Here is a 56337-nt window from a genome sequence, read left to right as displayed (position 1 = left end):
CCAACGGCCGCACGGTCCGACGTCGCCACCACTTGCACGGCGTCTTGCGGCAATCCCGCCGCTTCCAGCCCTTCACCGATCAGCTTCGACAATGCCGTATTGCATTCGAGCGCCTCCGAGCCGCCGCGCAGAATCGTCGCGTTGCCGGACTTCAGGCACAGCGCGGCCGCGTCGATCGTCACGTTCGGACGCGATTCGTAGATGATGCCGATCACGCCCAGCGGCACACGCATCTGGCCGACCTGAATGCCGCTCGGCCGGTACTTCAGATTGCTGATCTCGCCGATCGGATCGGCCAGCGCGGCGACTTGCCGCAACCCTTCCACCATCGTCTTCAGCGCCTTGTCCGACAGCGTCAGACGATCGATGAACGCGGCGTCGTGGCCTTTGTCGCGAGCCCGCGCGAGGTCGCGCGCGTTGGCTTCTTTCAGCAGCACGGCATCGCGCTCGATAGCCTGTGCGACGGCCGCAAGCGCGGCGTTTTTCGCCGCCGTCGACGCACGCGCCATTGCACGCGAAGCGTGACGGGCGCGGCGGCCGAGGTCGGTCATGTACTGGTCGATATCCATGGTGATTCTCGTGGTGCCGCGCACGTCGAGGTGCTACGGACAAGCAGAATTAGCGAAAGATCAAACGATTGTAAGTCGGGTGGCGAAGCTTTGCTTGGCCCAGCGTCCGAAGGTCCCTAGGACTTCAAGCTCCGCACCGCGGCGTTGCTCGAGAATACGGCCGCGGGAGCGGCGAGCCCACCGCCAATGGATTCGCGGCATGGACGCAGTGCGGTTGGAGAGCACAGTAAGCGTCGCTGGCGTGAAGACCTGCCGGAGACACAGGTGGTGAGGCTCACCCCCTGGCGTCCCGCGCATTGCGCCGCGCGAAGCCGACAGCTCAAACCATGCCCTCAGCCTAGCCTTCGAACCGGCGCACCTGCTGCAGGGCGAGGTCGTGGCGGCGGCACGGGCGCGGCTTTTGCCGGCGACGCCACCGTCATCGCCAGCTCGAACAAGCCGTCCCACGGATCGGGCGGCGGATCGTTGCGATGATTGCCCGGCGTGCCGCCGGACAATCCCTTCACCTGCCGATCCAGCCGCGCCGCCAACGCGAGCGCCTTTTCAAGCGCACCCTCGGTGACACGCGACAGCGCCGGGCCGATCAGCCGTTCGCGCGGACCCCATACGCGGTTCTCGCGCACCAGCATGGCAAGCGGTTTGCCCGCCGCGACGCCGCGTTTGATCCGCAACAGCGTGCGCACTTCTTCGACCACCGCCCACAGCACCAGCACGGCAGCCTCGCCTTCACCGCGCAAGCCGTCGAGCATGCGAGCCAGGCGGCCGACATCGCCCGCCAGCATCGCCTCGTTCAGCTTGAAAACGTCATAACGGGCGACGTTCAGCACGGCGTCCTGAATCTGTTCGAAGCTCAACGAACCGGCCGGATACAGCAGCCCGAGCTTCTGGATTTCCTGATGCGCTGCCAGCAGGTTGCCTTCCACGCGCTCCGCGATGAACGCCAGCGCACGGCGACCTTCTTCACCGGCAACAACCCGCTGGCCCTGAGCCGCGAGCCGCTGACCAACCCAATTCGGCAACTGCGCGCGCTCGACCGGATCGATTTTCAACGCGACGCCAGCCTCAGACAGCGCGGTAAACCACGCGGACTTTTGCGTGGCGGCGTCCAATCGCGGCAGCGTGACCATCGTCAACACGTCGTCATTCACGGCGGCAGCGAGCGCCTTCAGCGCATCCGCGCCTTCCTTGCCGGGCTTGCCCGACGGAATGCGCAGCTCGACCAGTTGACGGTCGCCGAACAGCGACATCGACTGGCTCGCACCCAGCAGCGAACTCCAGTCGAAACCACGCTCGACGGTGAACACCGAGCGATCGGTAAAACCGGCTGCACGCGCCGTCGCCCGAATCCGGTCGCACGCTTCCTGCGCGAGCAGGTGCTCGTCGCCGTACACGACGTACAGTCCGGCGAGTCCCTTCGCGAGATGCGTTTCGAGCGCGTCAAGTCGCAGTTGCATGGCTACCGATCGGCGAGGTTGAACGAATGCATGAGCGGGTGCACGAGCAAATGCATGTACACCTGCAGCAAACTAAATAACGACACAGCACACCGCTCACAGCGGCGGCGGCGGCAACGGCGCGCGCGGCGCAACGCCCGGCACCTGCTCGCCCGGCGCCGGATGCAGCGAGCGCACCATCGAAAGACGGCGCGACAACTGGTCGATCGCGTCGTTTTCCATGTCCGCGAACAGAAGGTCGGCTTCCGCAGCCTTGGCCTGCGAGAACTGGTCGCTATAGGTCATTGCGCGGTTCAGCGCGATCACGCTCGGCGGAATCAGGACCGTGCCGTCCTTGCCGATCAGCGTGTAGTTCATCGAGAGATTCATCGCATACTCTTCGACGACACCAAGCGTGTTCAGTGTCAGCGTATTGATGCCGCGTCCTTCGGTGATCTGCAGCGTTGCGTCGGCATTCGCGACCGAAGTAACCACCACCGTGTCGCTGCCGCCCTGCACGATACGCGTGAGCCGCGCGCCGGCTGCAGCCGAACCGCCGGAGATAAAGAGTCGTTTGAATGCGTAGTCCTGCTGGCCGCGCAACTGGAAGCCGCAAGCGGACAACATCAGTACGCTGCACATCAACGTCAATAACGATCTGCGAGTCACATTGGCTCCTGGTTCGCAGTAAATTCCGCGGCGCGGACAAGCGCCGCCGTGAGCGGCGGCGTCTTGCCAGCTGTCAAGTTTCGGTGGGCTGTCAAACGACCACGTTCACGAGACGGCCCGGCACCACGACGATCTTCTTCGGTGCCTTGCCTTCGCTGAACTTCTCGACCGCCTCATGCGCAGCGGCAAGCTGTTCAATTGCTTCACGTGTCGCATCTTTCGCCACCGTGAGCGCGCCACGCACCTTGCCGTTCACCTGCAGCACGAGTTCGATTTCGGCCTGTTCGAGCGCCTGTTCGTCGACCTTCGGCCATGCCGCGTCGAGCAGCGAACCGAATTCGTCGGCGTAACCGAGTTCCTGCCACAACTGGAACGTCTGATGCGGCACGACCGGGTACAGCACGCGCAGCATCACGCTGTACGTCTCGCGCAGCACCGCCGGTTGCGCGCCCTTCGCGCTGTCGAGCGCGTTGAGCATTTTCATTGCCGCCGACACCACCGTGTTGTACTGCAAACGCTGGTAGTCGAAGTCGGCCTGCTTCAGCACGCTGTAGATCTCGCGGCGCAGCACCTTGTCGACTTCGCCGAGTTGCGCCGCGTCGAACTTGCCACCCGCGCGCAGCGCAGCTTCATTCGCGTGACCGAAGCTCCACACGCGGCGCAGGAAGCGGCTCGCGCCTTCCACGCCCGAACCGGACCATTCGAGCTGCTGCTCGGGCGGCGCGGCGAACATCACGAACAGACGCGCGGTGTCCGCGCCGTGCTGATCGATCAGCAGTTGCGGATCGACGCCGTTGTTCTTCGACTTCGACATTTTCTCGACGCCGCCGAGCACCACCGGCTGGCCGTCCGAGTTCAACACGGCGCCGACCGGGCGGCCTTTGTCGTCGAACGAGACAGTGACGTCGGCCGGGTTGTACCAGGTCTTCTTACCTGCTTCGTTTTCGCGGTAGTAAGTTTCGTTGAGCACCATGCCCTGCGTCAGCAGGTTCCGGGCAGGCTCGCCGAACTCGATCAAGCCCATGTCGCGCATCACCTTCGCCCAGAAGCGCGAGTACAAAAGGTGCAGAATCGCGTGCTCGATGCCGCCGATGTACTGGTCCATCGGCGCCCAGTAATCGGTGCGCTTGTCGACCATGGTCTTCGCGTCCGGCGCCGCATAGCGGTAGAAGTACCAGGACGAATCGACGAAGGTGTCCATCGTGTCGGTCTCGCGCTTGGCCGCGCCGCCGCAGGTCGGGCAGGTGCAGTTCACAAACGCCTCAGACTTCGCGAGCGGATTGCCCGTGCCGTCCGGCACGAGGTCTTCCGGCAGCACCACCGGCAAGTCTTTTTCCGGCACCGGCACGTCGCCGCAAGTCGGGCAGTGGATGATCGGAATCGGCGTGCCCCAGTAACGCTGGCGCGACACGCCCCAATCACGCAGACGCCACGTGATCTGCTTGTCGCCGAGGCCGAGTTCTTTCAGATCGGCGGCGATCTGATCGACCGCATCCGTGTAGTTGAGACCGTCGTACTTGCCGCTGTTGATCAGCGTGCCGGTCTTCTCGCCGTACCATTCCTGCCAGGCTTCGGTCGAGTATTCCTTGCCTTCAATGGCAACCACCTGCTTGATCGGCAAACCGTATTTCTTCACGAACGCGAAATCGCGCTCGTCGTGCGCGGGCACGCCCATCACCGCGCCTTCGCCGTAGCTCATCAGCACGTAATTGCCGATCCACACTTCGACCTGTTCCTGCGTCAGCGGATGCGTGACAGTGAAGCCGGTGGCCATACCCTTCTTTTCCATCGTCGCGACGTCGGCTTCAGCCACGCCGCCGCGCTTGCATTCTTCGATGAAGGCCTGCAGTTCTGGCTTGTCTTTGGCGAGACGCGTGGCGAGCGGATGCTCGGCGGCGACCGCGCAGAAAGTCACGCCCATGATCGTGTCGGCGCGCGTGGTGAACACGCGCAACAGCTTCTGTTCGCCGTCGATTTCATACGGGAAACCGAAGTTCACGCCGAAGCTCTTGCCGATCCAGTTCTGCTGCATGATCTTGACGCGCTCGGGCCAGCCGAGGCCTTCGAGGTCGTCCAGCAGTTCATCCGCGTACTGCGTGATGCGCATGTAGTACATCGGGATTTCGCGCTTTTCGATCAGCGCGCCCGAACGCCAGCCGCGGCCGTCAATCACCTGCTCGTTGGCGAGCACGGTCTGATCGACCGGGTCCCAGTTGACGGTGCCGGTTTTCTTGTACGCGATGCCCTTTTCGAGCATCTTCAGGAACAGCCACTGGTTCCACTTGTAGTAATCCGGGCTGCAGGTGGCGACTTCGCGCGACCAATCGATCGCGAGGCCCATCGACTGCATCTGCTTCTTCATGTAAGCGATGTTGTCGTAGGTCCACTTCGCGGGCGGCACGTTGTTGGCCATTGCCGCGTTTTCCGCCGGCATGCCGAACGCGTCCCAACCCATCGGCATCAGCACGTTGTAGCCGTTCATCCGCAGATAGCGGTACATCACGTCGTTGATCGTGTAGTTGCGCACGTGGCCCATGTGCAGCTTGCCCGACGGGTACGGCAGCATCGAGACGCAGTAGAACTTGGGCTTATCAGTGGTTTCAGACGTCTTGTACGCGTCGATGGCGCGCCATTGCCCTTGCGCGGCGGCTTCGACGTCGGAGGGAACGTATTTTTCGTGCATGGTGTGATGGAATCGCTGGGTTCGGTGCTTTCGCACCGGGCCTGGTGCTCTGCTGGATGAAATGGCGTCGTTTCCCCTTCTGCGGGGGAAAGGGCTGATTATACCGTTCGCGGACGGGTGCGCCGCGTGGCGTGGCGCGCGGGTTCGGCCGGGTGCGCCTGAGCGGGCGCGGTGCCGCTAGCGCCGCTACTGCGCCGCGCCCGGCGGCGGCGGGTCCGTCACGAAACCGATCCGCTCGAGCCCGGCCTGCTGCGCCGCGCCCATCACCTGCGCGATCACCTCGTAGCGCGTCGAGCGCTCGGCGCTCAGATGAATTTCCGGCTGATCGGCCTGCGCCGCTTTGCCCGCTGCCGTGAATTGCGCGCGCATCTGCTGCAAAGTAATGACGGTGCCGTTCCAGTACAGCTTGCCGGCGGCATCGATTGAAAGAGAAATGGTTTGCGGCGTTTGCCGCGCGGGCGCGGCCGCGACTTTAGGCAAATCGAGCCGGATCGCGTGTGTGAATAAAGGCGCGGTAATGATAAAAATCACCAGCAGCACGAGCATCACGTCGATTAGCGGCGTCATGTTGATCTCGGCCATCGGCGCGGCCGCCTGCTTTTTCTCGAGTCCGCCGAATGCCATGTCGCCTCCTTCTGTCTTCCAGTCTCGGCGGTGCGCCTAGTGCGTCCCGGCGTGGGCTTGCTGAGGCTGCGGCTGGGGCCGGGGCTGATCCGCGGGCGCACACACATAGGCGTGAAGATCGTGCGCGAAGCCGTCGAGTTCCTCCGACAACTGCCGCACCATCCGCCCGAGCACGTTATAGGCGAGCACTGCCGGGATCGCGACCACGAGGCCGAAAGCCGTCATGATCAGCGCCTCGCCGACCGGACCCGCGACATTTTCGATCTGCGCCTGACCACTCGCCGCGATGCTGCCGAGCGCGTGATAGATGCCCCAAACCGTGCCGAGCAGGCCGACGAACGGCGCCGTGCTGCCTACCGAGGCCAGCAGCACCTGGCCGAACTCGAGCCGCCGCTGCGACGCGTTGAGCGCCTGCCGCAGCGCTCTCAGCACCCGCTCGCCACGTTCGACGCGGGCAAGCAGTACGCCAGGAATGTCCACTTCGGCGGCGTGCAACGCGGCCTCGGCGAGCGGCGTGAAGACGCGCTCGCGGTCCACGCGCTTCATTGCGGCGACGCCGTCCGATAACGTCGACGCCTGCCAGAACTGCGCAATCGCCGGCGCGGCCTGACGTTTGGCGCGCGTGAGAATCCAGCTTTTGACGATCAGAAAGCACCAGCTCGCAATCGACATAGCCAGCAACACATACGCGACGCCATGCGTGATCGCGTCGCTGGTTTCCAGGTAGTGGATGATGCCGCTGCTGCCTGCCATCTGACCTCGCTATCGGAAAGTGATTACAGGGGCGTACGGGGCCCTGCACAGGCCCCGTGGATGCTCAACGCAGGCCGAGCACGTCCTGCATGTCGAAGAAGCCGTTCTTGTGGCCTTCGAGGAAACGTACAGCACGAAGCGCGCCTTGCGCATACGACAAACGGCTCGCCGATTTGTGCGTGATTTCGATGCGCTCGCCGATGCCGGCAAACAGCACCGTATGGTCGCCGACAATATCACCGCCGCGAATCGCCGAAAAACCGATCGTGGACGGGTCGCGTTCGCCAGTCACGCCTTCGCGGCTGTAGACCGCGCAGTCGTCGAGATTGCGGCCGAGCGCGTTGGCGATCACTTCGCCCATGGTCAGCGCGGTGCCGGACGGCGCGTCGACCTTGTGGCGGTGGTGTGCCTCGATGATTTCGATGTCGTAGCCGGTCGCGAAATGCTTCGCGGCGTATTCGAGCAGCTTCAGCGTGACGTTGACGCCCACGCTCATGTTCGACGAGAACATGATGGCGATTTTGTCCGCCGCGGCGCGCAGTTGCGCTTTCTGTTCGTTGTCGAAACCGGTCGTGCCAATCACCATTTTGACGTTGTGGCGCTGCGCGGCTTCCAGATGCATCAGCGTGCCCTCGGGGCGCGTGAAGTCGATCAGGTAGTCGGATTCGGCGAACACACGCTCGACGTCGTCCGTCAGCAGCACGCCCGTCTGTTTGCCGAGAAACGCGCCGGCGTCCTGGCCGAGTTGCAGGGAGCCCGCACGGTCGAGCGCGCCGGACAGCGTGGCGTCTGAATCATTGAGGACGGTTTCGATGAGCATCCGGCCCATACGGCCCGATGCGCCAGCAATGGCAATTTTCATGGCTACGAGGCTTCGAAAGGGGTAAAACGCGGCAAAACCCGCTAAACGCGGCAGCGTACAGCACACCCGGGCGCCGCACATACAGGACCAGCAGAACGGCTGACGGGCGCTGCGCACGGTACATTCCGACGCAGCGCCCGTCTTAACCGTCCCAAGAGAAGGACAGCGTGCTTAACCGCCCGTTCCCGACGATGCAGAAGAAGCGGGAGAAGCTGTAAGCGGCGCGTTCAACGTCGGGCCGCCGTTATTGCTTTGCGGACCCGTCGGTCCCACCGGATTGTCCTGGGTACCCGGAACCTGCGGCGGCGGCGGCCGGTGGAACTGGAACTGCGGCTGGCCGGCGGCCGTTGGGCCTTGCGACGGAATACCGCCACCATTGGCGGTCGGCGCAGTAGAGCGCACCGACGACTGCGTTTTGCCCGACGGCGACTGCACCGCATTGGTCAGGCGATTGGCGGCTTGCGCGGCTTCGGCGTTGGCATCCGTGGACGGCACGACCACTGCCGCGCCAGCATCGACAGACGGCGAGCGCGTAGTGTCCAAGGCAGCCGGCGCGTCAGCCACCGGCGCGCTGGCGCCAGTTGCAGCGCTGGCCACGCTCGGCACGGCGGCTTTCTTCTTGCCGAGCTTGTCGCCGTCGATTTCAGCCAGCAACTCAAGGTTGGACGGCAGATCGTCGCCACCCGACCAGCTGGCGACGCGGTCGCCCGCGAACAGGATCACGAAATCGCGCTGCTGCACAACGTTAGTCGAGCCGCGCTTGAAATAGAACACGTAGTCCCAGCGGTCCGCGTGGAACATGTCGGTCAGCAAGGGCGTACCGAGCAACTGCTTCACCTGGGCGCGCGACATGCCGACCTGCATCTGGGCAGCCGCTTCTTTCGAGACGAAATTGCCTTGCACCACCGTAATACGGTACGGAGTAATGCTTTGGGCAACGCGCTGCGTCAAGCTGTCGTAGGTGGAACATCCGGCAAGAACCGCGACAGTCGCAACAGCGATCAAGGTACCCCGCATGCGGCTCCCCCGGTAGATCAATTGAGATTTTGAAATCATTTCACTCACCGTGCGGGCCCGCTGACGAGCCGCGCGAGTTTCATTCCATCGAAGATGACCAGAACGGCAAAAACACATTACTATGAGAGCCCAGCATTGTACTCTAGGGATCCCTTGTCATGACCAATCCAACCGATCTCAAGAATATCGGGCTCAAGGCGACCCTTCCGCGCCTCAAAATCCTTGAGATTTTCCAGCATAGCCCAGTGCGTCATCTGACTGCAGAAGACGTCTACCGCAACCTGCTGCACGAAGAGCTCGATATCGGTCTCGCAACCGTGTATCGGGTGCTGACGCAGTTCGAGCAGGCTGGCCTGCTGTCGCGCAGCAATTTCGAATCCGGCAAAGCGGTGTTCGAGCTGAACGAAGGGTCGCATCACGACCACCTCGTTTGCCTCGACTGCGGCCTCGTCGAAGAGTTTTTCGACTCCGAGATCGAAAGCCGGCAGCAATCCATCGCCAAGGAACGCGGCTTCAAGCTGCAGGAACACGCGCTGGCGCTGTACGGCGCGTGTACCAAGGAGAATTGCCCGCATCGCAAGCATTGAGGTTGAATGAGTGCGATGCCGGCCGCGTCGGGGGTGCGCGGTTCGGCGGGCAACGAAAAAACCCGGTCGATGGAAATCGACCGGGTTTTTTTACGTGTGCAGCGCGCTGTGGCTGCGCGGGGGGAGCTAGCAGCTCTTAGCCTGTGCAGCATTGCCGGCGCGTTGCGATTCCGGCCTGTGCCAGTAACCCAGCGATCACCGAATCCGCCCTCGCCAGGCCACCTGGCGCTCCCCGAATCCAGCCTATTCCGCCATCTCGACGCTCGCTTCGAACAGCAGCCGCCATGGTTCGGCCAACGACAGTTCGTCACAGTTGGGCTGCTCGCCGCCACGATCCACCACCACAAAATCGCTCACCTGATCGAGCGCAAGCAGCGGATGGTGCCAGACGCCTTTTGCGTAATTCACGCCCTGCCAACCGTCGCTCCAGAATGCCCGCATCAGCGCCGGATCAAGCTCTCCTGCCGGCGCGACGACCACCAGATAGCGGCGCGCCGTTAAGGGAATGAAAGCCTGACTGCCCAGCGGATGCCGCTCCATCATCGTGATTTCGATCGGCAGCGCGCGCGGTTGCGCCCGAAACAGGTTGATCAGCGGCCGGCCGCCGTGCTCCGTCACGTCGACGTTCGCGAGGTCGTGATAGCGCTCAGTCGTGCCGCCATTGATCGGAAAATGGCGCGCGCCGTCCAGTTCGATGACATCGCCGAACGGCGCGAAGGCCGCGCGCGTCAGACGTTCAACATGCAAGGTTTTCATCGACGCACTCCGTTATGCAATCTCGCCCCACAAGCGCAGACGCGATACGCCGCCGTCCGGAAAGATATTGAAACGAATATGCGTCACCGGGCCGAGCGAGGCGATGTCATCCGCGAACGTGTGCACGTGGTCCATCTGCAGCTTCTGTTCACCGAGCAGCACCGGCCAGAACATCGCCTGCGTGACGAGCGAATCGTCGGTGCCGCCCGTCACCGAGGCCGCCTGCAGCGAACAACGATCGGGGTAATTGCCCTTGAAGTGCGCCGTATCCACTTCGATCTTGCGAATCACGCCCGGCCGTGCGAGCGCGACGATCGCCCAGTCGTTGCCCGGCTCGCGACGGCGTCGCGTTTCCCAACCGTCGCCCATGTTGACGCCACGGCCCGGCATCAGCATCTGCGAGGCCGGCCCGAAATGCTGGTTGTTCGCGGCGACAAGGTACGCGCCGTTTTCGATCGCCGCGAGATCCAGCAGCGTGCCGCGCTCGACGCGCTCCCAGTCGCGCTTCGGCTGGCCGTACACGCGCAAACGCGCGAGACCGCCGTCCGGATAGAGATTCACGCGCAGATGGGTGAACGCGCGGGCGTCGTTCACTTCGACGTAGTGGTGATGGTTGCCCTGCAGCGTGGTGGCCGCCACGAGCGTTTGCCAGTCGGCGTTATCCGGCGGAACGTCGCCGTCCACGAAGCAAGCATCGATCGACGCGGCCGGTGGGAAGTTGCCGGTGAAGTGACTCGTGTCCAGATCGACGCCGTGCACGACGCCGGGCCGCGCGAGCCGGATGACGCAGTAGTCGTGGCCGGTGGTTCGCTTACGGCGCGTTTCCCAGCCGTCCATCCATTTGCCGTGGTCGTCGTACTTGCCGGGGATGAACACTGCGGGCTGCGGCTCGAGCATGCGTTCTTTCGGGGCGAAGAACTCGTCGCTCGCCTGGAGCGCCTGCGCACCCAGGCGCGGGTCGGCGAGGTTCATGTAGCGACGGGTGAAAGCGGGAGCGTTGGGGTCGAGGATCGGATTAGCCATAGTCTCAGTCAGGCAACGAAAAGTAAGGAAGAGCCGGCGGAGTCAGCGCATCCGCCGGGGTAGAACGCGCGCTGCGTTGGCGCGCTGATGAGTCGCGATGGATCTAGCCAAAGGGTGGCGTAATCCCGTTCGGTCAGACGGCCGGCACGTGTTCGCCGGCGGTCGGTTCGGCGCCTGAGTCTTCGCCCGCAGGCACATAGCGCAGCGCAGCGTCACGGTTCAGCACGCGATGCGCGCGCGCCCGGTCGATATCGTTTTCCCACACGGCGACCACCACCGTCGCGACGCAGTTGCCGATCAGGTTGGTCAGCGCGCGGGCAATACCGACGAACCAGTCGACCGGCAGAATCAGCACGAGGCCGAGCACGGGGATCGCCGGAATCGCGGACAGCGTCGCGGCCAGAATCACGATTGCCGAACCCGGAATGCCGTGCGCGCCTTTCGACGTCACCAGCGATACCAGCACCACGACGATCAGGTCATGGATGGACAGCGGCGTATTGGTGGCCTGCGCGATGAAAATCACCGCCAGCGTCAGATAGATGGAGAAGCCGTCCAGATTGAAGGAGTAACCGGTCGGAATGACTAGCCCGACGGTCGAATCCTTGACGCCCATCCATTCGAGCTTGCGCATGATCTGCGGCAGCACGGCATCTGAAGAGGCTGTACCCAGCACGATCGAAAGCTCCTCGCGCAGATAGCGGATCAGCTTGAAGATGCTGAAACCCGCCAGACGCATCACCACGCCCAGCACGACCACAACGAACACGATACAGCTCGCGTAGAACACCAGCACCAGCATGCCGAGTTGCTTGAGCGACTCGACGCCGTAGGTGCCGGTCGTGAACGCAATCGCGCCGAGCACGCCGAGCGGCGCGAGCTTGATGATGAAACCCATCACGCGGAAGAACACCTGCGAAAGCTCGTCTATCAGGCTGCTGACGCGCTGCGCCTTATTGCCCAGCAGCGACAGCGCCGAGCCGAACAGCACCGAAAACACGAGGATTTGCAGGATATCGCCGGTGGCGAATGCATTGATCGCCGTGTCGGGAATGATCTTCAGCAGGAAGCCGGCCGTGTCCTTCAGGCTTTTCGCGTTCTCGGTGTAAGTCGAGAGCGACGCGGGGTCGAGCGAATGCAGATTGATGTTCATGCCGACGCCAGGCCGCGTTGCATAGGCCAGCACCGCGCCGATCACGAGCGCAATCGTCGTCATGACCTCGAAGTAGATCACCGCTTTCAGGCCAACGCGGCCGACTTTGCGCAGATCGCCGGCATGCGCCATGCCGCTCACCACCACGCAGAAGACGATCGGGCCGATCACCATCTTGATCAGCTTGAGAAAGCCGTCGCCAAGCGGGCGCAGCGTTTGGGCGAAATGCGGGAATACGGCGCCGATCACAATGCCCGCCACCAGCGCTATGACGACCCGGCCAAACAGCGAATTGAAGAACTTCAACACGGCTTCCTCCTGATTAGGATTCACATCTGTTCAGACTGGTCCGACCAGTACTGTTATGGCGAATAGTAGGAAGCCGATATACTGGCGTCAAGGATTCATTAAATAGCGTTTACCCGCTGTCTTTTGCGCATTTTTCGGCCTGATTGCATGTCTCAAACAGCTATCCGTACGAGCGTTCAGAACGCGTATTAGAATGCTGGTCAGACCGCGCACCCAAGTGAGCCACGATGAAAAACGTTCCGCATACCGTCACCGATGCCGCCATCGCGACCATCCGCGAACGGATCGAAGCGGGCGTCTATCCGGTGGGCAGTTTGCTGCCGGCGCAGCGTCAGCTCTCCGAGGAGCTGGCGATCAGCCGCGCCTCACTGCGCGAGGCACTCTCGACGCTAGAGGCGCTCGGTCTGCTGATGATCCGCCCCGGTAAGGGCGTGTATGTGGAAAGCTCGCAGGCTGCGGCCGCGCAACCGTGGCGCTTCGCGGAGCAGTCGTCGCTGCCGGATACCTACCAGATGCGTTTCGCGCTGGAAGGCTTTATCGCGCGCATGGCGGCGCTGGCCGTCAGCGATTCGGACCTGGCCTGGTTCGAAGACAACATCGCGGCCATGCAGACGGCGCTCGCCTGCGACGAACTCGACGAAGCCGCCCGCCTCGACTACGACTTCCACATGCGCATCGTGAGCATTGCCGGCAACGCGGCGATCGAATCGATTCTGAGCAGTGCCGCGGAGATCATGAAGGAAAGTCAGCGGATGCCGTTTTATCGGCGTGAACTGGTGCTGTCCACGTACACCGAGCATCGGGAGATTCTTGATGCGCTCAAGGCGCGGGATTCAGCGGCGGCCGGCAAGGCGATCGAAACGCACATCTCGAACGCCGCGCAGCGCGCCGGCGTTTATTTCCCGACTCCACAGGCGTAAAAAAGCCGCTCCGAAGAGCGGCTTTTTTATCGTTACCGAGCCAACCGGCCCAAGGCCGGCAGCAGAGGCACACGGAGCCGGAACAAGCTTACTTCGCGTTGGCCAGCGCCACAGCCGTGTCCAGCATGCGGTTCGAGAAGCCCCACTCGTTGTCGTACCAGCTCGACACCTTCACCAGACGGCCCGACACCTTGGTCAGCGTTGCGTCGAACGTCGACGAAGCCGGGTTGTGGTTGAAGTCGATCGAGACCAGCGGTGCCTCGTTGTAGCCGAGGATGCCCTTCAGCGAGCCTTCCGACGCTTCCTTCATGATCGCGTTGACTTCCTCAACCGTCGTGTCGCGTGCGGCGATGAACGACAGATCGACGACCGACACGTTGATCGTCGGGACGCGAATCGCGTAACCGTCCAGCTTGCCGTTCAGTTCCGGCAGCACGAGACCCACTGCCGACGCAGCACCGGTCTTGGTCGGGATCTGGCTGTGCGTGGCCGAGCGCGCGCGGCGCAGGTCTTCGTGATACACGTCCGTCAGAACCTGGTCGTTCGTGTACGCGTGGATCGTGGTCATCAGACCGTTCACCAGGCCGATCTTGTCGTTCAGCGGCTTGACGAGCGGTGCCAGGCAGTTGGTCGTGCACGATGCGTTCGAGATCACCGTGTCCGATGCCTTCAGCACGTTGTGGTTCACGCCGTAGACGATCGTTGCGTCGACGTCTTTACCGCCCGGCGCCGAGATGATGACCTTCTTTGCGCCGCCCTTGATGTGCGCGCTGGCTTTTTCCTTGGTCGTGAAAAAGCCCGTGCATTCCATCACGACGTCGACGTTCAGCTCGCCCCACGGCAGTTCTGCCGGATTGCGGTTAGCCAGCACGCGGATCTTGTCGCCGTTGACGACCAGGTAGTCGCCGTCCACCGATACTTCGCCCGGGAACTTGCCGTGCGCGGTGTCGTATTGCGTCAGGTGAGCGTTGGTCTTGGCGTCGCCAAGATCGTTGATGGCGACGATTTCGATATCGTGCTTCTTGCCGTTTTCATAGAAGGCGCGCAGCGTGTTGCGGCCGATCCGGCCGTAGCCGTTGATTGCGACGCGAATCGTCATGGTCTATCTCCTGATGGCTGAAAAAAAATCTTCCATGTTCGTCTGCCCTTGCGGCGCAACCGCGTGTGGGGTACACGCGGCGGCGCTTATCGAAGGTCAGCCGAGTGCGGCTTTAGCCGTCTCTACCACGTGCTCGACGGTGAAGCCGAAATGCTTGAACAGCACGCCAGCCGGGGCCGATTCGCCGAACGTGTCGATGCCGACCACGCCGCCTTCCAGACCCACGTACTTGCGCCAGAAATCCGTCACGCCCGCTTCGATCGCGACACGGCGCACGCCCTTCGGCAGCACGCGTTCACGGTACTCGGCGTCCTGCTTGTCGAACACGGTGGTCGACGGCATCGACACGACGCGTGCCGCAATGCCTTCGCGAGCCAACGGCTCGACCGCGTTCAACGCCAGTTCGATTTCCGAACCGGTGGCGATCAGAATGACCTTGCGCGCGACGATCTCGTCGTTCCAGTCGCGCAGCACGTAACCGCCCTTCTCGATGTTGGCGATCTGCGCGTCAGTACGCTCCGAGAACGGCAGGTTCTGACGGCTGAAGATCAGGCACGACGGGCCATGATGCTCGACCGCGTGAGTCCAGGCCACCGCCGTTTCGACCGTATCGGCCGGGCGCCACACTTGCAGATTCGGGATCAGACGCAGGCTCGCGACGTGTTCGATCGACTGGTGGGTCGGACCGTCTTCGCCGAGACCGATCGAGTCGTGCGTGAACACGAAGATCGACGGTGACTTCATCAGCGCGGCCACACGCAGTGCGTTGCGGCTGTAGTCCGAGAACGTCAGGAACGTGCCGCCGAAGGCCTTGAAGCCGCCATGCAGCGCGATGCCGTTGATCGCAGCGCTCATGCCGAATTCGCGCACGCCGTAGTTCACGTAGTTGCCGGCAGCCTTGCCTTCGGCGTTCACACGCACCGGCTTGGCGGCCTTCCAGTTGGTCAGGTTCGAACCGGTCAGATCGGCGGAACCGCCGAGCAATTCCGGCAATGCAGCCGACAAACCTTCGATAGCCTGTTGCGATGCCTTACGCGTCGCGATGGTTTCCTTGCGTTCGTTCGCGCCGGCGATGATCGCTTTCGCCTTTTCCTTCCAGTCGGCGGGCAATTGCTTCGCGTCGCGGCGCGTGAATTCAGCGGCTTCCTGCGGGTATTTGGCTGCGTATGCTGCGAACGCCTTGTCCCACTCGGATTCGTTACGTGCACCGGCTTCGGTTGCGTCCCACGCTGCGTAGACTTCCTGCGGGATCACGAACGGCTCCCACTTCCAGCCGATCGCTTCGCGCGTGGCCGCGATTTCCTTGTCGCCGAGCGGCGAGCCGTGCGAATCGTGGCTGCCGGACTTGGTCGGCGCGCCTTCGCCGATCACCGTCTTGCAGCAGATCAGCGTCGGCTTGTCCGACAGTTTGGCTTGCTTGATCGCGGCATCGACCGCGTCGACGTCATGGCCGACCACGTTCGGGATCACATTCCAGCCGTACGCTTCGAAACGCTTCGGGGTGTCGTCGTGGAACCAGTGCACCACTTCGCCGTCGATCGAGATGCCGTTGTCGTCGTAGAACGCGATCAGCTTGTTCAGCTTCAGCACGCCCGCGAGCGAGCAGGCTTCGTGCGAGATGCCTTCCATCAGGCAGCCGTCGCCAACGAACACGTACGTGTGGTGGTCGACGATCTTCGCGTCAGACTTGTTGAATTCGGTGGCAAGCAGCGATTCGGCGAGCGCCATGCCGACCGCGTTGGCCAGACCCTGGCCGAGCGGGCCGGTGGTCGTTTCGACGCCCGGCGTGATGCCGTATTCCGGGTGACCCGGCGTCTTCGAATGCATTTGACGGAAGTTTTTCAGCTCTTCCATCGGCAGGTCGTAGCCGGTCAGATGCAGCAGCGAGTACAGCAGCATCGAGCCGTGGCCGTTCGACAGCACGAAGCGGTCGCGATCGGCCCATTGCGGGTTCTTCGGGTTGTGACGCAGATGGCGCGACCACAAAGCCACGCCGATTTCGGCCATGCCCATCGGCATGCCGGGGTGGCCGGAGTTGGCTTTTTGAACGGCGTCCATGGACAACGCGCGGATTGCGTTAGCCATCAGGGAGGTGGGTGCGGGAGACGGGGTCGTCATGTCGAGTCCGGAGACAGAGTCAGAAGGCGGTGCGCGCTTGAGGCCCGGATGCTCGAATGCCAGTCCACTTCGGCGCACGGTGCGGCGCCAGGAGACGCGAAACGGGCAGAGCAAACGGACAAGGCTGAAAGCGTGACATTCTAACAGAACGTTGACCGGCACCCCGCGCGCAAAGCCGCCTGGCGGCCTGGTTTCAGGCTGGTTCCACACGCGGACCGGGCCCCGCGCCACGCCTGCGCCTTTACAATTGAGCGACACCAACCCACCGCGCTCCCAATGGAGCCCGCTATCCGTGAGCGCTCCCCTGTTGTTCCATCCCACCGCCGACGCCGTCTACGGATTTCCGAACGCGCGGCAGCTCGCGCGCGTCGATTCGCCCTACCAGCGGATCGAGGTGTGGGACACGCCGCAGCTCGGCCGGCTGTTTACGCTCGACGGCCGCCCGATGACCTCCACCGGCGACGAATTCATCTACCACGAATGTATGGTGCATCCGGCCGCGCTGGCGCATCCATCGCCGAAAGCAGCGCTGGTGCTGGGTGGCGGAGATGGTGGCGCCGCCCGGCAATTGCTGAAGCACCCGGGCATCGAGCGGATCGTGGTAGCGGAACTCGATGCCGACGTCGTGCGCCTGACCCGCGAGTACCTGCCCGAGGTGCACGGCGGCGCCTTAGATGATCCGCGGGTCGAACTGGTGATTGGCGATGCCGCGGATTTCGTCGCGAGGGCCGGCCATGCGCAATTTGACCTGGTCGTTTTCGACCTCACACCGCCGGACTCGCCCGCTTCAGGCCTCTACACTCCGGACTTCTACATGCAGCTCCAGCGCGTCATGAGCCCGACCGCCGCACTCTCGCTGCACCTCGGCTCTCCCTATTTTCACGCGGAGCGCGTCGCCGGCCTGCTCAACGATCTGCGCGACACCTTCGCCATCGTGCGGACAATGAGCACCTTCATCCCGCTCTACGGCTCGCTCTGGATGATGGCGAGCGCCAGCGACACACTCGACCCCGCCACAATCACCGTCGAAACACTCGCCGAGCGCGTTGCCGCACGTCAAATCGACGCTTTGAAACACTACGACCCAGCCCTCTATGCCGGACTGCTCTCGGCATCCCGGTCCGTGCGCGATAAACTAAGTCAATTCTTAAAGCCATCAAGCTAACGCGTGGGCAGAATGCACGGTTCGGTCGGCGCGCACCATCGGTGTATCGATGCGCGACCGCTGGCCTTGCCTCGCAGCATGCATCCCGCAACCCCAAAAGATCCGGAGAACCCCATGACCGCCTCCCGCCCAGCCGGTGTGCCCTGGTTGACCCCCTATCTGACGGTGCGCGACGCACGTGCCGCCACAGCGTTCTTCGAAGCCGCATTCGGCTTTGAGGTACGTGACAGCGTCCAGGACGACGGCGTCGTCATGCATGTCGAGATGACCTATCAAGGCCAGCTGATCGTGATGTTCGCGCCGGAAGGCGCGTTCGGCTCGGCGGCGAAAACACCGAAAAGCGCGGGCGCGATTGCGCCGCAATCGTTCTATGTCTATGTCGACGATGTCGACGCGGTTTACACGCGGGCGCTGGCCGCCGGCGCAAAATCGCTGAGCGAGCCACAGGATCAATTCTGGGGCGACAGGTTTGCCCAGGTCGAAGATCTGGACGGCTACCGTTGGGCGCTCGCTCGCCACCTTTCCTGAACTAATGAGTATTTTTCTGATGCCTCGCTTCTTCGTCGGTACGCCCCTCAAGCCCGACGACATCATGCAGTTGCCCGATGACGTCACGCGCCACATCCTCGTGCTGCGTTTGCAGCCAGGCGATTCAATCGTGCTTTTCAATGGCGAAGGCGGCGAATACAGCGCCGAACTCGTCGAGGTCGAACGCCGCTCGGCCAAGGTCAGAATTCACGAATTACGCAATATCGAAGTGGAAGCGCCGTATCACCTCACGCTCGCGCAGGGCATCGCCGGCGGCGACAAGATGGACTGGCTCATCGAGAAGGCGGTCGAGCTCGGGGCATCGTGTTTCGTACCGCTGACCACCACGCGCAGCGTCGTGCGTCTTTCCGGCGAGCGCGCGCAGCGGCGGCATGTGCATTGGCAAGGCATCGTGCGCGCGTCGTGCGAACAGTGCGGGCGTAATCGCCTGCCGGAGGTGATGCCGGTGCGTGAAATCGCCACGTGGCTCGGCGCGCTGCCTCGCACGCCTGAAGAAGGCGAAATGCGCATTCTGCTGTCGCCGCGCGCCAGCATCAGTTTTTCGGCGCTGCCGGTTAATCCGCCATTTGGGCGTGTGACCGTGCTGGTCGGGCCGGAAGGCGGTTTTTCGGCAGCGGAAGAAGCCGCTGCGACCGATCATGGATTTACTGCCGTCGGCCTTGGCCCGCGCGTGTTGCGTACGGAAACCGCGGGCATCGCTGTTCTTTCGGCATTGGCAGCCCGCTGGGGTGCCTGGTAAGCCAATAGCAAAAACAAAAGCAAAGGCCCGCCAATTGGCGGGCCTTTTTCTTTCTTTTGCAACGGTAGGTGGTGCTCAGGCACCCCATCAGGCACCCCATTCAAGCGGGATGCTCGGGCCTACCTTACGCAAACGAATAAAACACGCGGAACGCAACCTTGCGTTCAGCCCAGAACTCGGACGCTTCGCGGAACACGTCCAGTAGCGTCTCGCGCCCTTCCTTGTCGAATTTTTGGGCGACCGGCAGTTGCTCCAGCACGATCACGAACCCGGGCTGCGTGCCAGCCTTGTGGACCAGATCGGTCAGGCAATCGTACAGCGCGTCGTAATTCTTGCCGAAATGCTTCGGAAACAGGAACGACGTAGCAATGGTCTCCAGCACTTCCTGTTTGGACTGAGCGTTCGCGCAGTACGCGTACAGAAAGTGCTGGCCGAGCTGGTTGGCCTCGTCAGCGAGATCCTGCACGCGAAAGGCGCGGATCGACTGTACGATGTTCGGTCGTACGGTCTTGAAAAGACTCATGGGCTCCTCGTTCGATGAAAGCACAGTGCTGGCTTCGCTCTGGTTATCCCGACCCTGGTCGCCGGCGCGCATTCGCATGACGCGCTGGAACAAATTGCCGTCGCCGGCCGCGAAAAGATCCGTCGCGACTCCGGAGTCGTGCGCGTAGACGTTGTCGCTCATGCCGTTCATCCCGATGTCATTCAACAATACGATTAAAACTGGTGTAATGGTCGTCCGAGTAATAGCAGTTGTCGGTCCGCTGTAGCGGACCTCCGCAGACGATGCGACGCGCCCCGCGGTTTCTGGAACGAGGCGTGGGAACGGTGTATTCGTGGTAAAAGCCGCGCCGATGCGGCGGTAGCAACCGTTCGCGATTGCCGAATACGATGCCGTCCTTCTCATACGGGTAAGGCCCGCCCGCGGCAATCAAGTTCAATGTATTGACCGCTTCGCGCGGCAACTGTGCCGCCGCGATAGTGCCCTGCACCTGAGCTTGTGTATCGGCAGATGCCGTGTAGTCGCGCGCAAACGCGCCAGGCACGGAGCCGGATAAAGCGCAGAGCGTCAAAGCACCGATCAGCACGCCTTTAATGCGCAGCCACTTGCGTGCCATGAATCAAGGTTCCCCGCTGTTAGATCACGAGTTTGACGACCATGAAAGTCGTAAGGGTATCGCTAAAACCCCACAGAATCAACGTTCGCCGGACAGGCAAAAGCTTCCAAACGCGCGGGAAAGAGCCACGGAACGGGCTTTGACGACTTTTGACAGAATATTTAGCTTGTGCAGGATAAAATTAACCTGACGAAGCAAATTGAGGCGGGCCCAAGCCCACGGGGCGCCCATTGCGCAGCCCATTCCGTCTAATGAAAGCCTTGCGGTTTCCGCGGTTTCTCGAAGGCGGAATGGTGTCATTCGGCCTTTTTAGGGTGGCTATCCCCTGTTCACCCGCAGGCGTGCCCATTGCGGGCACGCCTTTTTTTTGCATGGCGCTTTAGTCACGGCGCCACGCTTCAGCCCCGGATCAAGGATCAGCGGGTCGCGATCACGTCGGCAACCAGCAGCGCCGTCATGTTGACGATGCGGCGAACCGTGGCCGAAGCCGTCAGCACGTGCACCGGCTTTGCTGCGCCGAGCAGCATCGGACCAATCGCGATGTTGTTGCCCGCGGCAGTCTTCAGCAGGTTGTACGAGATGTTGGCTGCGTCGATGTTCGGCAGCACCAGCAGGTTCGCATCGCCTTCGAGCGTCGAGTCAGGCAGCACTTCACGGCGCAGATTCGCGTCGAGTGCGAGGTCGCCGTGCATTTCGCCGTCCACTTGCAGGTCGGGTGCGCGCTCGCGCAGGATCGCCAGCGTGTCGCGCATTTTCTGTGCGGTCGGCGCATTGCTCGAACCGAAGTTCGAGTGCGACACCAGCGCGATCTTCGGTTCGATACCGAAGCGGCGCACTTCCTCGGCGGCCATGATCGTGATCTCAGCCAGTTGCTCCGGCGTCGGATCGACGTTCACGTGCGTGTCGACCAGGAAGATCTGGCGGTTCGGCAACACCAGCGCATTCATTGCCGCATAGACTTTCGCGCCCTGCTTCTTGCCGATCACCTGATCGATGAAGTGCAGGTGGCGATGCGTGGTGGACACCGTGCCGCAGATCATGCCGTCCGCTTCACCCTTCTCCACCATCATCGCGCCGATCAGCGTGGTGCGGCGGCGCATTTCGAGCTTCGCCATCTGCTCGGTGATGCCCTTGCGGGACATCATCTTGTGATATTCCTGCCAGAAATCGCGGTAACGCTCGTCGTGGTCGGTGTTCACGACCGAGTAGTCCTGACCCGCGATGAGACGCAGGCCGTAACGCGCGATGCGCTGCTCGATCACCGCCGGACGGCCGATCAGGATCGGCTTCGCGAGCTTTTCGTCGACGATGATCTGCATGGCGCGCAGCACGCGCTCTTCTTCGCCTTCCGCGAACACAATGCGCTTCTTCTCCGGCTCGACGCCACGCGCCAGCTGGAAAATCGGCTTCATGGTCGTGCCGCTGTGATACACGAACTGCTGCAGATGCTGTTCGTACGCTTCCATGTCTTCGATCGGACGCTCGGCGACGCCCGAATCCATCGCGGCCTTCGCCACCGCCGGCGCGACCTTGACGATCAGGCGCGGGTCGAACGGCTTCGGAATGAGGTATTCCGGACCAAACGAAAGATCCTGGATGCCGTACGCAGTCGCGACGATATCGCTCTGCTCCTGGCGCGCCAGTTCGGCGATCGCATTGACCGCGGCGATCTCCATTTCGCGCGTCACCGTCGTCGCGCCCGCATCCAGCGCGCCACGGAACAGGAACGGGAACACCAGCACGTTGTTCACCTGGTTCGGGTAGTCCGTGCGGCCCGTGCAGAGCACCGCGTCCGGACGCACTTCGAGCGCCAGTTCCGGCAGGATCTCCGGGGTCGGGTTGGCCAGCGCCAGAATCAGCGGCTTGTCAGCCATCTGCTTGACCATGTCCTGCTTCAGCACGCCGCCGGCCGAGAGGCCAAGGAAAATATCCGCGCCGCCGATCGCCTCAGCGAGCGTGCGAGCGTCGGTTTCGCGTGCAAAGCGTTCCTTGTCCGGGTCCATCAGTTCGACGCGGCCCTTGTAGACCACGCCGGCCAGGTCGGTGACGGTAATGTTTTCGAGCGGCAGGCCGATGTCGACCAGCAGATCCAGACAGGCCAGGGCCGCCGCACCCGCGCCGGACGACACCAGCTTGACCTTCTTGATGTCTTTGCCGACGACCTTCAAGCCATTGGTAATGGCCGCCGCGACGACGATCGCCGTACCGTGCTGGTCATCGTGGAAAACCGGAATCTTCATGCGCTTGCGGCATTCGCGCTCGACGATGAAGCAGTCCGGCGCCTTGATGTCTTCAAGGTTGATACCGCCGAAAGTCGGCTCCAACGCGGCGATCACCTCAACCAGCTTGTGCGGATCGGACTCGTTCAGCTCGATATCGAATACGTCGATGCCGGCGAACTTCTTGAAAAGGACGGCCTTGCCTTCCATGACTGGCTTCGAGGCGAGCGGGCCGATATTGCCGAGACCCAGCACCGCGGTGCCGTTCGTGACGACGCCGACCAGGTTGCTGCGCGCGGTGAAACGGGCGGCGTTCAGCGGGTTTTCGACGATTTCCTCACACGCGAACGCGACGCCCGGCGAGTAGGCCAACGCGAGGTCGCGCTGGTTGATCATCTGCTTGGTGGGGGCGATCGCGATCTTCCCGGGGGTCGGGAACTCGTGATAATCGAGAGCGGCTTCGCGGAGTTTGCTATTGACGGGAGTCGACATAAGGCGGGCTTCGAAGGGCGGATTAGAATAGATGTTCGACGGCATTGTAGCCCCAATTGCCGGCTCAATTCCTTCAATACGGGTACAACTGCCGCGACCGAAATATAGCGAAAGGCAGACATGGCGCACTTTGGGCCAACCACTCGTCGGAACGGAGTTGAGCGCGAATAGAGTGTTTACCCGCATGCATCTCCGCACAATGCGCGCTGTTAGCGGTTTTTCGTTGCACTTATCCGTTTACCCACTGCCTCCATGCTCTCTGAGTTTTCGCTGATCGATCGCTTCTTCGCCCGCCGCGCAGCCGCTGCGTCGTCCCGTGCTGCCGAAGATGAACTCGGCATCGGCGACGACTGCGCCCTGCTCGCGCCGCGCCCCGGCGAAATGCTGGCGATATCGACGGACATGCTGGTGGAAGGCCGCCACTTCTTTCCTGACGTCGATCCCGAGGCGCTCGGTCACAAGGCGCTCGCGGTGAACCTGTCGGACCTGGCCGCGATGGGCGCAAAGCCGCAGGCCTTCACCCTCGCGTTCTCCTTGCCCAAAGCCGACGAGGCGTGGCTCGCCGCGTTCAGCAACGGCCTCTTTGCGCTGGCCGAGCGCTACGGCTGTGATCTGGTCGGCGGCGACACGACCGGCGGGCCGTTGAATCTATGCATCACCGTGTTCGGCAGCGTGCCGCCGCAGGTCGCGCTGCGCCGCGACGCCGCGCAACCGGGCGACGACATCTGGATCTCCGGCACGCTCGGCGACGCCCGTGCCGGGCTGGGCGTGCAGCGCGGCGAGTGGTCTGCCGATGCCAGTGACACTGCGACGTTTCGTCGCGCCCTCGAGCGCCCGGAGCCGCGCATCTTGCTCGGTCTCGCGTTGCGGGGGATCGCTCATGCGGCGCTCGATCTATCGGACGGACTCGCCGGCGACCTACGGCACATTCTTGAGCGCTCGAACATGCAGGCCACGGTCGACATCGACGCCGTGCCGCGTTCGGCCGCGCTACGCCGCCTTTCGCCCGAGATCCAGCAACGTTGCACGCTAGCCGGCGGCGACGATTACGAACTGTGCTTCACCGCCCCGGCTGCAGCGCGCGCCAAGGTCGAAGCAGCCGGCCGCGAGGTAGCCGTACCGGTCACCCGCATCGGTACAATAAGCGCTCTTCAAACGGCGGCCGACCGCCCGGCGATCGGCTGGCGCGATGCCGCCGGCGCGCCGCTCACTCTGACGTTGCAAGGCTTCGACCATTTCCATGCAGACTGATCCCCCGCTGGTTCCCGCCGACGATCTGATCGGCCATCCGCAGCCCAACGCGTCCGGCCCACGCGCGCCGCGTCCTCAGCCGCGCCGCGCCACCGCGCGTTTCATGCTGTCGCATCCGCTGCATATTCTGTCGCTGGGTTTTGGCAGCGGCTTGTCGCCGGTTGCGCCGGGCACGGTCGGCACCCTGTTCGCATGGGCCTCGTTCGCCGTCCTGAGCCGCTATCTGACCGTGGTCGAATGGGGTGTGCTCATCGTCGCCGGCTTTTTCGGCGGCATTGCGATCTGCGGCTTTACCGCGAAGAAGCTGGGTACGGACGATCCGTCGCCGGTCGTCTGGGACGAAATCATCGCTTTCTGGCTGGTGCTGCTGATGGTCACGCCGGTCACGCTGACCGGGCAACTCTGGGCGTTCATCGTGTTCCGCTTCTTCGACATGGTGAAACCGCCGCCAATCGGCTATTTCGATCGCCGACTGAAAGGTGGTTTTGGCATCATGTTCGATGACCTGGTCGCCGCGTTCTTCACGTTGCTCGTGATTGCGCTCTGGCGCATGTCGGTTTAACCGTTGCCCGTCGGCTGGCGCCGGTCGGCCTTTGCCCGCCGGCCACCGACAGCCGACTGCCTCCCGCACCAGTTCCCCGTTTTCCGGATTGACGCCATGCCTACCGATTCCGTGGTTCACCAGCTTGCGATTCGCGTGAGCAACCGCCTGCGCGACGAGCGTCTGATGCTAGTCACTGCCGAATCCTGCACAGGCGGCATGGTGGCGACCGCGATCACCGATATTTCCGGCAGCAGCGGCTGGTTCGAGCGCGGCTTCGTCACGTATTCGAATCAGGCGAAGTCCGAGATGATCGGCGTGCCCACCGACCTGATCGAAAAGCACGGCGCGGTTAGCGAACAGGTGGCGCGCGCGATGGCCGAAGGCGCGCTGCGCAACAGTCGCGCGCAGGTGTCGGTGTCGATTACGGGCGTCGCCGGCCCGGGCGGCGGTACGGAAACCAAGCCGGTCGGCATGGTGTCGTTCGGCTGGAGCAATCGGCTGCATACGTCCGTGGAAACCAAGGTCTTCAAGGGCGATCGCGAGAAGATCCGCGTGCAGGCCGCCGCGCACGCATTGCGCGGTGTGCTGGCCCTGCTCGACGAGCGCGAACATTAACGTCCGGTTCAAAATCTGAGGCCCGTCACGATGCCCAATATGTCGACTTCGCACGCAGCCAAAGACGAGTTGATCCGCCGCTTCGATCTAAAGCCGCATCCGGAAGGCGGATTTTTCAGCGAGACGTATCGGTCCGCCGAGTCCGTGCGCCGTGATGACGGTTCAACGCAGACCCGCTCGGCGTCCACCGCGATTTACTACCTGCTCTGCGACGGCGCGCATTCGGCGTGGCATCGGATCAAGTCCGATGAGGTCTGGCATTTTTATGCCGGCGAGCCCTTGAATGTCCACGTGCTCGACGAAACAGGCACGTTGACTACGCACACGCTGGGCAATGCGCTGACGCATCCGGATGCCGTGTTTCAGGCAGTGGTGCCCGCGGGTCTGTGGTTTGCCGCGGAATGTACGGACCCGGCGACGCTCGCGCTGGTGGGCTGCACGGTCGCGCCGGGGTTTGAATTCAGCGAGTTCGAGCTGGCGGATGTCGCGGCGCTAAAAGCGCGGCATCCGCAGCATGCGGCGTTTATCGAGCGGCTGGGGCCGGTTACCTGACCGGCCTCACCCTCAATTACCGGAACGCGTTGATCCGGTCACGCGTTTCCATGGCGACCTTCGCTGCAGCTTCGGCGAAATCGTCATCCTTGCCGGCGTAGATAATCGCCCGCGAAGAGTTGATCAGCATGCCCGTGCCGTTCGCCGTCCGGCCGGCGTTGACCGTCGCCTGAACATCGCCGCCTTGCGCGCCGATGCCCGGAATCAGCAGCGGCATATCGCCGACGATCCCACGCACCACTTCGATTTCCTTCGGGAAAGTCGCGCCGACCACGAGCGCCAACTGGCCGCTCGCGTTCCACTTCTCTGCCGCCAGTTGCGCGACGACCTGATACAGCGGACGTCCGCCCGTCTCCAGGAACTGCAGGTCCGAGCCGCCCGCGTTCGAGGTCCGGCACAACACGATCACGCCCTTGCCCTCGTGCTCCAGATACGGCTCGATCGAATCGAAACCCATATACGGATTCACCGTCACCGCATCCGCCTGATAGCGCTCGAAGGCTTCGCGCGCGTACTGCTCGGCGGTGCTGCCGATATCGCCGCGCTTCGCGTCCAGAATCACCGGCAGGCCCGGATGGTTCTCGTGAATATGCGCGATCAGCTGCTCGAGTTGGTCTTCCGCGCGGTGAGCGGCGAAGTAGGCGATCTGCGGCTTGAACGACGACGCATAGGGCGCGGTCGCATCGACGATGGTGCGGCAGAAGTCGAAAATCGCCTCGGGACGGCCCGCGAGCGCGCCCGGGAATTTGCTGGGCTCCGGATCGAGGCCGACGCACAGCAGCGAGTTCGTGCGCTGCCAGGCGTCGTTGAGTGTCTGGATGAAATTGGACATGGTGAGTCTCGCGGCGAGCCGATAACGGAAGAGGCGCGTATTTTACCTGTCCTGCGCGGCAAGCCGCGGCCACGCGTCATGCCGGCTGGGGTTGCGGCTCGAGGCGTGACGACGGATACGCCGTACCGCTCCGCCCTGCTCGCCCCTTACCTTACTGCCGCCGGCGCGAACCACGCGCGCCCGGCATCGAGCGCAAGCCTGTACGTTCGACGGTAAAGCGGAACGTGCGCGTGAGCCGTTCGCCGCGCGCAAGCATCGTCATCCCGTTTTCGCATGCGCCGCCCGCCAGATTCATCGCATTGATCGGATGGTCGACCGGTTCGAAGCAGAAGAAGTCTTCGCGCGGCGGCGTGTACAGCACGTAGTAGTCGGTGTCGGCGGCGATATTCAGCGACAGTCGCCGCTTCGGCCACACCACCGCTGCCTGTCCGCTCCAGCCCGTGAACGCGTGATTGACGATGGTTTCCGGCAACGGATACGCCACGCCGAATTGCCACGCGGGCGGCGCCGGCACGTGGCGCACCGGCAACCAGTCGTCGCCGGAAAGCCACAGGCCGCCGGCCGCCGCCGACAGTTCGGTATCCGCATCACGCACAAAAAATGGATGCACCCCAAGCCCGAAAGGCAGCGCCTCGCGGCCGGCATTCTCAATGTCCAGCGTGATGACGAGCGTGGGACCGTCCAGCGTATAGGTTTGCGTCGCGCGGAATGCGTACGGTTTGCCGTCGAGGCGATCGAGCGTGAGACGGACATTTTCGCGATCCGACTCCGCGACCTGCCAGGCGGAGAGCCAACCGTCGCCGTGAATCGGCAAGGCTTCGTCGGCGCGATTTTGCGGCACCTCGACGCGCCGCCCCGCCACATTGAAATGACCACCGCCGATGCGATTCGAATACGGCAGCAACGGATAGCAGGCCAGCTGGTTCGGCTGGGTATCCGAGGCGACGTGACGGCAGCGCCGGAAAATCGGCGTCAGTGCGCCGTCATTACGCCAGTCGAAACGGGTGACGCCGCCGCCGAGCGTCGGCGCGACGTCGAGGCGCAAATGCGCATTGGCGAGCGTGATGCACGCGAGCTCGCCGCCGCTCGCCTCACCGACCGCAACTGCAGAAGTACTGGGACCCGGAAGCACCGGATTGGCCGCCGCGTTGAGTCGCGCGCGCCGGCTCTGAGAAGAGGCGGAAACAGGATTCGCAACAGTCATATCTGGCTCCATCGAGAGGCGTGGGACATTGCCGTCATTGCTGACGGATGCTGTTGGGCGACTTTTTTTGCACAGGTCGCCTCAGGGTCCGAACTGCATGCTGCCGATCTACTGCCGATTTGCTGGCACTTGGTTTGCGACATCAACGACTGATTCAGTTCCAAAATCACTGCTCGACCGCACTCTGCCTGGCAACTGAGGCTGCGTCATTCTGCGCTATGTAGGCGCGCCCTGGAACACCGGCTCGGGCAAACCTTGTCGTCCGGGTGTTGCGACAAACACGCCGCCCGCATGAGAATCGCCCGCGAGCGCCGCGGCATCGAGATCGATACGCGCACTCGTGATGTACAGCGAGTCCAGTTGTACAGGCCCTGCAGGAAGTCCTCTTACGGGGCCGCCAAACGCGACGCAACTCGGCTGCGCAGTCGGCACGTCGACACGCTCGGTTTCCACGCCATCGGGGCCATACCGCACCACGCGCCTGCCGCCCCATTGCGCATTCCACACGCCACCGTCGCGGTCGACGGTCGAACCGTCGGGCTCGCCGGTCGCGTCCGTTAGCGTCGTAAAAACGCGGTCGTTGCCAACGCTGCCGTCCTCGCGATAGTCGCAGACGCGAATTTCACGCGTCGGCGAATCACCGTAGTACATCGTCGCGCCGTCGGGACTGAACGCGATGCTGTTCGAGATCGCCGGTGCGGGCAACGGCAAACGCTCCAGCGACAAATCGTGATTCAGACGATAGAAGCCGGCGATCGCCTGCAGAGGCGAGCCTTCATCTTTTGTCCCGAATACGAAACGACCCTGCCGATCGCAGCGGCCGTCGTTCACGCGCGTGTTCAAGCCAGGTTCGACATCGACGATACGCTGCGTCTCGCCGGTTGTCAGATCGAAGAACGCCAAGTGCGTCGCCAATCCGAGCAGCAGATAGCGCGGATCGGCGCACAACGCAAAACTCCCGAGACGCTCGGGCATGCTCCAGAATGTGCTGCCTCCGTCGCGCGGATCGTAGCGCCACAGCCGCGCGCCTTCGATGTCGTTCCAGTAAAAGCGGCCGGTCCTCGCGCACCACGTCGCGCCCTCGCCGAGCGTGCATTTCGTATCGAGCAGCAGCGCCGCGCTATGTGCAGACACGCCCGCACTCACGCCCAGCCTCCGTCGACGACGATGTCCTGCGCGGTGATCATCCTGCTGTCATCGGCGGCGAGGAACAACGCCATACGGGCCAGATCGGCCGGTTGCAGTTCAGCGTCGATGCACTGGCCTTCCTTGATCGAGCGACGGCCCGCATCGTCGAGCCATAAACGTTTCTGCTTTTCCGTCATCACCCAGCCCGGCACCAGCGTATTGACGCGGATATTGAAGTGACCGAGATCGCGCGCGAGACCACGGGTCAGACCTTGCACCGCCGATTTCGACATCACATACACCGGATAGCCGCCGTTCTTCAGCATCCAGCTGATCGAGCCCAGGTTGATGATCGAACCCGCGTTGGCGGCTTTCATATCCTCCATCACTGCCTGCGCTGCGAAGAACTGGTGACGGATATTCACCGCGATGCCCGCGTCGAAAAACTCGCGCGTCACGTCGCCAATCGCGTGGCGTTTGTCGTTCGCGGCGTTGTTCACCAGCACCTGAATCGGACCGAGTGCAGCCTTCACATCGGCGATCGCTTTTTGCAGCGCGTCGATGTCGGTCAGATCGCAGGGCAGAAACAACGGCTTGTGTTTCGAATCGCCGAGTTCGTCGGCGAGCGCTTCGCCCGCAGTCGCGTCGATATCGAAGAACGCGACGCGCGCACCCTGCGCCGCAAAATGTTCGACGAACGATGCGCCGATACCGGTCGCGCCGCCCGTGATCAACACCGTTCGGTCGACGAGACTCGGATAGCGGGCAAACGCGTTGTCCGCGAGACGGTCGTTTGCATTGGCCGGAGACGACATCGTTCGATTCCTTTTAGAGCAAGTTGGGTGAGCTGCGGGTTTAGTCCCGGGTTTAATCCCGCGAGCCGCGGTTCTTCAACTGGTCGAGCAACACAGCGGCGAGCAGGATCGCGCCGCGCACGAGGTACTGATAGAACGCGTCGATGTTCATCAGATTCATCACGTTCTCAACCGTACCCATGATCAGCACGCCGATCACGACACCGGAGATCGTCGCGCGACCGCCGAGCAGCGACACGCCGCCCAACACGCACGCCGAAATCACGTTCAACTCGAAGCCTTCCGCCGCATTCGGCTGACCCGACGTAATCCGCGAAGCCAGAATCACACCGGCCAGCGCGGTGACGGCGCCTTGAATCAGGAAGATATAAACGCGCGTGCGTTCGACATTGATACCGGCAAGACGCGAAGCTTCCGGATTACCGCCGATTGCCAGCGTATTACGGCCGTACACGGTCTGATTGAGCATCACGCCGAACACGATGAAGCACAGCAGCGTGACCCAGATCGGCAGCGACACGCCGAAGAAGCTCAAGCCGCCCAGCGCGATAAACGTATCTGACGACACGCCCACGGCCTGCCCGTGCGACACGATAAAGCCGAGACCGCGCACGATTTCCATCGTTGCGAGCGTTGTGATCAGCGCGTTGATGCGCAGATAGGCGATCACGGCGCCGTTGACGAAGCCGATCACCGCACCCGCCGCCACCGCCGCGATGATCGCGATGAAGGTGTTACCGGTCGCATTCAGCACCATCGCGCACAGCACACCGGCGAACGCGACCGTCGACCCCACCGACAAGTCGAAATCGCGCGAGGCCAGACAGAACATCATCGTGCACGCGACCATGCCGATCTGCGAAATCGACAGGGCGAGACCGAGCATGTTCTCGATCGAGAAGAAGTGGTCGACCGTCAGCGACATCGTGATGAACATCACGATGAAGATCAGGATCAGGCTGTACTCGGTGATCTGCTGCCACCATTTCGCCTTGTCGTTGCCTTGCGGAATCAGCGCTTCGGCCGCACTTTTTGCGGCTTGTTGCGCGAGGTTTTCTCTGGCTTGCATGTTGAAGACTCCTCCCGTTCCCCACGGGTTGCCGGACTTTCGTCCAAATAATGTTCAGGCCGCTTGCTCGGTGGCTGCGGTTCCGGGCAGCGCTGTCGAGCTTTGCGGCAAGGCGAGGCCCAACACGGATTGTTCCGTTGCGTCCTTACGCGCCAGCTCGCCGGAAATCCGACCCTGGCGCATCACGACGATCCGGTCGGACACGCCGAGCACTTCCGGCAATTCCGACGAAATCATCACAATCGCGCAGCCGCGTTCGGCGAGCTGATAAATGACGTTATAGATCTCATGCTTCGCGCCGACGTCGATCCCGCGCGTCGGCTCGTCGAGAATCACCACCTTCAGATCGGGTTCGGCCAGCCAGCGCGACAGAATCGCCTTCTGCTGGTTGCCGCCCGACAGAAAACGGATCTTCTGACGACGGCTCGGCGTCTTGATCTTCAGCAGCTTGATAAAACGGTCGGCGGTTTCCGCTTCCTTCTTGCGATCGAGAAACATCCCCGCACGCAGATAGTGACGGCGGCAACTGATATTGATGTTCTCCGACACGGTCGCCATCGCGACGATGCCCTCTTCCTTGCGGTCTTCCGGACACAGCACGATGCCGTGCTTAATCGCCTCACCCGCGCTGCGCACCTTGATCGGCTTGCCGTCGAGCACGATTTCGCCGGCTTTCTTGTGATCGGCGCCGTACACCAGATGCATCAGTTCGCTGCGTCCCGCGCCCACCAGACCGAAGAAACCGACGATCTCGCCGCGCCGCACTTCGAAGCTAGCCGGCTGCGCAAGCGCATGCCCTTCGATCGCTTTCGCCGCGAAGCGCACTTCGCCGAGCGGCCGTGCCGAGTAGTTATAAATGTCGGCGATTTCCCGTCCGACCATTTCGCTCACGATGGTGTCGCGCTTCACGCCTTCGAGCGTCGGATGCGAAGCAATCTTGCGGCCGTCGCGGAAGATCGTGCAGGCGTCGCACAGCTCGTAGATCTCGTCCATGCGGTGCGAGATGTAGATCATCGCGCGGTTGTCGGCACGCAGATCGCGCACCAGTTTGAACAGCACTTCGGTCTCGCGATGCGACAGCGAGCTGGTCGGCTCATCCAGTGCAATCACGCGTGCATTGCGCAGCAGCGCCTTGCAGATTTCGACCATCTGCCGTTGCGCGATCGAAAGCTTGCGCAGCTTCGCGTTCGGATCCAGCGCCACGCCCATCGCTTCGAGGCGTTCGCGCACGAAGCGTTTGGCCTCGCGCTTGTTGACCCAGCCGAGCGAGTTCGGCAACTGGCCCAGCAGCAGGTTTTCCGCGACCGTCAGATCGGGCACGTATTGCAGTTCCTGGTGAATCACCGCGATCCCCGCTGCGATCGACGAAGCCGCGCTCGTGAAGCGGACCTCATTGCCGTCGATCATCACGCGGCCCGAATCGGGCTGGTATTCACCACCGAGAATCTTCAGCAGGGTCGATTTCCCTGCGCCGTTTTCGCCCATCAGGCCGTGCACCTGGCCGACGTTGACGTCGAAGGACACACCGTCGAGCGCGCGCACGCCTGGAAAGACTTTGCCGATATTGTCAAAACGTAGCGTCGCTGACACTTCGCCTCCTTTTACTTCGTGTGAACCGTGCGTGTTTTGCGAGGCAGTCACGCCGCCGGCAAACACGGTCTGTCTCAACTGCTGATCTTGTATTGCTGCTGCCGGTGCGCCCAATCCTTGGAGAAACGACGCACCGGCAGTTCACTTCATTTGACTACGCTACAGCCGCTCAATTTGCCGCGAGGCCCATCTTCTGGCGCACATCGGCAACGTTGTCACGCGTAGCCAGCATGCCGGTCGTCAGCGTGAGCGCGGGCGGTTCCTTGCCTTGCGTGATCCAGTCGTACATCAGCGTCGAGGTTTCTTCGCCGTGACGCTTCGGGCTGATGATGACCGTGCCGTAGAAGCCCGTCGGGGTCGGCTTCTTGAACTCGTTCAATGCCGAGTCCGAACCGCCGATGCCGATACCGATCATGTTGTCCGCCTTGAAGCCGCGGCCTTCCGCTGCGCGCACCGCGCCGAGCACGCCTTCGTCGTTCAGCGCGTAAGCCACCCAGTGCTTGAAGTTCGGGTTCTTCGTCAGCGCGATGTTGGCGGCGTTGAACGCGTTTTCCGTGTCGGTCTTCGCTTGCGGCGCGGCAATAATGTTCGCCTTCGGGAAGCCGGCGGCGACCAGCGCGTCGGTCGCGCCGCTCGTGCGGTCATGCGCGGTCGGCAGCTGTTCGTAGGTCACGTCGATCGCGCCGACGTCCTTCATGTCCCAGCCGCGCTTCTTGATTTCCGCGGCCAGCCCATCGCCCACCTGCTTGCCGATGTTGTACGCCGAGATGCCCATATGCGGCACCGATGCGATCGGCTTGCCCGCGCCGTCGACGAGACGGTCGTCCACCGTCATCATCTTCAGGCCGTCGGCCTTCGCCTTGGCGACGATGCCCGGTCCGAGCTTGACGTCAGGCGTGCAGATCACAAAGCCTTGTGCCTTCTGTGCCGACAGGTTGTCGATAGCGCTCATCACCTTCTCGCCCGACGGCGCGCCGATCTTCACCAGCGTGAAACCCTTCTCCTTGGCGGCAATTTCGGCGAACTTCCATTCGTCCTGGAACCACGGTTCTTCCGGCTGCTTCACGAGGAAGCCGATCTTGACCGGATCCGCGGCTTGCGCCACCGGTGCGTTGAAGAGCACACCCGTCGCCGCTGCTGCCAGCGTGAGGAAAATTCTTCGTTTCATAATGCGTGTCTCCTGACTAATTGATAACGAGAAGGTATCGGCCGCGTCTTCTTGTACCGGGTGTGACACACGCGGCCAGCGCGTCGTCCGGTGAAACCTTGCTGCTTTTTTCCTGCTGCCCCACTACGTTCAGTCGTGATACACCGCCGAGCGGCCGCCATCCACGGTGATGCAGGTGGCGTTGATGAACGGCGCCTCATCCGAGGCAAGAAACACCGCCGTCATCGCCACTTCTTCCGGGCGACCGATGCGCTTCATCGGTTGCAGAGCGAGCGTCGCCTGTTTCGCGGCGGCTGGATCGGCTTGTTCGTTCCACCAGTCGTGCGTCAATTGCGTTTCGATGTAACCCGGCGCGATTGCGTTGACCCGCACATTGCGCGGCGCGTATTCAATGCCGAGTGCGCGCGTCAAGCCGATCACGCCATGCTTCGCCACCGGATACGGGAAACACCCCGGAATAATCTTGAATGCATGCGTCGATGCGATATTCACGATGCTGCCCGCGCCGCGTTCCACCATGCCAGGCAACACCGCGCGACACCCATTCCAGACGCCGTCGAGATCGACCGCGAAGCAACGGCGCCAGTCGTCGTCGCTCATCGTCAGCGGGTCGCAGAACACGTTGATGCCGGCGTTGTTGACCAGTACATCGACCGCGCCGAACGCCTGCTCGGCCTCGCTCACCGCGTGCTGAACCGAGGCCGATTGCGTCACATCCGTCTGCACCGCCAGCACGCGTGCGCCGGTTTGCGCCTTGATCTGTTCCGCCGTCTGCCGCGCGGTTTCGATATCGAGTTCAGCCAGTACGACCGCAGCACCCTCACGCGCAAATGCAAACGCGATCGCCGCGCCGATGCCGCGACCGGCGCCGGTGATCAACGTAACTTTGTCGGCAAGCCGCTTCATTTCTTCGCGCCTGCACGGGCGATGCGCAAGCCGTTGATGAACGCCTTCGCGTGCGAAGCGGTCACCGCTGCGCTCTGTCCCGGCTTGTACAGCGCCGAGCCGAGGCCGAAGCCATTCGCGCCGACGCTAAGGAACGGACCCATGTTGTCCGGCGTGATCCCACCAACCGGCACCAGTGGCACTTCTGCCGCGATCACCGCGCGCCACGCCTTCACGACCTGGCAGCCGAGTTGTTCGGCAGGAAACATCTTCAGCACATCCGCGCCGTTTTTCAGTGCGATAAAGGCTTCGTTCGGTGTCGCCACACCCGGCGCGCAGGCCATGCCTTGCGCTTTCGCGGCGCCGACGACCTCAGGGTCGCTATGCGGCATCACGATCAACTCGCCACCTGCCGACTTCACGTCGTTGACGAAACTCGGATGCAGCACCGTGCCAGCGCCCACGATCGCATCCGCCGGCAACACCTTGCGGATCGCCGCGATGCTGTCGAACGGCTGCGGCGAATTCAACGGCACTTCGACGATGCGAAAGCCGGCTTCGTACAGCGCCTGAGCGTGCTCAGCGGCATCGGCGGGCGTCACGCCGCGCATGATCGCGATCAGCGGGCAAATCTCGAACGCCGCGATCAACCCCGCGTGCGGCATGTATGGGGCGGGCAGATTGATGTGAGGTTGCATGTCGGTTCCTTGTTTCGTGAGCGGCGGCGCGGCCGGTTAGCCGGCGTGCGCCGCTTGCGGCGTGGGCTTGACGAGCCCCGCCTGGGTGGCGACGCGCCACAAGCCGCGCTCGGTGGCGTGCTTCACCAGCTCCGCGTGCGTGCAACCGAATTGCACGAGTGCTACGCGATAGCGCTCGCACAGCGCTTCATTGCCGATCAGACGCAGATGCTGTCCGGCGAGCGAACTTTGCTGTTGCGCCAGCGCGGCTTCGAGACCCGCCAGTTCGTGCCCGATCAGCAAACCCGACAGATAGTCCGGCTGCTGTTCGCGCGAAAGTTGTCCGGTGAGCCCGAGCGTGCGGGAGCTGAATACCGTGGCCAGCACGCCCGCCTGACCTTTATCGCGCGCGATGTTCACGCCATGCAGAAACGAAGCGGTATCCGGACGATCCGGCGTGACCATCGTGCGGCCGAGGATGGTGTGCTCGCGCAATGCCGCGAACACTTCACCGGTCATGAAGGTATGAAAACGTTCGATGCGGCCCGCCTGCACGACAGCCCATTTCGCGTGTGTGCCAGGCAAGCCGATCAGTGCGCGCTTACTGCTGTCCGCTGCACCCGTGTCCTGCCCCAGCGCGCCGAAAATCTGGGTTTCTTCGCCGCGCATGACGTTGGGCAACTCGCCGCGCTGCAGGACGCCAGGCACGATATGCAGCGTCACGCCGCACGCGGCTTTCACACGGACGATGCCGGCCACCAGCGCATCCGCATTCGCCGGCGCGTCGACATACGGTGCTTCGAGCCAGCCTTGCGCGCTGCCGACCATACCGGCTGCGATCACCGACACGGCGGGCGCCTGTTCAAGCCAGGCACCGCACGCTTCCTCGAAGGCGGCGTCGAAGCCGCCTTGCTCGGCGCTACGCGGCAAATTCATAATGCCGGCCGTCGATGCCCGCGTCGCCAGTACCTCGCCGGCCGCGTCATACAGATACGCGCGCAGCGACGTCGTGCCCCAGTCGAGCGCAATGAGCGCTGCGTCCTGGAAGGTAGCGTCGGAGACCGCGGCGGCGTGCACCGGATTGGCCGCTTGCGTGTGAGAACCCGCTCGCTTCATCGTTTGATCCTGCGGGTTGCCGGTTGCGGGGCACGCCAGCCGAGTTCTTCCGAGATCGCACGCGCTTCGCGCTGCACGACCGGAATCAGTTCATCCATGCGTTCGAGCGACATATACGGAATCGTGCTCGCTACCGACAGCGCCGCCACGACTGCGCCCGATGCATCGCGCACCGGCGCCGCGACGCAACGAATCGACGCTTCGTTTTCTTCGAGGTCGAAGGTGTAGCCGCCGGCGGCGTAGTTGGTCATGCGTTGCATGAAGGTCTGCGCATCGGGGCGGTTATCCGGCTTGAAACTGACGCCGGCAAGCGCGCGCCGCGATGCTTCGAAGAGCGACTGCCAGACGTCCGGCGTGAGGTCGAGCATCATGGCCTTGCCGATCCCCGTCGACGCCAGCGGCATCCGGTGGCCGACGCGCGAGCGCATTTCGAGGCCACGGGTGCCGGGGATCTTGTCGATGTACAGCACGTCGTCGCCATCGCGCACGCCGAGGTGGATCGTGTCGAGCGTTTGCTCGGCGAGCGATTCGAGATGCTGCCGGGCCACGGTCGTGAGCGGCATCTGTTCGAGCGCGATGGTGCCGAGTTCGATCAGCTTCGGGCCGAGCAGATAGCCGCCTTGCACTTGCCGCAGATAGCGCGCCTGCACGAGGCTGCTCACCAGCCGATGCGTGGTGCTGCGCGTCGTGCCGAGCGCGGCGCCGAAGGTGCGCAGATCGCGCACGCCGGCGGCGGCGGCTTCCAGAATCGCCAGACCGCGCAGCAGGGTTTGCGTGCCGGCTTGTTGCGGCGTGATGTCGAGCAACGTGCTCGGCAAGGCGATTTCGTCGACCACGGGCGGATGCTGGACGCTGGCGCGTGAAACCTTCGCAGCGTTGGCAGCCTGCCGCGGCGCGGCGCTGGAAGCGTGATCGGCCTGCGGCGCCAGATCGGCGTCAGACGCGCTTACGGCGTGAGTGGGCATCGCTTTGTTCATGGCGATTCGCTTTCAGGTAGTTTTTTGCGCTTACAGCGCGGGGCCGGAGAGGAGGCCTGATTTGCTCGCGGTGCGTGTGTTGCCACTGGCGCGGGCATGCGGTTGCTGCCTTTGGGGCTTTGGCATGGTTTGGCTTTGTCTCCGGTTTTTTTCTTGCTGTCGCTGGTCGTGGGCTTTTTTGCTCACGGTGCGTGTTGGGTTGGATTGTAGGGCGGTTTTTTGGAAATCTCCAATATGTGAATGTTTGATTCATATAATGGGATTTTGGCTTGCCGGGGGCTTGTTGGGTGGTTTGCCTGCGGCGGGGGGTTTTCTTGAGCTTGTTGCTTGCTGGGCGCTTGTTCGTCAGTGTTCCTGGGGCTTTGGCCTTTCCTTGTTCTGGCTTTCGTGCCTTTCCTTGCTTTGTTAGTGGTCTATTAGCGTTGCCCCTGTGCGGGGCGGCACCTACTTTTCTTTGCTTGCCGCAAAGAAAAGTAGGCAAAAGAAAGCGGCTCAAACCGCTAATGCTAAGTGGGGCCCGTGGTCTGCTGCGGGTAGTGGTGCGACTGGAATCCGTGTTCTCGCACATTCCGCGTTAGTGACAAAGGTGTCATCAGCTCCCACTCCGCACTGCGTGCGTCGCGGACGGGTCTGCAGGGGAAACCACGGGCTTCGGTTGAGGTTTGCGGGGCCGTCGGCTTCGCCTCGGCGACGCGCCTCTGCATTCAGCCCGGAACGCCCTCTTTAAACGATATGTCGGTGTGCTGAATCACCGCTCCTCCTCGCTTCACCCCGCCCCCATCCCAGCCACGGTCGCGTTCGCATCTGCCGTTGCCGTTGCCGTTGCCGTTGCCGTTGCCGTTGCCGTTGCCGTTGCCGTTGCCGTTGCCGTTGCCGTTGCCGTTGCCGTTGCCGTTGCCGTTGCCGTTGCCGTTGCCGTGGGCGTGGGCGTGGGCGTGGGCGTGGGCGTGGGCGTTGGCGTGGGCGTTGGCGTGGGCGTGGGCGTTGGCGTTGGCGTTGCAAGCGGAATCGGAATCGGAATCGGAATCGGAATCGAGATGGTGATGGCGGCGCAATGACGAGTCACGGCCCGTCGACGAGGCTTAGGAATTGAAACGTAGAGGGAGGTTTTAAGAAGTACTCTTCGGCGCGCGCAGCGTCGCCGGAAGTATGACGCCCTTGTCACTGGCGCCGAATGCGGGAGAACACAGATTCCAGATGCACCACTACCCGCTGCAAGCTACGGTGCCCAATTAGCATTAGTGGTTTGAGCCGCTTTCTTTTGCCTACTTTTCTTTGCGGCAGGCAAAGAAAAGTAGGTGCCGCCCCGCACAGGGGCAACGCTAATAGACCACTAACAAAACAAGGAAAAGCACCAAGACCAGAGAACACGAACAACAAGCGCCGCACAGGCAAAAAAAACCGTCAATCTGGCAACTCAGCAGCCCCCATCCTCCGCGCAATCACGCGCGACCTCTGAGCCAGATACGCTGAGCCCCTGTGCTCATCAAAATACTTCGGCTGCGGCAGCATCACAGCAAGCCGCGCCGACTGCCCGGCGGTCAATTTGGCCGCAGAAGTCTTGTAGTAATAATGCGCGGCCGCCTCCGCGCCATAAACCCCATTGCCCCATTCAACGGAGTTGAGATAAATCTCAAAGATCCGCTGCTTGTCCATCAGGGTCTCAAGCATCCACGTGATGATCAGTTCCTGACCCTTGCGGATATAACTCTTCTCACGAGATAGAAAAAGATTCCGCGCCAACTGCTGCGTAATCGTCGACCCGCCGCGAACGATCTTGCCCTTGGCCTTGTTCTTCTCCCACGCCTGCAAAATGGCGTCAGTCTCGTAGCCGTTGTTGTTGACGAAGTTCGCGTCTTCGGAAGCGATAATCGCGCGCTTCAGATTGTGCGAAATCTGTTCGTACGGCACCCACGTGCGTTGCACCGACAGATCAGGCCGATCCTGCGACAAGCGCCACGCGTCCGATCGCATAAAAGCGGTCGACCGGGGATTCGTGTAATTCCACACCGCGATCTGCGCGAAGTAAAACGCCTGCGTCGCAAGCCACGCAATCGCCACCACAGCGCCCAGATAAAACACCCATCGCACCGGACCTGGCCGGCTCGCGCGCCGCGTTGCTTTCATCGTGACTGGAGTCCTCGAGTCGGTGAACGTGCGTGGTGGTGAGTTGCGTATTCTGGAAATTAAAACGGGGGTCTACGCGTGCGGCGGCGCCGTCAACAACGTTCGCAATTCAGCCAGCACCGGCGCGCCGTCAGGTCGCACGCCACGCCACACGTAAAACGATTCGGCCGCCTGCTCGACCAGCATGCCGAGGCCGTCGGCGCCGCGTGCGCCCAGCTTCCGCGCGTGCTCCATAAACACCGTCGGATGCGCGCCGTACATCATGTCGTAGGCGAGCGTGCCGGCGCCGAACGCGCGGTCGTCGCATTCGGGCAACGAAGCATCCAGACTGCCCGCCGTCGCGTTGACGATCACGTCGTATGTCCCTGCTTCGATCGCTCGCGCGCTGCCGCCGGTCAGACGGCAAGCGGCGTCGCGTGCGGCCTGCGCGAACTGGTCCACGAGCGCTTCGGCCTTCGCTGCCGTACGGTTGACGATCGTCAGCGTATGCGGCGAGCGATCCAGCATCGGCAGTACGACGCCACGCGCAGCACCACCCGCACCAAGCAGCAAAATCCGTGCACCCTTCAATGAAACGCCGAGATTCACCTCGATGTCTCGCACGAGGCCGAAGCCGTCCGTGTTGTCGCCGTAGACACCGTTTGCGTCGAACCGCAATGTGTTTACCGCGCCCGCTGCTGACGCTCGCGGCGAAAGGGTGTTGGCGAACGCATGCGCGTCGAGTTTGAATGGCACCGTCACGTTCATGCCGCGGCCGCCAGCTTCGATAAAAGCGCGCACATGCGGCACAAACGCATCGACCGGCGCGAGCAAGTGGCCGTACTCGATCGGCTCGCCGGTTTGCGCGGCAAAACGGCCATGAATGAACGGCGATTTGCTATGGCCGACCGGGTTGCCGATGACCGCGTAGCGGTCGTGCGAATCGCTGACGCTCATCGTCCCGGCTCCGCTACGTGCTGCTGATCGGCTGCCGCATCGCTGGTGCCGGCGGCGTTTTCGGCGTCGCCGGGTTCGGCCGCGCCGCCGTCGAGGTCGGCTTCCGCCTGAGCCTCGGCTTCGCCTTCGGCGCTTTCCTCCGCCACGTCGATGATTTCTTCTTCACCCTCGTCGGCTTCTTCAGCTTCGCTGCCGCTCGTCACCGTCGGCGCGTCGAGCACGTGCAGCAGGCGCACGGACGCTTCGACGGTCAGTTCGTCGATGGACATCACTTCCATCTGCAAGCGCGTACCGCGTGCGTGCACGCCGAGACCCGGCACATGCAGGAGCAGCGGAATCTCTTCCAGACGCACGAGATCGCCCTTCACCACCGATGCCACCACCTGCTTGCGATTCTCCTGCTTCAGCCAGCGCAGGCACCAGAAGTACTCCATGCGACGCTGGTGATCGGCGTACGCCGTGTAGGTGTCGTCGAAACCTTGGACGACGGCAAACAGATCGGCGTCCTTAGGCTTGAACGGCGCGGCCAGTTTTGCGGTGACGCCATGCTGCACGCAGGCGAGCAACTGCCACTGGTTCACGAGATCGACGTAGCGGCGCAACGGCGAGGTGCTCCACGCGTATTGCGTGACGCCCAGGCCTTCGTGCGGCGCCGCATTGGTCTGCATGCGAGTGCGTTTCGGACCGGTCGGCGCACCGAACGCGCGCTGCGAACGATAGATGCCCGGCACGCCGTGGTCGTGCAGGAACGCGCCCCACGATGAGTTGGCGAGAATCGCGAGCTCCGCGACAATCGTGTCGAGCGGCGACCCACGCCGACGCGGCGTGATCGTGATGTGCTCGCCTTCCACGTAGAAGTTGAAATCGGTGTTGCGCTGCACTTCGCGACGCAGACCGTAACCGGCGCGCGCGGTCTGACGCTTTTCGAACAGCGCCTGCGCGAACGACCACAGCACGGCGATGTCTTCCTTGTGCGGATAGTCGCCGGTACCGGCGGCCAGCGCCTCTTCGGTGACCAGTTCATCCAGCGTGTTGTGGCGCAGATTATTCTTCACGAACACGCGCTCGGCGCGCGTTTCGCTCGCCACGATTTCCTGCGTCTCGCGATTGATGATCACGTAAAGCGACAACGCCGGCCGCAAGCCGCCTTCAGCCAGCGTAAACGCTTCCACGACGCTATCCGGCAGCATCGTGATCTTGTCGCCCGGCATATAGACCGTCGACAGACGCGTACGCGCGATCGCATCGACCTCGTCGCCACGTTCAATGCCCAGCGCCGGCGCGGCGATGTGCACGCCGATCCGCACGCGGCCGTCGGCCAGATGCTCGACGGAGAAGGCATCGTCGATTTCAGTGGTGGTGATGTCGTCGATCGAGAACGCCTGGACATCGGCTTCCGGCAGATCTTCCGGCAATGTGCCGACCGTGACCGGCGGAAAACCGGTGCCGTGCGGGAAAAACTCGGAGAGGAATTTCGCCTCATGCAACGCGCGAGCCGACGGAATTCCGCCGCATTCGAGCATCAGGCGCGCCTGCGAGATGCCGCGCGCCGCTGCCGCGCCTTCTAGCGCCTTGTATTCGATCGTGTTCTTGTCGGGCCTCGTGAGCAAAGCCAGCGCCTTGCTGCCGCTGAAGCCTTCCGGCAGACGGCCTGCCTTCAGTTCGTCTTCGTAACCGGCCTGCACCAGCGCCTGCTGACGCTTGCGCTCAAGCCCGGCGAGCGCCATCTTGAGTTGCTCCTGCGGCGCGCGCTGGTACATGCCGCGGCCCTTGCGACGGAAGTAGACGGGTGCGCCGTGCATGCGCAACACCAGCGCCGCGCGCTCGATCGAACCAAACGATTCGCCGAAGTACTCGGCGCCCAGCGTGGCAAACGGAAATTCGTCTTCCGGCGCGCATTCCCACAGGAAGTCCAGATCGATGTCCTGCGCGGCGGCCTCGGCCTGTTGCATCAGCTCGCCCGCGCTCGGCTTTTCGAATTCGATCAGCACGTCTTTCGCGCGCACCTTGGCGCGCCGGCCGCCCGGCAACTCGACCTGAAAAGCATCGCCCTGACGCGACAGCACGCTGCCCGCCTTGAAACTGCCCGATTCCTCGAAGAAAACGTTCACTCAATACTCTCGTTCTGACTTGCATCCGCCGGCGCGCCCGATTGGGTTCAGCTATCGGTCACTGCGTGCGCGGCACGGCAACGTGTTCGTGGTAGTGGATCCGCGGCGCGATACGCGCGCGCCGGCGGCATGATTCTGGTGATCCGCAACGGCATCGCTGCAGGATCGTGGGTCGATGCCTTCAGGCCGCTTCGCGCGGCGCCGGCGGCTCGACGTCTTCGGCATCGCAAAAGGCCAGCACATCGTCGACGTATTGCGCGAATTCGCTGATCGCGTGGTCACTCCCTTCGATCAGCGTAGTGCGTGCGCCCGGATAGTGCGCGAGCATTTCGCGGTAATCGAGCACTTCGTCGCCGGTGGCAGCCATCAAATAATAGCGTTCGGGCCGCGTGATCGCCGCGACGCCGAGCGCGCGCAGCTCGTCCAGATGATGCGGCTCGACCGTGATGCTGCCGCCGCCGTGCCACAGCGGCTGCTCGCCGAGATAGGCGCTCAGATCGCGTTGCGGCACGACCGCCGGGTTCAGCAGCACCGCCGGCCAGCCGTGCTTCTCGGCGAGATGTGTGGCGAAGTAGCCGCCGAGCGAACTGCCGATCACCGTGACGTCTTTCGGCTTCGCCGCCGCGACCAGCGATTCGGCGAGCGTCACGGTCTCGAACGGCGAGACCGGCAGCATCGGACAGCACCATTCGTCGCTGCGGCCGAGCTCGACGAGGCGCGCCGCCAGCACGCGCGCCTTGAACGAATTGGGTGACGAACGGAAACCGTGCAGATAAAGGATCACGAAGCGCCTCGTGCGGAAAGTGCCGCGGACAACGCCTCAAGCAGCTTCTGATGCACGCCGCCGAAGCCGCCGTTGCTCATCACCAGAATCTGGTCGCCGGGGCGCGCTGCGTGGACTACTGCTTTGACCAGCGCGTCGAGATTGTCGAAAGCCTGCGCTTTGCCGCCGAGCGGTGCGAGCGCCTCGCCGAGATCCCAGCCGAGCGCGTCACGGCCGGCCGGTGCGCCGTAGCCGAACACGAGGTCGGCGTCGGCCAGACTCGCCGGCAGTTGCGCCTTCATCACGCCGAGCTTCATGGTGTTCGAGCGCGGTTCCAGCACGGCCAGGATTCGCGTGTTTTCATGGCCGACGCGTGCGCGCAGGCCCGCCACCGTGGTTTCGATCGCCGTGGGGTGGTGGGCGAAATCGTCGTAGACGGTGACACCGTCGACGCTGCCGCGCACTTCCATGCGGCGCTTCACATTCCGGAAACTCGCCAGCGACTTCGCGGCTTGCGCCGGCGGCACGCCGACATGGCGCGCGGCGGCGATCGCGGCCAGCGCATTCATGCGGTTGTGCTCGCCCTGCACCTGCCACTCGACCACGCCGACGCGCTCACTGTTGTGATACACAGCGAAACGTTCGTCGACCGGCACGCCGTCTTCCGCCGGCAGGGTTTCCCAGCCGCCTTGCACGCCGAACCGTTCGACTTCGCTCCAGCAACCGCGCGTCAGCACGCGCTCCAGCGCGTCTTCACGACCGTTCGTGACGATACGGCCGATGCCCGGCACCGTGCGGATCAGGTGATGGAACTGCGTTTCGATCGCCGCCAGATCCGGGAAAATGTCGGCGTGATCGAACTCGAGGTTGTTCAGCACCGCGGTTTTCGGCCGGTAGTGGACGAACTTCGAGCGCTTGTCGAAGAAGGCCGTGTCGTACTCGTCGGCTTCGATCACGAAAAAGCTCGAATCGGTCAGCCGCGCCGACACGCCGAAGTTCAACGGCACGCCGCCGATCAGGAAGCCCGGATTGAGACCCGCGTCTTCGAGCAGCCAGGTCAGCATCGAACTGGTGGTGGTCTTGCCGTGCGTGCCGGCCACCGCCAGCACCCACTTGCCATTCAGCACGTGCTCGCCGAGCCACTGCGGACCGGAGACATACGGCAGGCCGCGATCGAGAATTGCTTCCATCAGCGGGTTGCCGCGCGAGACCACGTTGCCGATCACAAACAGGTCGGCATTGAGGCCGTTCAACTGCTCGGCGTCATAGCCTTCAATCAGACGAATGCCTTGCGCCTCGAGCTGTGTGCTCATTGGCGGATAGACGCCGGCGTCGCAGCCCGTCACGGTGTGGCCCGCGCCGCGCGCGAGGACCGCGAGTCCGCCCATGAACGTGCCGCAGATACCGAGGATGTGGATGTGCATAAGCCTGTCGTGCCGCGCGGGCGTATTTTGCGAGGGATGGGAGTGCAGAAGAGCGGTCGAAACGACCGTCCGCAAAGGACGCTATTGTAACCGACGCCTCCAAATCGCCCTACGAACGGGGCCGCCAGGATGGCTGCCCGTCCCGCCCCGGCAAAACGCCCTGCGTGAACCGCCCAGAAAGGGCTGTCATCAATCTCTAGTATGATTGAGAGATGGTTCGCAAATCACATTTCGATCCGCAGCGCGTGCGCGAGGAAATCGCCATCGCCGCTGCCCGGATGATCGCTGAAGACGGTCTGGACTACGCAACGGCCAAGCGTAAAGCGGCACGGCAGGTAGTCGGCGAGAGCCGTGTTGCCGGCGAATGGCTGCCGGATAACGACCAGATTGAAGAAGAAATCCGTGAATATCAGTCGCTGTTCCAGGGTGACAGCCAGCCGGCGCTGCTGCGGCGGCTGCGCCGCATCGCGATCGACTGGATGGAGCGGCTTGCGCCGTTCAATCCCTATCTGACCGGCGCGGTGCTCGGCGGTACAGCCGGCGAACACTCGGATATTCACCTTCAGGTGTTCTGCGACAACCCGAAAGAAGTCGCGATCTACTTTCTGAACGCCAACATCCAGTACGACGTTTCCGAGACACGGCATTTCGCCGGGCGCGGCTATGTCGAGACGCTGAGCTTCCTCTGGCGCCCCACGAACGAAGGGCGCGATGCGGAGCCGGCCGGCATCCACGTCGCCCTGTACGAAACGGACGACCTGCGCGGCGCGGTTCGGGCCGACGCGCGCGGCCGCACGGCCCGGGCGAATCAGCAGACCGTTCAGGCGCTGCTCGACAGCAGCAACGTCACCTCCTCAACCAATTAGACAGACCTAGACCTGGAATGAATACGACACGGATTCTGGCAGGCGCGCTTGTCGCGATCGCCGCTGCGGGCGGCGGGGTGCTGGCCAATCACTTGCTGAATGGCGACCCGGAAGTCGCCCACGCGGCGCAGCCCGGTTCCACGCAAAGCGCCGTCGAGCAACTTTGGACCGCGCCCGTCACGAATGTCGAAGGCAAGCCGCAATCGCTAAGTTTGCTTAAAGGCCACCCAATCGTCGTCAACTTCTGGGCGTCGTGGTGCGGACCGTGCGTCGAGGAAATGCCCGCTCTTTCGCAACTTCAGCGCGAATATGCGAAGAAAGGAATCCAGTTCGTAGGACTTGGCGTCGATTCGGATAAAAACGTGCAGGCATTCCTGCAGAAGGTGAAAGTGGCCTATCCGGTCTATGTGACCGGGTTCGGCGGCGCCGACCTCGCGCGCGCGTTCGGCAATACTGCCGGCGGCCTGCCCTTTACCGTCGTTATTGACGCAAAAGGCAACATCCGCTCGACAAAATTAGGGCAAATCGACCCGCAAGCGCTGAAACAGACGCTCGACGCGCTCTAAATTTCACATTCTTTTGACGATCAGATCGGGGCAAAAGGCGCGAAATTACGCGCAAATCGCTCAAATTTGAGAGAAGATGGGCGCCCGGAGAGGTGGCGAAAGATCGCCGGGATCGTTTCCAACGCGCAGGAAACTAGACAAGTTTCTCTAATCAGCGCTAAAGTGCGCCCAATTCCACGGAAAAAGAAGCGACCATGACGCGACTGCTGGTACTGCACGGCCCCAACCTCAACCTTCTCGGCACACGGGAACCGGAGGTTTATGGCCGCGTAACGCTGCCGCAGATCGATCAGGCACTTGCGGACCGCGCAGCGGACGCAGGCGTCGAACTCGCGTCGTTCCAGAGCAATCATGAAGGCGCTCTCGTCGATCGCATCCAATCCGCCCGGACTGAACAAACCGATTTCATACTGATCAATCCCGCCGCGTACACGCACACCAGCGTGGCCATTCGGGACGCACTGGCGGGGGTCGGCATCCCGTTCGTCGAGATTCATCTCTCGAACGTACATCGCCGCGAACCGTTCCGGCATCACTCGTATTTCTCCGACCAGGCTGAAGGCGTGATTTGCGGCCTTGGCTGGAAGGGGTACATGTACGCGCTCGAATTCGCGCTCGACCGGCTGTCCGCCGGCTCGTCGCGCGGCTGATTCCAAACACGTCTAATTTGCGCCGGGTATTGCGATTGCACGCGCCGGCACTTTACGCATTGAAAGGGGCTTCCTGATGGATCTACGTAAACTGAAAACTCTGATCGACCTCGTCTCGGAGTCCGGTATTTCCGAACTCGAAGTGACCGAAGGCGAAGGCAAGGTCCGCATCGTCAAGAATGCGCCGCCGGTTTACGTGCAACCGTCCGCTTCGTATGCTCCGCAATATGCCCAGCCGGCACCGCTGCCGGGCGGCGAAGCACCGGCCGCAGCTGCGGGCGCCCCGGCTACGCCGGCCGCCGTCGCGCCGCAAGGCCACGTGGTGACCTCGCCGATGGTCGGCACGTTCTACCGCGCGCCGTCGCCGGGCGCCGATCCGTTCGTCCAGGTGGGCGACACGGTCAAGGAAGGCCAGACGATCTGCATCATCGAAGCGATGAAGCTGCTCAACGAAATCGAGTCGGACAAGTCCGGCGTGGTGAAGGAAATCCTCGTCGAGAACGGCCAGGCGGTCGAGTACGGTCAACCGCTGTTCGTGGTCGGCTAACGCGGCACGCTTTGCGCTTTTTGCGCCTGCCGCCCGCGCGCCTGCCCTCCCGGGGCGCGCGACCGATCCTCTGAGGCAGCCTGTGTTGTGATCAACCGGGCGCCCATTGATGAGTCGAAAATCCGCTATGTTTGAAAAAATTCTCATTGCCAATCGTGGCGAGATCGCGCTTCGTATCCAGCGCGCCTGCCGCGAACTGGGCGTCAAGACGGTCGTCGTCTATTCGGAAGCCGACAAGGAAGCCAAGTACGTGAAGCTCGCCGACGAGGCGGTCTGTATCGGCCCGGCGCCTTCGAATCTGAGCTACCTGAACATGCCGGCGCTGATCAGCGCGGCCGAAGTGACGGACGCCGAAGCGATCCACCCCGGCTACGGCTTCCTGTCGGAAAACGCCGACTTCGCCGAGCGCGTCGAGCAGTCCGGCTTCACCTTCATCGGCCCGCGCCCGGAAACCATCCGGATGATGGGCGACAAGGTGACCGCCAAGCAAACCATGATCAAGACCGGCGTGCCTTGCGTGCCGGGTTCTGAAGGCGCATTGCCGGAAGATCCGAAAGAGATCGTGAAAATTGCCCGCCAGGTCGGCTACCCGGTGATCATCAAGGCCGCCGGCGGCGGCGGTGGCCGCGGCATGCGCGTGGTCCACACCGAAGCGGCGCTGGTCAACGCGGTCAACATGACGCGCGAAGAAGCCGGACGTGCGTTCGGCAACCCGCAGGTCTACATGGAGAAATTCCTGGAGAACCCGCGGCACATCGAAATTCAGATCCTGTCCGACTCGTTCAAGAACGCAGTCTGGCTCGGCGAGCGCGATTGCTCGATGCAGCGCCGTCACCAGAAAGTGATCGAAGAAGCGCCGGCGCCGGGCATCGCGCGCCGCCTGATCGATCGCATCGGCGATCGCTGCGCGGACGCCTGCAAGAAGATGGGCTATCTTGGCGCGGGTACGTTCGAATTCCTGTACGAAAACGGCGAGTTCTACTTCATCGAAATGAACACGCGCGTGCAGGTCGAGCATCCGGTGACCGAGCTGATCACGGGCGTCGACATCGTGCAGGAACAGATTCGCATCGCGGCGGGCGAGAAGCTCGCGTTCCGCCAGCGCGACATCGTGTTCAAGGGTCACGCGATCGAATGCCGGATCAACGCGGAAGATCCGTTCAAGTTCACGCCGTCGCCGGGACGTTTGACGTCGTGGCATATGCCGGGCGGCCCCGGCATCCGCGTCGATTCGCACGCCTACAATGGTTATTTCGTGCCGCCGAACTATGATTCGATGATCGGCAAGCTGATCGCTTATGGCGCGACGCGCGAGCAGGCGATCAAGCGGATGCGCATCGCGCTGTCGGAAATGGTGGTGGAAGGCATCCAGACCAACATCCCGTTGCATCGCGAGCTGATGCTGGACGCGAAGTTCGTGGAAGGCGGCACCAGCATTCACTACCTCGAAAACCGCCTGGCCGCGAAGCAGCAGGCCGCGCCGGAAGAAGCGTAAGTCATGAGCTACCGGGAACTGATCGCCGAGCTGGCACGCGAGCACGCGGAGGAGTTCTCCGACGCGCTGCTCGAGTTGGGCGCATTGTCCGTATCGGTTGAAGATGCGGACGCTGACACGCCCGACGAGCAGCCGCTGTTCGGCGAGCCCGGTCTCACGCCGGATCGCACGGCATGGCAGCGTTCGCGCGTGATCGCACTGCTCGCGCCGGAACAGGAGCCGGCGGTGCTGCTCACGGCGGCGGCCAACGAAATTGGGCTGGAAAGCGCGCCATCGTTTACCGTGCGTGAAGTCGAAGAGCAGGATTGGGTCCGTCTCACGCAGTCGCAATTCGATCCGATTTCGATCGGCGAGCGCATCTGGGTGGTGCCCTCGTGGCACGACGCGCCGGACCCTGACGCACTCGTGCTGGAACTCGATCCGGGCCTCGCGTTCGGCACAGGCAGCCATCCCACTACGCGTCTGTGCATGGAATGGCTGGAGCAGTCGGTGAAGGCGGAGCAATCCGTGCTCGACTACGGCTGCGGCTCGGGCATCCTCGCGATCCTCGCGAGGAAGTGCGGCGCCAACCCGGTGTACGGCATCGATATCGACCCGCAGGCGGTCGAATCAGCGCGTCACAACAGCGAACGCAACCGGGTGGAAGTCACATACGGTTTGCCAGACGAATGCCCCACCGGCGAGTTCGATATCGTGGTCGCCAACATCCTGTCCAACCCGCTGAAGCTGATGGCGTCGATGTTGTCGTCGAAGGTCAAGCCGGGTGGCCGGATCGCGCTGTCAGGCATTCTGGCGCGCCAGGCGGACGAAGTGGCGCAGGTCTACTCGCGATGGATCGACATCGGCGTATGGCGCGAACACGAAGGTTGGGTATGCCTGACGGGAACGCGCCGCGAAAGCCATTAGAATAAGGCGTATTGTCCAACCAACGGCCTTTCGGCTTACCGGCTCAATATGCTCCTGGCGACGCGTTGCCCCTTCTGCGAAACCGTCTTCCGCCTGCAACCGGCGCAGCTCGCGCTGCGCCGCGGCCTCGTGCGTTGCGGGCATTGCCATGAAGTATTCGACGCATCGAGCAGCCTGTTCGAACTGAACGAGGCCGGCGACTTCTCCGCCGCCAAACCCATTGCCGCGGCTGCGGCGATCGAGGCTTTGTCCGGTATACGGCCCAAGGGCCCCGATTTCAGCGCTGAAGCGTGGGATCCGTGGGCACCGGCGCCCGACGCCGCGATCGACAACCGCCTGCTTCACAACGCCAGCAATCTGCCGCTTACGCCGATCTCCACCGGCGCAGGCGTTGCGGTCACCCCGCGTCACGCTACCGAGCCGGAACTGCCGGCGAGCGCCTTCACCGCACCGATTCCTACCGACCACGAACCCAGTCTCGCGAACGCGCCGCTCGAACCCGTCGCCCACGAGGCCGAGTCGCCCGCGGAGCTGCCGCGTGAGCCTTTCGCCCCCGAGGCCAATCCGTCTGCGGAAGCAGCGCCACGGGTCTGGCACAAGACCGAACGTCCTTCCGAACATCTTGCTGATGCTGACGAGCCGGTTTTGCGCGAGCCGGCCAGCTTGCATGGCATTCCTGACAATGAACCGCATTTCGGTGCGGCCGGCTTAGGTGCGGCAGGCGTAGGCGCTGCAAGCGTAGCTGCGGCGGCCGGAACGGGTGCAAGCGGCACGGGCGGTGGTTCGGGCCCAAGCCCGGCCTCATTTGGATCGAGCGGCGAACCCTTCGCGGTCCAACCGGTGCATGACGGCGTCGATCCCTTCCCGGTAGTACGCGAAACACGCCCGGCCGAACCGCGCCGCCTCGGCTGGATCATCTTCGGCTCGGTGGTCGCCGCGCTGCTGGTCATCGCCCTGCTCGCGCAACTCGCCTGGTGGCAGCGGGAAACCGTGCAGGTCTACTTCCCACGCTCGCAGACGCTCTACGTAAAGGCCTGCGCACAGCTCGGCTGCCAGATCACGCCGCCGCACGACATCGACGGTTTGCAGGTCGAGCCGTCCGACCTGCGGCAGATCGACGGCCCGCACAAGCTCGAACTGAAGATGCCGCTGCGCAACCGCGCCAATGTTGCGCTGGCCTACCCGGCCATCGAACTCACGCTGCTCGACGACCAGAACAATGTCGCCGTGCGCCGCGTGTTGTGGCCGCAAGACTACGTCGCACCCGGCACGCCGATCGCGGCCGGACTGCCGGCGCACACGACCCAGACCATGATCGTGCATCTCGACACGGGCAATGCGGTCGCGTCCAATTTCCGCGTACAGATTTTTTATCCGTAACGCATCCTCGCGCGCCCGGCACTGACCGGGCGTGTTCACCGTCATCACTGACGAATTTTCGGAGCACGACAACATGAGTCAAGTTACGCTGGGTGGCAACCCGATCGAAGTAGCCGGCACGTTCCCGAGCGTGGGCCAGAATGCCCCCGCCTTCTCGCTGGTCGGCAAGGATCTGAAGCCGCTGTCGCTGGCCGACTTCGCCGGCAAGCGCAAGGTGCTGAACATCGTCCCGAGCCTCGACACGCCGACCTGCGCCACCTCGACCCGCAAGTTCAACGAGGCTGCAGCCAAGCTGAGCAACACGGCTGTGATCGTCGTGTCGGGCGACCTGCCGTTCGCCGCCTCGCGCTTCTGCACGACAGAAGGCATCGAGAACGTCGTGACGGCGTCCACATTCCGCGGCCATGAGTTCGCGCAAGCCTATGGCGTGGATGTCACGAGCGGCCCGCTGACGGGTCTGACGGCACGCGCCGTGGTGGTCGTCGACGAAAACGACAAGGTCGTGCACGCTGAACTGGTCGGCGAAATCAAGAACGAGCCGAACTACGACGCAGCGCTTGCCGCGCTGAAGTAAAACCTTCGCGCACGAACCCCGGCGCCGCGCTTCATGCGCGGCGCTGTCACATCGTCGTGCCCATTCTCTTTATCGATTTTTACAGGAACGCTCGCCTTGGCTACGCTGATTTGCGGTTCGCTCGCCTACGACAACATCATGACTTTCGAAGGCCGCTTTCGGGAGCACATCCTGCCGGAGCAGGTCCACATCCTGAACGTGAGCTTCCTCGTGCCGACGATGCGCCGTGAGTTCGGCGGCTGCGCGGGCAACATTGCCTACTCGCTGCATCTGCTCGGTGGCAACGCGCGCATCATGGGCGCGCTTGGCGCGATCGACGCGCAGCTCTACATGGACCGCTTCAAGGAGCTCGGCCTCTCGACGGAAAACGTGCTGGTGGTGCCGGACACGTACTCGGCCCAGGCGATGATCACCACCGACCTCGAAAACAACCAGATCACCGCGTTCCACCCGGGCGCGATGATGCAGGCGCATCTGAACCGCGCTGACGAAGCGAAGGGCATTACGCTCGGCATCGTCGGACCGGACGGTTACGACGCCATGATCCAGCATTCCGAGCACCTGGCAGCGGCCGGCGTGCCGTTTATCTTCGATCCAGGCCAAGGTTTGCCGCTCTTCAGCGGTGAGTCGCTGCGCCGCATGATTGAACTTGCTACTTACGTAGCTGTCAACGATTACGAAGCCAAACTGGTGAGCAACAAAACGGGTTGGTCGATCGAAGAGATCGCCGGCAAGGTCGAAGCGCTGATTGTCACGCTCGGCGAACAAGGCGCGCAGATCCATCATGCTGGCGGCATCGAAGCCATTCCGGCGGTCAAGGCACAGCAGGTGCTCGACCCTACGGGCTGTGGCGACGCGTTCCGCGGCGGCTTGCTCTACGGCATCGAGAACAAGCTTGGCTGGGCGACCACGGGGCGTCTGGCGAGCCTGATGGGCGCGCTGAAGATCGAACACCAGGGCCCGCAAAACTACGCGCCCAACCGGGCGGAGATCAACGAACGGTTCAAGCAGGCGTTCGGATACGACCTGCAGTAATGCCGCAAGCTATTGGAGTTAGGGAATGAGAACAACGAGTCGCGTGGTAGTGGCCGCCTTGATTGCCGGTTCGCTGGCCATGTCGGGGTGTGCGTACAACAGCAGTTCTGCCGACGTCTACACGGCGTCGCAGGCACAGCGCGAAGAGACGGTCCGCATGGGCACCGTCGACAGCGTTCGGGCCGTGAAGATCAGTTCGAACAACGGCCAGCCGAGCGGCCTGGGTGCGATCGGCGGCGGTGCGTTGGGCGCGGTGGCCGGCAGCGCGATCGGCGGCGGTCGCGGCTCGATCGTGACTGGCATCATCGGCGGCCTGGCCGGCGCGGTGGCAGGCAATGCGGTCGAGAACGGCGTTGCGGTGCACGACGGCCTCGAGATCACCGTGCGACTCGATAACGGCGACATGCGCGCGATCACGCAAAGCGCTACCGGCGAAATCTTCCGCGCCGGCGAACGCGTCCGTCTGCTTTCCAGCGGCGGCGTCACGCGCGTCACGCACTAGGTTTCCCCTCTCGTGCGGCCGCGCTTCACGCGCCGCCGCGACGACCTCAAACGCATGCCTTCACTGTGCATGCGTTTTTTTTTCGCCTGCGGGTTTTGAACTCGTTTCTCCAAGCCCGCGCCTTCGCCCGAGCAAAAAAAATCCCGTCGCCGGAAACCCGGCAACGGGACCCTGACCGAGTAGCGCTCGGTGATGTTGCTTCAAGCGCTACTCGATCATCGACACACAGTACGACGTGTCGAAGTACTTCTACTGCTTACGGACGGCTGCCCGTCGGGAACGGCCATGCAGCTGCCGGGTTCAGCGCGGTCTTCACCGTCGCCGCCGGTGCGCTCGAGACAGACGTCGCAGCGGGAGCAGGAGCAGCCTTCTTGGCAACAGCCTTCTTCGCAGGGGCAGCCTTCTTGGCAGGAGCAGCGGCCTTCTTCGCGGCAGCCTTCTTCGCAGGCGCAGCCTTTTTAGCGGCAGCCTTCTTAGCAGGCGCAGCCTTCTTGGCGGCAGCCTTCTTGGCAGGCGCAGCTTTCTTGGCAGCAGCCTTCTTGGCAGGCGCAGCCTTCTTGGCAGCAGCCTTCTTAGCCGGCGCCTTCTTTGCTGCGGCCTTCTTCGCCGGTGCTGCCTTCTTTGCTGCAACCTTCTTCACTGCTGCTTTCTTAGCCGGCGCTGCCTTCTTTGCCGGTGCCTTCTTCGCTGCAACCTTCTTCACTGCGACCTTCTTGGCAGCGACCTTCTTCGCCGGCGCAGCCTTCTTCGCTGCAACCTTCTTCACTGCGACTTTCTTGGCAGCGACTTTTTTCGCCGGAGCGGCCTTCTTAGCCGGAGCAGCTTTCTTCGCTGCGGGTTTCTTAGCTGCTGCTTTCTTGATAGTTGCCATCATTTTCTCCTTCAGGTTTTCAGATGAGAGTCAGTTCAAACTACACCCTTCGTCAAAACCCGCTTCCCGCGGACGCTTCTCAGGGCGCGCGCTACGAAGCGGGCTATTCATCGGCGTACGCAGGTGCTGCGCGCTTACGCTAATGAATGCGGTAAGGCGCGCCGTGCCCTTGGGCACCGCGCGCCAGATCTGGTCGGCGCTGGATCTCAACGCCGGCAATTGCTTGATCGGGCCGCTGGCGGCGACGCCAGCGGCTTTTTCCGGGGGGAAGTTTGCCCATCCCACTGAAGGGTTCGCAAAGTGCCAGTCATGTTTGTGGGCCGCGAAGGCACGCGGCGCACTGGGCACAATTTGCATCAGGCGGTTCTGCTCCTAACTAAATTGCCGCGGCCGAAGCCTGCCGGCATCCCCAAAATGAATGCATCTGCGACACGAACCCGGATCACTCCCAGGTCAGCGCGCCGCCAGTCTGATATTCGATCACTCGCGTCTCGAAGAAGTTGCGTTCCTTCTTCAGGTCGATCATCTCGCTCATCCACGGGAACGGGTTTTCCTCGTTCGGGTACAGCGGATCGAGACCGATCTGCTGGCAACGGCGGTTGCAGATGAAGCGCAGATAGCTCTTGAACATCGACGCATTGAGGCCGAGCACCCCGCGCGGCATCGTATCTTCTGCGTAACGATATTCAAGTTCGACCGCTTGCTGGAAGATCTCGCGGATTTCCGCGCGGAACTCAGCCGTCCAGAGTTGCGGGTTTTCGAGTTTGATCTGGTTGATCAGGTCGATGCCGAAATTGCAGTGCATCGACTCGTCGCGCAGGATGTATTGGTACTGTTCCGCCGCGCCGGTCATCTTGTTCTGACGGCCCAGCGCCAGGATTTGCGTAAAGCCGACGTAGAAGAACAGGCCTTCCATCACACAGGCGAACACGATCAGCGAGCGCAGCAGGGTCTGGTCTGCCTCGAGCGTGCCGGTCTTGAAGGCCGGGTCGGTCAGCGTATGGATGAACGGAATCAGGAATTCGTCTTTCGCGCGGATCGAGGAAACCTCGTGATACGCGTTGAAGATTTCGCCTTCGTCGAGACCCAGGGACTCGACGATGTACTGGTAAGCGTGCGTGTGGATCGCCTCTTCGAACGCCTGGCGCAGCAGGAACTGGCGGCATTCGGGCGCCGTGATGTGGCGGTAGGTGCCCAGCACGATGTTGTTGGCGGCCAGGGAATCTGCCGTCACGAAGAAGCCCAGGTTGCGCTTGACGATGCGGCGCTCGTCTTCGGTCAGACCGTTCGGGTCTTTCCAGAGGGCGATGTCGCGCGACATGTTCACTTCTTGCGGCATCCAGTGGTTGGCGCAACCAGCCAGATACTTTTCCCAGGCCCACTTGTATTTGAACGGCACCAACTGATTGACGTCGGTCTGGCCGTTGATGATGCGTTTGTCGGCGACATTGACTCGCGCTTCGGAGGCGGCAGCCGTTCCGGTAGCAGCGTGGGTCACATGAGCGACGGGAGCGACAGCGATGTCGTTCGCGAAGATGTCTTGAGCCGAGGGAGCGTGAGGAGCGGAACGCGTTCCGACTTGCGAACCGACAGCCGATCCCGCAGCGTTGCGCAACACATTCTGTTGCGTAGCGCTCGAGGGAGTTACGGCAGTGATCTCGTCATCCCAGTTGAGCATAAATGTCACCATCAATTTAGAACGGTTTGTACCATCTTTTCACGAGCGATAAAAGAGTTCGCTGATGAAAAATCCTGTTTTCGATTCGCGTTGCTACGTTCATACAACACTTTGTTCAACAGACTGTGTGTGTCGCCTCATGTGAAGCGAGTTGAACGCGTGTCGTCGAGGTGCTTCGCGAGCTCGAAGAGCAACGTGTCGAAGCGACGTTTCGCTGCTCTATCTATCTGTATTGCGGAGCGTGCTTGCAGCGTTTTGCGATTGCTTCCTGCTGCCTCGTGCTGACGTTCCGGCTGTCCCGCGATTGCCTGTTCGTCCGTGCTGGCGAGGTGAAGTTCAATGCAATGTCGAGCGATGCATCGGGCCGGCTGTGTCGATCGACCTTCGACCGGAGCGTTTGCTGAGCGCTTCATGTCGAGCGCTTCGTCTGTGCTGCCGACTGCTGACTGCGTCATCTACTACTTGCTTACCGCTTGCCTGCTGTTTGTCTGCCGCTTCACGACTTCATTTGCTTGTCGTGCTTCGCTGCTTTTCGACGAGCGGCGCAACGTCGATTTCGTTTCGCTGCGCCGCTCGTCTACTTCGCTTATGCATCACTTCTATCAAGCTTGCTGATCGCTGCATTC

At 62.8% G+C, this 56337-nt stretch carries 55 protein-coding genes (1 of these 55 cut by a window edge); 19 read left to right on the top strand and 36 right to left on the bottom strand.

Annotated elements, in window-relative coordinates; all coding sequences use genetic code 11:
* The 8 genes from R8871_RS35115 to R8871_RS35080 form a co-directional block, all read right to left on the bottom strand.
* Nucleotides 1–569: the start of a glutamate-5-semialdehyde dehydrogenase gene (locus tag R8871_RS35115; protein WP_175054514.1), read on the bottom strand. It extends 703 nt beyond the left edge of the window; the window shows 569 of its 1272 coding nt (coding positions 1–569); its start codon is at nucleotides 567–569; the stop codon falls past the left edge of the window.
* A gap of 332 nt (nucleotides 570–901) precedes the next feature.
* Entirely contained in the window at nucleotides 902–2023 is a 1122-nt protein-coding gene (gene holA, locus R8871_RS35110) for a DNA polymerase III subunit delta (protein WP_175054513.1), read from the bottom strand.
* Nucleotides 2024–2119: 96 nt separating this feature from the next.
* Nucleotides 2120–2671, bottom strand: coding sequence for an LPS-assembly lipoprotein LptE (locus tag R8871_RS35105; protein ID WP_175054512.1), 552 nt, complete (start codon nucleotides 2669–2671; stop codon nucleotides 2120–2122).
* A 91-nt stretch (nucleotides 2672–2762) separates the two neighbouring features.
* Nucleotides 2763–5354, bottom strand: coding sequence for a leucine--tRNA ligase (gene leuS / locus R8871_RS35100; protein WP_175054511.1), 2592 nt, complete (start codon nucleotides 5352–5354; stop codon nucleotides 2763–2765).
* A gap of 186 nt (nucleotides 5355–5540) precedes the next feature.
* Nucleotides 5541–5978, bottom strand: coding sequence for an ExbD/TolR family protein (locus tag R8871_RS35095; RefSeq protein WP_175054510.1), 438 nt, complete (start codon nucleotides 5976–5978; stop codon nucleotides 5541–5543).
* A gap of 36 nt (nucleotides 5979–6014) precedes the next feature.
* Nucleotides 6015–6731, bottom strand: coding sequence for a MotA/TolQ/ExbB proton channel family protein (locus tag R8871_RS35090; protein ID WP_175054509.1), 717 nt, complete (start codon nucleotides 6729–6731; stop codon nucleotides 6015–6017).
* Between the two features lie 64 nt (nucleotides 6732–6795).
* On the bottom strand, nucleotides 6796–7593 hold the full coding sequence (gene dapB / locus R8871_RS35085) for a 4-hydroxy-tetrahydrodipicolinate reductase (protein ID WP_175054508.1): 798 nt from the start codon (nucleotides 7591–7593) through the stop codon (nucleotides 6796–6798).
* A 171-nt stretch (nucleotides 7594–7764) separates the two neighbouring features.
* Nucleotides 7765–8610: an outer membrane protein assembly factor BamE gene (locus R8871_RS35080; protein WP_175054523.1), complete on the bottom strand. Its 846-nt coding sequence runs from the start codon at nucleotides 8608–8610 to the stop codon at nucleotides 7765–7767.
* Between the two features lie 158 nt (nucleotides 8611–8768).
* Between R8871_RS35080 and fur the strand changes: the two genes are divergently transcribed.
* The gene (gene fur, locus R8871_RS35075) at nucleotides 8769–9197 is read left to right on the top strand and encodes a ferric iron uptake transcriptional regulator (RefSeq protein WP_012434340.1); all 429 of its coding nucleotides are present in this window, start codon (nucleotides 8769–8771) and stop codon (nucleotides 9195–9197) included.
* Between the two features lie 243 nt (nucleotides 9198–9440).
* On the opposite strand, the gene R8871_RS35070 is transcribed toward fur, so the two are convergent.
* The 3 genes from R8871_RS35070 to R8871_RS35060 all read right to left on the bottom strand — a co-directional run bounded on the left by R8871_RS35070 (nucleotide 9441) and on the right by R8871_RS35060 (nucleotide 12438).
* Entirely contained in the window at nucleotides 9441–9953 is a 513-nt protein-coding gene (locus R8871_RS35070) for an ureidoglycolate lyase (protein WP_175054507.1), read from the bottom strand.
* 12 nt (nucleotides 9954–9965) lie between these two features.
* Nucleotides 9966–10976 (bottom strand): allantoicase, encoded by a 1011-nt coding sequence (alc, locus tag R8871_RS35065; protein ID WP_175054506.1) that lies wholly within the window; start codon nucleotides 10974–10976, stop codon nucleotides 9966–9968.
* Between the two features lie 133 nt (nucleotides 10977–11109).
* Nucleotides 11110–12438, bottom strand: a complete 1329-nt coding sequence (locus R8871_RS35060) for a C4-dicarboxylate transporter DctA (protein WP_175054505.1) — start codon at nucleotides 12436–12438, stop codon at nucleotides 11110–11112.
* A gap of 227 nt (nucleotides 12439–12665) precedes the next feature.
* Here R8871_RS35060 and R8871_RS35055 point away from each other — a divergent pair, with 227 nt between their 5' ends.
* On the top strand, nucleotides 12666–13358 hold the full coding sequence (locus tag R8871_RS35055; RefSeq protein ID WP_175054504.1) for a FadR/GntR family transcriptional regulator: 693 nt from the start codon (nucleotides 12666–12668) through the stop codon (nucleotides 13356–13358).
* 88 nt (nucleotides 13359–13446) lie between these two features.
* On the opposite strand, the gene gap is transcribed toward R8871_RS35055, so the two are convergent.
* Together gap and tkt are read right to left on the bottom strand one after the other, a co-directional pair.
* A complete protein-coding gene (gene gap, locus R8871_RS35050; RefSeq protein ID WP_106285226.1) occupies nucleotides 13447–14457 on the bottom strand; it encodes a type I glyceraldehyde-3-phosphate dehydrogenase in 1011 nt (336 codons plus the stop codon).
* Between the two features lie 96 nt (nucleotides 14458–14553).
* Nucleotides 14554–16575 (bottom strand): transketolase, encoded by a 2022-nt coding sequence (gene tkt / locus R8871_RS35045; RefSeq protein WP_175054503.1) that lies wholly within the window; start codon nucleotides 16573–16575, stop codon nucleotides 14554–14556.
* 292 nt (nucleotides 16576–16867) lie between these two features.
* On the opposite strand from tkt, the gene speE reads away from it, so the two are divergent.
* The 3 genes from speE to R8871_RS35030 all read left to right on the top strand — a co-directional run bounded on the left by speE (nucleotide 16868) and on the right by R8871_RS35030 (nucleotide 19028).
* The gene (gene speE, locus R8871_RS35040) at nucleotides 16868–17740 is read left to right on the top strand and encodes a polyamine aminopropyltransferase (RefSeq protein ID WP_175054502.1); all 873 of its coding nucleotides are present in this window, start codon (nucleotides 16868–16870) and stop codon (nucleotides 17738–17740) included.
* A 114-nt stretch (nucleotides 17741–17854) separates the two neighbouring features.
* Entirely contained in the window at nucleotides 17855–18268 is a 414-nt protein-coding gene (locus tag R8871_RS35035) for a VOC family protein (RefSeq protein ID WP_054034519.1), read from the top strand.
* A gap of 19 nt (nucleotides 18269–18287) precedes the next feature.
* A complete protein-coding gene (locus tag R8871_RS35030; RefSeq protein ID WP_175054501.1) occupies nucleotides 18288–19028 on the top strand; it encodes a 16S rRNA (uracil(1498)-N(3))-methyltransferase in 741 nt (246 codons plus the stop codon).
* Nucleotides 19029–19152: 124 nt separating this feature from the next.
* On the opposite strand, the gene R8871_RS35025 is transcribed toward R8871_RS35030, so the two are convergent.
* The 3 genes from R8871_RS35025 to R8871_RS35015 form a co-directional block, all read right to left on the bottom strand.
* Entirely contained in the window at nucleotides 19153–19713 is a 561-nt protein-coding gene (locus R8871_RS35025; protein ID WP_175054500.1) for a barstar family protein, read from the bottom strand.
* 16 nt (nucleotides 19714–19729) lie between these two features.
* On the bottom strand, nucleotides 19730–20146 hold the full coding sequence (locus tag R8871_RS35020; RefSeq protein WP_175054499.1) for a ribonuclease: 417 nt from the start codon (nucleotides 20144–20146) through the stop codon (nucleotides 19730–19732).
* A gap of 416 nt (nucleotides 20147–20562) precedes the next feature.
* Nucleotides 20563–22902 carry an NADP-dependent malic enzyme gene (locus tag R8871_RS35015; protein WP_175054498.1) on the bottom strand — a complete coding sequence of 780 codons (2340 nt, stop codon included), beginning with the start codon at nucleotides 22900–22902 and terminating at the stop codon, nucleotides 20563–20565.
* A 207-nt stretch (nucleotides 22903–23109) separates the two neighbouring features.
* Here R8871_RS35015 and thiL point away from each other — a divergent pair, with 207 nt between their 5' ends.
* The 4 genes from thiL to R8871_RS34995 all read left to right on the top strand — a co-directional run bounded on the left by thiL (nucleotide 23110) and on the right by R8871_RS34995 (nucleotide 25819).
* Entirely contained in the window at nucleotides 23110–24108 is a 999-nt protein-coding gene (thiL, locus tag R8871_RS35010) for a thiamine-phosphate kinase (RefSeq protein ID WP_175054497.1), read from the top strand.
* Nucleotides 24098–24670, top strand: a complete 573-nt coding sequence (locus R8871_RS35005; protein WP_175054496.1) for a phosphatidylglycerophosphatase A family protein — start codon at nucleotides 24098–24100, stop codon at nucleotides 24668–24670. The genes thiL and R8871_RS35005 overlap by 11 nt, the downstream gene beginning before the upstream one ends.
* Before the next feature lie 96 nt (nucleotides 24671–24766).
* Nucleotides 24767–25267, top strand: coding sequence for a CinA family protein (locus R8871_RS35000; RefSeq protein WP_154558107.1), 501 nt, complete (start codon nucleotides 24767–24769; stop codon nucleotides 25265–25267).
* 39 nt (nucleotides 25268–25306) lie between these two features.
* Nucleotides 25307–25819, top strand: a complete 513-nt coding sequence (locus R8871_RS34995) for a cupin domain-containing protein (protein ID WP_175054495.1) — start codon at nucleotides 25307–25309, stop codon at nucleotides 25817–25819.
* A gap of 16 nt (nucleotides 25820–25835) precedes the next feature.
* Here the strand turns inward: R8871_RS34995 and pyrF are convergent, their stop codons facing one another.
* The 17 genes from pyrF to mpl all read right to left on the bottom strand — a co-directional run bounded on the left by pyrF (nucleotide 25836) and on the right by mpl (nucleotide 44641).
* Entirely contained in the window at nucleotides 25836–26651 is an 816-nt protein-coding gene (gene pyrF, locus R8871_RS34990) for an orotidine-5'-phosphate decarboxylase (RefSeq protein ID WP_175054494.1), read from the bottom strand.
* A gap of 151 nt (nucleotides 26652–26802) precedes the next feature.
* Nucleotides 26803–27855 carry an aldose 1-epimerase gene (locus R8871_RS34985; RefSeq protein WP_175054493.1) on the bottom strand — a complete coding sequence of 351 codons (1053 nt, stop codon included), beginning with the start codon at nucleotides 27853–27855 and terminating at the stop codon, nucleotides 26803–26805.
* Nucleotides 27856–28071: 216 nt separating this feature from the next.
* Nucleotides 28072–28989: an SMP-30/gluconolactonase/LRE family protein gene (locus R8871_RS34980; RefSeq protein ID WP_407673247.1), complete on the bottom strand. Its 918-nt coding sequence runs from the start codon at nucleotides 28987–28989 to the stop codon at nucleotides 28072–28074.
* Between the two features lie 8 nt (nucleotides 28990–28997).
* The gene (locus R8871_RS34975; RefSeq protein ID WP_175054491.1) at nucleotides 28998–29798 is read right to left on the bottom strand and encodes an SDR family NAD(P)-dependent oxidoreductase; all 801 of its coding nucleotides are present in this window, start codon (nucleotides 29796–29798) and stop codon (nucleotides 28998–29000) included.
* 52 nt (nucleotides 29799–29850) lie between these two features.
* On the bottom strand, nucleotides 29851–30867 hold the full coding sequence (araH, locus tag R8871_RS34970; protein ID WP_054034524.1) for an L-arabinose ABC transporter permease AraH: 1017 nt from the start codon (nucleotides 30865–30867) through the stop codon (nucleotides 29851–29853).
* A 54-nt stretch (nucleotides 30868–30921) separates the two neighbouring features.
* Nucleotides 30922–32457 carry an L-arabinose ABC transporter ATP-binding protein AraG gene (gene araG, locus R8871_RS34965; protein ID WP_175054490.1) on the bottom strand — a complete coding sequence of 512 codons (1536 nt, stop codon included), beginning with the start codon at nucleotides 32455–32457 and terminating at the stop codon, nucleotides 30922–30924.
* Between the two features lie 169 nt (nucleotides 32458–32626).
* Nucleotides 32627–33625, bottom strand: coding sequence for an arabinose ABC transporter substrate-binding protein (locus R8871_RS34960; protein ID WP_175054489.1), 999 nt, complete (start codon nucleotides 33623–33625; stop codon nucleotides 32627–32629).
* Nucleotides 33626–33754: 129 nt separating this feature from the next.
* Nucleotides 33755–34531, bottom strand: coding sequence for an SDR family oxidoreductase (locus R8871_RS34955; RefSeq protein ID WP_175054488.1), 777 nt, complete (start codon nucleotides 34529–34531; stop codon nucleotides 33755–33757).
* Nucleotides 34528–35208, bottom strand: coding sequence for a 2-dehydro-3-deoxy-6-phosphogalactonate aldolase (locus R8871_RS34950; protein ID WP_175054487.1), 681 nt, complete (start codon nucleotides 35206–35208; stop codon nucleotides 34528–34530). The genes R8871_RS34955 and R8871_RS34950 overlap by 4 nt, the downstream gene beginning before the upstream one ends.
* Nucleotides 35209–35244: 36 nt before the next feature.
* Nucleotides 35245–36303, bottom strand: coding sequence for a 2-dehydro-3-deoxygalactonokinase (locus tag R8871_RS34945; RefSeq protein ID WP_175054486.1), 1059 nt, complete (start codon nucleotides 36301–36303; stop codon nucleotides 35245–35247).
* Nucleotides 36300–37280, bottom strand: coding sequence for an IclR family transcriptional regulator (locus tag R8871_RS34940; protein WP_175054485.1), 981 nt, complete (start codon nucleotides 37278–37280; stop codon nucleotides 36300–36302). Before R8871_RS34940 ends, R8871_RS34945 begins: the two co-directional genes overlap by 4 nt.
* Before the next feature lie 704 nt (nucleotides 37281–37984).
* Complete coding sequence (locus R8871_RS34935) at nucleotides 37985–38335, bottom strand: hypothetical protein (protein ID WP_175054484.1); 351 nt, start codon at nucleotides 38333–38335, stop codon at nucleotides 37985–37987.
* A 349-nt stretch (nucleotides 38336–38684) separates the two neighbouring features.
* The gene (mtgA, locus tag R8871_RS34930; protein ID WP_175054483.1) at nucleotides 38685–39407 is read right to left on the bottom strand and encodes a monofunctional biosynthetic peptidoglycan transglycosylase; all 723 of its coding nucleotides are present in this window, start codon (nucleotides 39405–39407) and stop codon (nucleotides 38685–38687) included.
* Between the two features lie 72 nt (nucleotides 39408–39479).
* Nucleotides 39480–40343, bottom strand: coding sequence for a shikimate dehydrogenase (aroE, locus tag R8871_RS34925; protein WP_175054482.1), 864 nt, complete (start codon nucleotides 40341–40343; stop codon nucleotides 39480–39482).
* Nucleotides 40340–42454 (bottom strand): ribonuclease catalytic domain-containing protein, encoded by a 2115-nt coding sequence (locus tag R8871_RS34920; protein ID WP_175054481.1) that lies wholly within the window; start codon nucleotides 42452–42454, stop codon nucleotides 40340–40342. The genes aroE and R8871_RS34920 overlap by 4 nt, the downstream gene beginning before the upstream one ends.
* Before the next feature lie 181 nt (nucleotides 42455–42635).
* Entirely contained in the window at nucleotides 42636–43238 is a 603-nt protein-coding gene (locus tag R8871_RS34915; protein WP_175054480.1) for a YqiA/YcfP family alpha/beta fold hydrolase, read from the bottom strand.
* Complete coding sequence (gene mpl / locus R8871_RS34910) at nucleotides 43235–44641, bottom strand: UDP-N-acetylmuramate:L-alanyl-gamma-D-glutamyl-meso-diaminopimelate ligase (RefSeq protein WP_175054479.1); 1407 nt, start codon at nucleotides 44639–44641, stop codon at nucleotides 43235–43237. Before mpl ends, R8871_RS34915 begins: the two co-directional genes overlap by 4 nt.
* A 212-nt stretch (nucleotides 44642–44853) precedes the next feature.
* On the opposite strand from mpl, the gene R8871_RS34905 reads away from it, so the two are divergent.
* From R8871_RS34905 to R8871_RS34860, 10 genes are all read left to right on the top strand, one after another.
* A complete protein-coding gene (locus tag R8871_RS34905) occupies nucleotides 44854–45507 on the top strand; it encodes a UDP-N-acetylmuramate--alanine ligase (RefSeq protein ID WP_175054478.1) in 654 nt (217 codons plus the stop codon).
* 17 nt (nucleotides 45508–45524) lie between these two features.
* The gene (locus R8871_RS34900; RefSeq protein ID WP_175054477.1) at nucleotides 45525–46073 is read left to right on the top strand and encodes a TlpA family protein disulfide reductase; all 549 of its coding nucleotides are present in this window, start codon (nucleotides 45525–45527) and stop codon (nucleotides 46071–46073) included.
* Between the two features lie 194 nt (nucleotides 46074–46267).
* Nucleotides 46268–46723 (top strand): type II 3-dehydroquinate dehydratase, encoded by a 456-nt coding sequence (gene aroQ, locus R8871_RS34895; protein WP_093645199.1) that lies wholly within the window; start codon nucleotides 46268–46270, stop codon nucleotides 46721–46723.
* 76 nt (nucleotides 46724–46799) lie between these two features.
* Nucleotides 46800–47270 (top strand): acetyl-CoA carboxylase biotin carboxyl carrier protein, encoded by a 471-nt coding sequence (gene accB, locus R8871_RS34890; RefSeq protein WP_175054476.1) that lies wholly within the window; start codon nucleotides 46800–46802, stop codon nucleotides 47268–47270.
* A gap of 127 nt (nucleotides 47271–47397) precedes the next feature.
* Nucleotides 47398–48765, top strand: coding sequence for an acetyl-CoA carboxylase biotin carboxylase subunit (gene accC, locus R8871_RS34885; RefSeq protein WP_054040733.1), 1368 nt, complete (start codon nucleotides 47398–47400; stop codon nucleotides 48763–48765).
* Nucleotides 48766–48768: 3 nt separating this feature from the next.
* On the top strand, nucleotides 48769–49671 hold the full coding sequence (gene prmA / locus R8871_RS34880; RefSeq protein ID WP_175054475.1) for a 50S ribosomal protein L11 methyltransferase: 903 nt from the start codon (nucleotides 48769–48771) through the stop codon (nucleotides 49669–49671).
* A gap of 48 nt (nucleotides 49672–49719) precedes the next feature.
* Nucleotides 49720–51051: a zinc-ribbon and DUF3426 domain-containing protein gene (locus R8871_RS34875; protein ID WP_175054474.1), complete on the top strand. Its 1332-nt coding sequence runs from the start codon at nucleotides 49720–49722 to the stop codon at nucleotides 51049–51051.
* Between the two features lie 73 nt (nucleotides 51052–51124).
* Nucleotides 51125–51625: a thiol peroxidase gene (gene tpx / locus R8871_RS34870; protein WP_097390444.1), complete on the top strand. Its 501-nt coding sequence runs from the start codon at nucleotides 51125–51127 to the stop codon at nucleotides 51623–51625.
* 96 nt (nucleotides 51626–51721) lie between these two features.
* A complete protein-coding gene (locus R8871_RS34865; RefSeq protein WP_175054473.1) occupies nucleotides 51722–52660 on the top strand; it encodes a carbohydrate kinase family protein in 939 nt (312 codons plus the stop codon).
* Between the two features lie 25 nt (nucleotides 52661–52685).
* The gene (locus tag R8871_RS34860) at nucleotides 52686–53162 is read left to right on the top strand and encodes an outer membrane lipoprotein (RefSeq protein WP_175054472.1); all 477 of its coding nucleotides are present in this window, start codon (nucleotides 52686–52688) and stop codon (nucleotides 53160–53162) included.
* Nucleotides 53163–53418: 256 nt separating this feature from the next.
* Here R8871_RS34860 and R8871_RS34855 read toward each other — a convergent pair whose 3' ends face one another.
* The 3 genes from R8871_RS34855 to R8871_RS34845 all read right to left on the bottom strand — a co-directional run bounded on the left by R8871_RS34855 (nucleotide 53419) and on the right by R8871_RS34845 (nucleotide 55711).
* Nucleotides 53419–54033: a histone H1-like DNA-binding protein gene (locus R8871_RS34855; protein WP_093645210.1), complete on the bottom strand. Its 615-nt coding sequence runs from the start codon at nucleotides 54031–54033 to the stop codon at nucleotides 53419–53421.
* 30 nt (nucleotides 54034–54063) lie between these two features.
* Nucleotides 54064–54390, bottom strand: coding sequence for a hypothetical protein (locus tag R8871_RS34850; protein ID WP_093645212.1), 327 nt, complete (start codon nucleotides 54388–54390; stop codon nucleotides 54064–54066).
* Between the two features lie 85 nt (nucleotides 54391–54475).
* Entirely contained in the window at nucleotides 54476–55711 is a 1236-nt protein-coding gene (locus tag R8871_RS34845) for a ribonucleotide-diphosphate reductase subunit beta (RefSeq protein WP_054040807.1), read from the bottom strand.
* Nucleotides 55712–56337: the final 626 nt, after the last annotated feature.

The organism is Paraburkholderia sediminicola (genome assembly GCF_902859805.1).
Lineage (GTDB): Bacteria > Pseudomonadota > Gammaproteobacteria > Burkholderiales > Burkholderiaceae > Paraburkholderia > Paraburkholderia sediminicola.
The sequence above is the reverse complement of the archived record's forward strand: the minus strand, read 5'-3'. Positions and strand labels throughout refer to the sequence as shown.

Excerpts from the sequence above, each read along its gene's own strand:
- R8871_RS34850 (WP_093645212.1), bottom strand. The coding sequence starts at position 54,390 with ATGCAAATTGTGCCCAGTGCGCCGCGTGCCTTCGCGGCCCACAAACAT.
- R8871_RS35015 (WP_175054498.1), bottom strand. The coding sequence starts at position 22,902 with ATGCCGTCGAACATCTATTCTAATCCGCCCTTCGAAGCCCGCCTTATG.
- prmA (WP_175054475.1), top strand. The coding sequence starts at position 48,769 with ATGAGCTACCGGGAACTGATCGCCGAGCTGGCACGCGAGCACGCGGAG.
- fur (WP_012434340.1), top strand. The coding sequence starts at position 8,769 with ATGACCAATCCAACCGATCTCAAGAATATCGGGCTCAAGGCGACCCTT.
- R8871_RS35020 (WP_175054499.1), bottom strand. The coding sequence starts at position 20,146 with ATGGCACGCAAGTGGCTGCGCATTAAAGGCGTGCTGATCGGTGCTTTG.
- R8871_RS35080 (WP_175054523.1), bottom strand. The coding sequence starts at position 8,610 with ATGCGGGGTACCTTGATCGCTGTTGCGACTGTCGCGGTTCTTGCCGGA.
- accC (WP_054040733.1), top strand. The coding sequence starts at position 47,398 with ATGTTTGAAAAAATTCTCATTGCCAATCGTGGCGAGATCGCGCTTCGT.
- R8871_RS35090 (WP_175054509.1), bottom strand. The coding sequence starts at position 6,731 with ATGGCAGGCAGCAGCGGCATCATCCACTACCTGGAAACCAGCGACGCG.
- accB (WP_175054476.1), top strand. The coding sequence starts at position 46,800 with ATGGATCTACGTAAACTGAAAACTCTGATCGACCTCGTCTCGGAGTCC.
- holA (WP_175054513.1), bottom strand. The coding sequence starts at position 2,023 with ATGCAACTGCGACTTGACGCGCTCGAAACGCATCTCGCGAAGGGACTC.
- R8871_RS34955 (WP_175054488.1), bottom strand. The coding sequence starts at position 34,531 with ATGAAGCGGCTTGCCGACAAAGTTACGTTGATCACCGGCGCCGGTCGC.
- R8871_RS34960 (WP_175054489.1), bottom strand. The coding sequence starts at position 33,625 with ATGAAACGAAGAATTTTCCTCACGCTGGCAGCAGCGGCGACGGGTGTG.
- R8871_RS35055 (WP_175054504.1), top strand. The coding sequence starts at position 12,666 with ATGAAAAACGTTCCGCATACCGTCACCGATGCCGCCATCGCGACCATC.
- R8871_RS35095 (WP_175054510.1), bottom strand. The coding sequence starts at position 5,978 with ATGGCATTCGGCGGACTCGAGAAAAAGCAGGCGGCCGCGCCGATGGCC.
- R8871_RS35005 (WP_175054496.1), top strand. The coding sequence starts at position 24,098 with ATGCAGACTGATCCCCCGCTGGTTCCCGCCGACGATCTGATCGGCCAT.
- tpx (WP_097390444.1), top strand. The coding sequence starts at position 51,125 with ATGAGTCAAGTTACGCTGGGTGGCAACCCGATCGAAGTAGCCGGCACG.
- R8871_RS34855 (WP_093645210.1), bottom strand. The coding sequence starts at position 54,033 with ATGGCAACTATCAAGAAAGCAGCAGCTAAGAAACCCGCAGCGAAGAAA.
- gap (WP_106285226.1), bottom strand. The coding sequence starts at position 14,457 with ATGACGATTCGCGTCGCAATCAACGGCTACGGCCGGATCGGCCGCAAC.
- R8871_RS34940 (WP_175054485.1), bottom strand. The coding sequence starts at position 37,280 with ATGAACAAAGCGATGCCCACTCACGCCGTAAGCGCGTCTGACGCCGAT.
- aroE (WP_175054482.1), bottom strand. The coding sequence starts at position 40,343 with ATGAGCGTCAGCGATTCGCACGACCGCTACGCGGTCATCGGCAACCCG.
- dapB (WP_175054508.1), bottom strand. The coding sequence starts at position 7,593 with ATGAAAATTGCCATTGCTGGCGCATCGGGCCGTATGGGCCGGATGCTC.
- mtgA (WP_175054483.1), bottom strand. The coding sequence starts at position 39,407 with ATGAAAGCAACGCGGCGCGCGAGCCGGCCAGGTCCGGTGCGATGGGTG.
- R8871_RS35070 (WP_175054507.1), bottom strand. The coding sequence starts at position 9,953 with ATGAAAACCTTGCATGTTGAACGTCTGACGCGCGCGGCCTTCGCGCCG.
- R8871_RS34900 (WP_175054477.1), top strand. The coding sequence starts at position 45,525 with ATGAATACGACACGGATTCTGGCAGGCGCGCTTGTCGCGATCGCCGCT.
- R8871_RS34905 (WP_175054478.1), top strand. The coding sequence starts at position 44,854 with ATGGTTCGCAAATCACATTTCGATCCGCAGCGCGTGCGCGAGGAAATC.
- pyrF (WP_175054494.1), bottom strand. The coding sequence starts at position 26,651 with ATGTCCAATTTCATCCAGACACTCAACGACGCCTGGCAGCGCACGAAC.
- leuS (WP_175054511.1), bottom strand. The coding sequence starts at position 5,354 with ATGCACGAAAAATACGTTCCCTCCGACGTCGAAGCCGCCGCGCAAGGG.
- R8871_RS35030 (WP_175054501.1), top strand. The coding sequence starts at position 18,288 with ATGCCTCGCTTCTTCGTCGGTACGCCCCTCAAGCCCGACGACATCATG.
- aroQ (WP_093645199.1), top strand. The coding sequence starts at position 46,268 with ATGACGCGACTGCTGGTACTGCACGGCCCCAACCTCAACCTTCTCGGC.
- R8871_RS34950 (WP_175054487.1), bottom strand. The coding sequence starts at position 35,208 with ATGCAACCTCACATCAATCTGCCCGCCCCATACATGCCGCACGCGGGG.
- R8871_RS34995 (WP_175054495.1), top strand. The coding sequence starts at position 25,307 with ATGTCGACTTCGCACGCAGCCAAAGACGAGTTGATCCGCCGCTTCGAT.
- mpl (WP_175054479.1), bottom strand. The coding sequence starts at position 44,641 with ATGCACATCCACATCCTCGGTATCTGCGGCACGTTCATGGGCGGACTC.
- alc (WP_175054506.1), bottom strand. The coding sequence starts at position 10,976 with ATGGCTAATCCGATCCTCGACCCCAACGCTCCCGCTTTCACCCGTCGC.
- R8871_RS35035 (WP_054034519.1), top strand. The coding sequence starts at position 17,855 with ATGACCGCCTCCCGCCCAGCCGGTGTGCCCTGGTTGACCCCCTATCTG.
- R8871_RS35025 (WP_175054500.1), bottom strand. The coding sequence starts at position 19,713 with ATGAGCGACAACGTCTACGCGCACGACTCCGGAGTCGCGACGGATCTT.
- R8871_RS34845 (WP_054040807.1), bottom strand. The coding sequence starts at position 55,711 with ATGCTCAACTGGGATGACGAGATCACTGCCGTAACTCCCTCGAGCGCT.
- R8871_RS34985 (WP_175054493.1), bottom strand. The coding sequence starts at position 27,855 with ATGACTGTTGCGAATCCTGTTTCCGCCTCTTCTCAGAGCCGGCGCGCG.
- R8871_RS35000 (WP_154558107.1), top strand. The coding sequence starts at position 24,767 with ATGCCTACCGATTCCGTGGTTCACCAGCTTGCGATTCGCGTGAGCAAC.
- R8871_RS34975 (WP_175054491.1), bottom strand. The coding sequence starts at position 29,798 with ATGTCGTCTCCGGCCAATGCAAACGACCGTCTCGCGGACAACGCGTTT.
- R8871_RS34945 (WP_175054486.1), bottom strand. The coding sequence starts at position 36,303 with ATGAAGCGAGCGGGTTCTCACACGCAAGCGGCCAATCCGGTGCACGCC.
- R8871_RS34860 (WP_175054472.1), top strand. The coding sequence starts at position 52,686 with ATGAGAACAACGAGTCGCGTGGTAGTGGCCGCCTTGATTGCCGGTTCG.
- tkt (WP_175054503.1), bottom strand. The coding sequence starts at position 16,575 with ATGACGACCCCGTCTCCCGCACCCACCTCCCTGATGGCTAACGCAATC.
- R8871_RS34875 (WP_175054474.1), top strand. The coding sequence starts at position 49,720 with ATGCTCCTGGCGACGCGTTGCCCCTTCTGCGAAACCGTCTTCCGCCTG.
- araH (WP_054034524.1), bottom strand. The coding sequence starts at position 30,867 with ATGCAAGCCAGAGAAAACCTCGCGCAACAAGCCGCAAAAAGTGCGGCC.
- thiL (WP_175054497.1), top strand. The coding sequence starts at position 23,110 with ATGCTCTCTGAGTTTTCGCTGATCGATCGCTTCTTCGCCCGCCGCGCA.